Here is a 55,992-nt window from a genome sequence, read left to right as displayed (position 1 = left end):
CGCATCGCATTGCCTCCAAGCCGGGTGGCTGTGTTAAACCACGGTGTCGAACCACCGGCGCATCATACCAGCGCCGAACCGGAAATTGAGAGACCGATGACCGTCGTCACCCGCTTCGCTCCGTCGCCGACCGGCTTTCTGCACATCGGCGGTGGCCGCACCGCCCTGTTCAACTGGCTGTACGCCCGCAACACCGGCGGTCAGTTCCTGCTGCGGATCGAAGACACCGACCGGCAACGGTCCACCGACGCGGCGGTGGACGCCATCATCGACGGGCTGAAGTGGCTGGGCCTGGATTGGGACGGCGATGCCGTCAGCCAGTTCGGGCGCAAGGACCGTCATGCCGAGGTCGCGCACCAGATGCTGGCCGCCGGCAAGGCCTATCGTTGCTATTGCAGCCCGGAAGAGCTGGAGGAGATGCGCGCCGCCCAGAAGGCCGCCGGCCAGCCGATGCGCTACGACGGCCGCTGGCGTGACCGTCCCGAGTCCGACGCCCCTCCGGGCGTGGCACCGGTGATCCGCCTGAAGGCGCCGCAGGAAGGCCAGACCGTCCTGAACGACCTCGTCCAGGGCGAGGTGACGGTGCAGAACGCCCAGCTCGACGACCTGATCCTGCTGCGCGCCGACGGCACGCCGACCTATCTGCTGGCGGTGGTGGTGGACGACCACGACATGGGCGTCACCCACGTCATCCGCGGCGACGATCATCTGACCAACACCTTCCGCCAGATCCAGATCTTCAATTCCATGGGTTGGGACCTGCCGCGCTTCGGCCATATCCCGCTCATCCACGGGCCGGACGGCGCCAAGCTGTCCAAGCGCCATGGCGCGCTGGGCGTCGATGCCTACCGCGACATGGGCTATCTGCCGGAGGCGGTCCGCAACTATCTGCTGCGGCTCGGCTGGTCGCACGGCGATGACGAGATCATCTCGACCGAACAGGCGATCGAGTGGTTCAACCTGGAGAGCATCGGCCGGTCGGCGTCGCGCTTCGACTTCGCCAAACTGGAGAATCTGAACGCCCATTATATGCGTCTGGCCGATGATTCCCGCCTGCTCGGCCTGATCGCCCCGAGGCTGGAGGCCGATCTCGGCCGCAACCTGTCCGAGGCGGAACGCGACCTTCTGACGCGGGCGATGAATGGGCTGAAGCAGCGCGCCCGCACTGTCGTCGATCTGGCCCAGAGCGCACGCTTCTACGTTGCGCCGCGGCCGCTCAGCTATGACGAAAAAGCAACCGCTCTGCTGGATGAAAAGGGCCGCACTCTGTTGAAGGAACTGGCGGCAGCCTTCGCCGCCGAGCCGGAATTCACCGCCGCCGCGCTCGAATCCCAGGTCCGCGCCTTCGCCGAGGCACGGGGCGAAAAGCTGGGCAAAGTGGCGCAGCCGCTGCGCGCCGCGCTGACCGGTTCGACGGTATCGCCGCCGATCTTCGAGGTGGCTGAACTGCTGGGTCGGGAAGCGACGCTTTCTCGCATCCGCGATGCAGCGGGTGCAGCATAATGGTCATTTCCGTGCGTTGCCATCGGGCAGCCATGGAACTATGCTGCGCCGACGAAAAAAGGGCGCTAAGCCCGACCCTCAACGATAAGGACGTGCCGAGATGACCCAGACTGAGGACGGCAAGGACACCGTTACCCTCATCGACAATAAGACGGGCAAGCAGGTCACGATGCCGATCATGCACGGCAGCGTCGGGCCGAGCGTGATCGACATCCGCAAGCTCTACGCCGAGACCGGCTATTTCACCTACGATCCGGGCTTCACCTCCACGGGCAGCTGCGAATCGGGCATCACCTACATCGACGGCGACGAGGGTGTGCTGCTGCACCGCGGCTACGCCATCGATGAGCTGGCCGAGCATTCGACCTTCCCGGAAGTCTGCTTCCTCCTGCTCAACAACCACCTGCCGACCGCGGCCGAGCGCACGGAGTTCGAGAACATCCTGCGCCGCCACTCGATGGTGCACGAGCAGCTGACCAAGTTCTACAGCGGCTTCCGCCGTGATGCCCACCCGATGGCGATCATGTGCGGCGTCGTCGGCGCCCTGTCGGCCTTCTACCACGACTCGCTGGACATCAACGATCCGACCGCGCGCAAGATCGCCGCGCACCGCCTGATCGCCAAGATGCCGACGATCGCGGCGATGGCCTACAAGTACTCGACCGGCCAGCCCTTCATGTATCCGCGCAACGACCTGTCCTACGCGGAAAACTTCCTCTACATGACCTTCGGCACGCCCTGCGAGCCGTTCAAGGTCAACCCGATCCTGTCCAAGGCGATGGACAAGATCTTCATCCTGCACGCCGACCACGAGCAGAACGCCTCGACCTCCACCGTCCGTCTGGCGGGTTCGTCGGGCGCCAACCCGTTCGCCTGCATCGCCGCCGGCATCGCCTCGCTGTGGGGTCCGGCCCATGGCGGTGCGAACGAAGCCGTGCTGAAGATGCTGGAGGAGATCGGCTCGGTGGAGCGCATCCCCGAGTTCGTCCGCCGCGCCAAGGACAAGAACGACAACTTCCGCCTGATGGGCTTCGGCCACCGGGTCTACAAGAACTACGACCCGCGCGCCCAGGTCATGCGCCAGACCTGCCACGAGGTTCTCGGCGAGCTCGGCATCAAGGACGAGCCGCTGCTGGACATCGCGATGGAGCTGGAGAAGATCGCCCTGTCGGACGAGTACTTCATCGAGAAGAAGCTCTATCCGAACGTCGATTTCTACTCGGGCATCATCCTGAAGGCGATGGGCTTCCCAACCAGCATGTTCACCGTGCTGTTCGCGCTGGCCCGCACCGTCGGCTGGATCAGCCAGTGGAAGGAGATGATCGAGGACCCGGTGCAGAAGATCGGCCGTCCGCGTCAGCTCTACACCGGCGACGTGAAGCGGCCCTTCGTGCCGCTGGCCGAGCGTGGCTAACCGGCCCACAGCCCATATCGGAATGGGCGGCTCCAACGGAGCCGCCCAGGACCCGACTGCGTACATCGTTCCGGCCCGGCGGGTGCGTCTGCGCCCGCCGGCCAACGACAATCGGGCGCCGCTTGGCTGGCGCGTCCGCCGGTTGATCGTCTATCTGCTGATCCTGGCGCTGATCGCCGGGATCGTCTTCGTCTGAGGCAGTCCCTCAGCCGTCGCTTTCCAACGCGAAGCCTTCGTCGATCCAGCCGGTCACGCCGCCGATCATCAGTTTGACCGGCCGCCCGATCCGTGCCAGACGCAATGCCGCACGATCCGCCCCGTTGCAATGGGGGCCGGCGCAATACACCACGAACAGCGTCCCATCAGGCCACTCGGCCATCCGCCGCTCCGTGATCTTGCCATGTGGCAGGTTCAAGGCACCCGGCACATGGCCACGCGCGTAAGCTGCCGGCCCGCGGACATCGAGCAGGACGAAATCCGGCGCCCCGGACTTCGATGAGTTGTGAACATCCCAGCAATCGGTTTCCAGCGACAGGCGCCTGGCAAAGTGCGCCTCCGCCTGTTCGGAAGGAGCGGCGGGTATTTCGCTGACGAGACTGGCCATGCTATCCTCTTCGCAATTGCCCGATGAATGATGAGGATCCAATCTTCCCTGTGACGGCATCGGCTGGAAAGTGGCGCGGTTGCCAGCTATCGTGCAGTTCATGCCAAAAGCCATTTCCCCGCTGGCGGTCGCACTCGCCTATGACGGTCTGTGCACCTTCGAGTTCGGTGTCGCCGTCGAGGTGTTCGGCCTTCCCCGTCCGGAGTTGGGACCGGATTGGTATCGCTTCGCCGTTGCGGCACTCGACGACGGCCCGTTGCGTGCCATGGGAGGCATCCGCATCGAGGCGGATGGCGGTCTCGACCTGCTCGACCAAGCCGACATCATCGTCATTCCCGGATGGCGCGGCGCACTGGAGCCGGTTCCCGTTGCATTGACTGCCGCCCTTCGACAGGCCGACGCCAGGGGCGCCCGCATCCTGTCGATCTGCTCCGGGGCTTTCGTTCTCGCCGCATCCGGTCTGCTCAACGGCCGCCGGGCGACCACTCACTGGCGATATGCCGCAGCGCTTGCGGACCTCTATCCCGACATCCGGGTGGTGCCCGATGTGCTGTATGTGGACGAAGGCAACATTCTGACCTCGGCCGGCAGCGCGGCCGGCATCGACCTCTGCTTGCATCTTGTTCGTCGCGATTTCGGCCCGGAGGCTGCGAACAGCGTCGCCCGCCGCTTGGTGGTGCAGCCCCACCGCGAAGGCGGCCAAGCGCAGTTCATCGAAACGCCCGTGCCGATTGCCCGCGAGGGTGCGCGCCTGGCCCCCCTGCTCGACCATCTGCGGGAAACGCTGGCAGAGGACCATAGCTTGTCCAGCATGGCGTCGCGGGCGGGCATGAGCCTGCGGACCTTTCTGCGCCGCTTTCAGGCGATGACCGGCACCACCCCCGGCGACTGGCTGCTGACCGAACGTCTCGCCCGCGCCCGCGAGGTGCTGGAATGCAGCAGCCTGCCAGTGGAGGAGGTCGCGACCTTGACCGGCTTCGGTTCCGCCTCCACCCTGCGCCATCATTTCCGGCAAAGGCTGGGCCTCAGCCCGGCAAGTTACCGGACGCGATTCCGCCGGATTCCTGTCGATGAGCCGACCGCATCGAAAAAGGGCGCGGCCGTCACCGACCACGCCCTTTCCCGAAAGCGGTAATGTCGCGAACGGTCACTTCCGCTCGATCAGCTCGACCTTATAGCCGTCCGGATCCTCGATGAAGGCGATCACCGTGGTTCCGTGCTTCATCGGGCCGGGCGGACGCGGGATTTTCACGCCTTCGGCCGCCAGCTTCTCGCAGGTGCCGTAGATGTCCGGTACGCCCAGCGCGATGTGGCCATAGGCGGTGCCGATCTCGTACGGCTCCTTCTGATCCCAGTTGTGGGTCAGTTCTAAGACGGCGGTGTCGGACTCTTCGCCATAGCCGACGAAGGCGAGGGTGAAACGGCCGCCCTCAAAGTCGTTTCGGCGCAGCAATTTCATACCCAGCAGCCGGGTGTAGAAGTCCAGCGACTTCTCCAGATCCAACACGCGCAGCATCGTATGCAACAGACGGAATTCGCTCATGGTCTCTGTTCTCCCGTTCGGGGTTTGCCCTCTAGGGGCCTGATCGAGCGGTGCTCTGCGACAACGTCCAGAATGGCGCGCGCGGCCCGTTCGCTCGGCGGGATATCTCCCTGCCCCAGCCAGCGGGCAACCTCGGCGACGCCGTCGACCTGCACTTGGCGCGCCTTCGGATCGTCCAGCAGGCGCCCCACTTCGGCCGCCAGCTTATCGGGGCGGCAGTCCTGTTGCAGCAGTTCCGGAACCAGCATGCGGTCGAGCATCAGGTTGACGAGGTTCACATACTTGACCCGGATCAGCCGCCGATAGAGCGCGACCGTCACCGGGTTGAGGCGATAGGCGATGACCGTCGGCAGCCGGGCAAGCGCCAACTCCAACGCCACCGTCCCGGAAGCGGCAAGCGCCACCTCCGCCGCGGCGAAGGCGTCGTATTTCTCCGTGTCCCCCTCGACAAGAAGGGTTCGGACCGGCCAGTCAGCAATGGCGGCAGCAACACGGTCGCGCACCGTCGCCACAGTCGGCACCACCGCCACCAGATCGGGATGGGACGGGCGCAGCAGTTCCAACGTCGCTCGGAAATCCGGCAGCAAGCGCGACACCTCGCCCTTGCGGCTGCCTGGAAGCACGGCCACGACACGGTCGGTCGCGGCAATCCCATGGCGTTGCCGGAATCCCGGACCGTCTCCCCTGCCCGCCCGACCCTCGACAACCGAATGGCCGACGAAGGTGCAGGCAAGCCCCTCCTTCTCGAAATAGGGCGGCTCGAACGGAAGCACCGCAAGAAGGTGATCGTAGATGGCCGCATACTTCGCCGCGCGCTTGGGCTTCCATGCCCAGACCGTCGGAGCCACGTAATGGACCAACGGAATTGCCGGATCGGCCGCACGGACCTTCTTCGCAACGCGCACCGTGAATCCGGGCGAGTCGATACCGACCACCGCGTCGGGACGCATGCGCAGGATTTCAGCCACCGTCTGGTCGATGCGACGGATCAGGTTCGGCAAATGGGGCAGCAGTTCGAAAATGCCGAACAGTGTCAGCTCCGCCATCGGAAAGAGGCTGACCAGCCCTTCCGCCGTCATCCGCTCGCCGCCGATGCCGACGAAGCGCACCTTGCCGCCGGTCAGCCGCTTCGCCGCCGCCATCAACCGGGCGCCAAGCGCATCGCCGGACGGCTCGCCCGCAATCAGGAACAGCGTCGGTGCATCGCCAACAACATCGTCATCCATGTCACCGGCAGTCATTGCGGAATCTCGATGCCGACGACGAACAGGCCAAGACGGTCTGCCGCCTCGGCCACCGCGGCACGGTCGACCAGCAGGCTGCCGCCGGCTTCGACCGCGATGCCACGCAGCCCCGAGGCCGCAGCACGTTCCACGGTGGTGACACCCATGGTGGGCAGGTCGATGCGGCGGTCCTGCCGGGGCTTCTTCACCTTGACCAACACCCCGCCAAGGCCCGGCCGGATCACTCCGGCGCAGCGGCCAAGCATCGCATCGGTCCCCTCAATCGCCTCGACCGCGAGGACGATGCCTTGCTGAACCACCGCTCCCTGCCCCACGTCGAGCGCGCCAAGGGCACGGGCAACCTCGATCCCGCGGGCAATGTCGCGTTCCGCGTCGGCATCGGGCATCAGCCGGCCGACCGGTCCCGCAACGGTCAGCAGATCCTTCAGCAGTTCGTGCAAACCGACCACACGGAACCCGTCCTCTTCGACCTCGCGCACGACGGCGCGCAGCAGGCCGTCGTCGCCCAAAGCGCGTGTCCCGACGCGGGCGAGAAAGCGCGCGGTGCGCCAATCCGGCATCAGTTCGGTAAAGGACGGTCGCCTGACGGGACCGGCGAGCACGACCTCGCCGACACCTTCCTCGTGAAGGCGGCGCAGGATCGTGCCGGCAGCGCCGAAACGGCTCCAGAGATGCGGAAGCCCCGCGACCGTCTGCGGATCGGTATGACCGTCGAAGGCGATGATGAAGACTTCACGGCCCTGCCCACGCACCGCTTCGGCGATGCGGGCGGGCAGCGTGCCGCCGCCGGCGAGGATCGCCAGCTTGGGTCCAGCCGCCGGCGATCCTGTGCTTTGCGCGGTATCGGCCATCGGCCGGCTGCCTCAGCTCTCGCGCGGCTGGCAAAGAGACCGGGCTTCCTTGGCCCGGATGAAAGACAGAACATCCGAAATCAGCGCCCGCTCGCCAAAATCGCGCCCGACCCCGTCGACCCGCTCGGCGAAGGTGCCTTCCGGACCGAACAGCATGCGATAGGCTGCACGCAGGGCGTGGATGTCGTCCTTCTTGAAGCCGCGACGCTCCAGCCCCACAAGGTTCAGGCCGGCAAGCCGCGCCCGGTCGCCCATCACGAGACCGAAGGGAATCACGTCGTTCTCAACGCCCGACATGCCGCCGATCATGGCGTGGGAGCCGATGCGCACGAACTGGCGCACCGCCGACAACCCGCCGATGATGACATAGTCGCCCAGCGTCACATGGCCGCCCAGGGTGGCGTTGTTGGCCATGATGACATGATCGCCGACGACGCAGTCATGGGCCACATGCGAGCCCATCATGAACAGCCCGTCGTCCCCGACGCGGGTGATCATGCCGCCGCCCTCGGTGCCCGGGTTCATCGTCACATGCTCGCGAATCTGGTTGCGGGCACCGATGACAAGCTCCGACGGCTCGCCATGGAACTTCAGATCCTGCGGGCGATGGCCGATGGACGCAAAGGGGTAGATGACGGTGTCCGCACCGATGCTGGTGCGCCCAGCGACCGCCACATGCGAAACCAGCCGAACGCCATCGCCCAGCGTGACGTCGGGACCAACGACGCAGAAGGGGCCGACGCTGACCCCTTCCCCCAGCTTGGCCGCGGGATCGACGATGGCGGACGGATGGATGGTAACGGTCATTTTTCGTCCAGAATCATGGCGGAATAGACGGCTTCGGCGACGAGGACGCCGTTGACCTTGGCCTCGCCCTTGAACTTCCACACGTTGGCGCGCTGGCGCTGCTTGGTGACGTGGATGTGGATGGTGTCGCCGGGGGTGACGGGACGGCGGAAACGCGCCTCGTCGACGGTCATGAAATAGACCAGCTTGCCTTCGGCATCCGGACCCAGCGTGGCAACCACCAGAACGGCGGAGGTCTGGGCCATCGCCTCGATGATCAGCACGCCCGGCATCACGGGACGCGACGGGAAATGCCCCTGGAAGAAGGGTTCGTTGATCGTGACGTTTTTCACGCCGGTGGCGCCTTCGCCCAGCGTGACATCGATCACCCGGTCGATCATCAGGATCGGGTAGCGATGCGGAATCATCTTCATGATCCGCAGGATGTCGATGTCGTCGATCTTGTTGCTTTGTGCGCTGTTGTCCGCCGTCACGTCCATTGCCCGGCCGCCCGCCTTTCCACCAACCGATAGAGTTCAGTTTTCCCCGTTTCAGGGAATGGGCACCGCCGCCCCGATGGGGGCCACCGGCACCTTCTTGTTTGCTCCGCCTTCTTGCCCCATTTCCGCGGCGACCGCAACGCCGAACCCGGAAGAGCACCGAGACCGGAAACAGAACGGGGCCGCCGCCTTCCACCCGGGATGGCAGCGGCCCCGGTCAGAGTTGCATCACTGCTTCGGAACGTTCAGTGCAACCTGCGGCAGCTTCTTGTTCACCCGCTCCATCACCATGTCGGTAACGTCGAGTTGAGTGTCGACCAGAACGAACTGCTGGCGGGCCAGGACGAGATTGGCACCCCGCTCACGGGAAATGTCGGCGACCACTTCGACCATCGTCTTGTGAACGACGGCCATCGCCTCGTTCAGGCTGGTTTCCAGGGCGCGCTTGCGGGTCTGCACCGTCTTCTGGACGTCGGCGACCTGCTTTTCAAAGTCGCGGCGCTTGGTAGCGAGCGCTTCCGGCGAAAGAACGGTCTGCTGCTTGCGCAGTTCGTCCTCGTTCTTGCGGAGCTTGTCCTCCAGCGCGGAGATTTCCTTCTGGTAGGAGTCGCGCAGCGATTCGAAGGACTTGGTGATGCCCTTCGACGCGTTCAATTCCTGCATGATCTTCTGCACGTCGATCACGGCAATGACCGGAGCCTTCAGCTCCGCACCCGGCGCCGGCACATCGGTCTTGGGAGCTTCCGCCTTGGGAGCCTCGGCCTTGGGCGCCGACTGGGCCTGAACAGCACCTGCGGTAAGAACGAGACCGGCAGCCGTGACGACCGACAGAAGGGCGACGCGAAGCCGCGTCTTGGACAGCGTGGATTGCATCTTAGAACCTGGTTCCGAAGCTGAAGCGGACGAGCTCTTTCTTGTCGTAGCCTTCCTTGCGGATCGGCAGCGCAACGTCGAGCCGGATGGGGCCGAACGGCGACTTCCACGACACACCGGTGCCGATGGAAACGCGGATGCTCTCGTCATCCTTCACGTTCGGAATCTTTGATGTCGACCTTGCCGAGGGTGCCGACGTCGGTGAAGGCATGCCCGAGCAGGCCGAATTCCTCCGGCAGGCCGAACGGGAAGCTCATCTCCACCGACGCACGGGCATAGCGCGTACCACCCAGCGCGTCGCCGGTCGAAACGTCGCGGGGGCCGATGCCGGCGGTGTTGAAGCCGCGCAGGGTATCGCCGCCGATGAAGAAGCGGTCGCCGAGATCCACCTTCTTGCCGAGACCGTGGATGTAGCCGATCTCACCGGTCGTGCTGAGCACCCACTGGTCATCGCCGAGCGGCAGATAGTATCCACCGGCCAGCTTGTTCCGCAGGAAGCGCACCGAGCCGCCGAGGCCGGCAATGTCGTTGGTCAGGCGGATGAAATAACCTTCCGTCGGCGTCAGCTTGCTGTTGCGGACGTCGTAGGTCAGCTCCTGGCCGATCAGCGAGGTCAGCCGTTCGCCGCGCTGCTCCTGGATGTACTTCGACGCGGTCGTCGGCACTTCCTCGATCAGCGTGTCCTGCAGCTGGTAGTAGACGCGCTGGCGCAGGCGCTCGGTCAGCGGATAGCCGAGGCGCAGGGCGAATCCGGTGTTCTTCTCGTTGAACGAGCTTTCATCCTGGTAGTTGTAGCGTGTCCGGAACACGTCGACGCCGGCCGACAGGTCGCGGTCCATGAAGTACGGCTCCGTGAAGGAGATATCGTACAGCTGGCGCCGGCCCGACAGGGTCGCACCCAGACGCAGATCCTGACCGCGGCCAAGCAGGTTGCGCTCGCGGATCGAGAAGTCACCCAGCGGACCGTCGGAGGTCGAGAAGCCGGCACCGATGGAGATTTCACCGGTGGATTGCTCTGCGACATCGACATTGACCACGGTGCGGTCGGGCGCGCTGCTCTCGGCGGTCGTGATGTTCACGCGCTCGAAGAAACCAAGATCCTTGATGCGCTGTTCCGAGCGCTTCAACTTCGAGGAGTTGAAGGGGTCGCCTTCGGACAGCAGCATCTCGCGACGGATCACCTTGTCGAGCGTGCGGACGTTGCCCGAGATGTCGATGCGGTCGACGAAGGTGCGCGGCCCTTCGTTGATCTCGTAGGTGATGTCGATCGTGTGGGTTTCGCGGTTGCGCGTGATCCGCGGCCGGACATCGACGAAAGCGTATTGCAGATCGCCGACAGCGTTCGTCAGCTTGGTGATGGTGTCTTCAACCTTCTGGGCGTTGTACCAATCGCCCTCGGTGGTGAGCACGCTGTTCTGCAGAACGGCCGGATCGAGCTGCTTCAGCGAGGTGTTGATGTCGACCTTGCCGAATTTGTAACGCTCACCTTCCTCGATGGTGAAGGTGATGAAAAAGTCCGACTTGTCCGGCGTCAACTCGGCGACCGCAGACACCACGCGGAAGTCGGCATAGCCTTCCTTCAGATAGAATCGGCGCAGCAGGTCGCGGTCGTAGCTCAACCGGTCGGGATCGTAATTGTCATCCGACGTCAGGAAGCGCCACCAGGCCGATTCCTTCGTCTGGACGTTCTCTCGCAGGGTGCCGTCCGAGAAATGTTCGTTGCCGATGAAGGTGATGCCGCGCACACCGGTGCGCACGCCCTCGTTGATCTCGAACACCAGATCAACGCGGTTCTGGTCGAGCTGGATGATCTTCGGCTCGACCGTCGCGCCGAAGCGGCCCTGGCGGCGATAGATGTCCTGGATGCGCTGGACGTCGGACTGGACACGGGTGCGCGTGTAGACGACGCGGGGACGCAGCTGGATTTCCTTATCCAGCGTCTCCTTGTCGATGCGCCGGTTCCCCTCGAACGCGATGCGATTGATGATCGGGTTTTCGGCGACCGTCACGACCAGTGCATCGCCCTCGCGCTTCAGCACGACGTCGGCGAACAGGCCGGTGTTGAACAGCGACTTCAACGACTGATCGATCCGGTCGGGATCGAACGGGTCGCCCGGCTGGATCGTCAGATAGGAGCGGACCGTGGAGGGCTCGATTCGCTGGGTGCCTTCGACCCGGATGTCGCGCACCGTACCGCCACTGAACACCTGGGCGACCATGGACCCCGTGGCACCCGTCGCCCGTCCGGGCGAGGATGCGGTTTGGGCGTGGGCGACAGACACCGTCGTCATGGCGCAGCCGGCCAGCAGGCCCGCCACCAGAACTTTGCTCGACACCGGCAAATCACGCTCCCTGGCAAGGGGCTGGCTTTAGGAAACCAGTCCCCGGAAGAAATCGACCACGCGCAACTGAACCAAGTCGTTCCACGTGGCGAAGACCATGAGCGTTAATACCAAGGCCAATCCAATTCGGAAACCGTATTCTTGCGCTCGCGCTCCCAACGGCCGGCCGAGCAGCTTTTCGATCCCGTAAAAAAGCAGGTGTCCGCCATCGAGCATCGGGACCGGGAACAGGTTGATCAGCCCCAGATTGACCGACAGGAAGGTCATGAACCAAACCAGCGGATACCAGCCGGACTGGGCCACCTCGCCCGACATCTGGGCGATGCGGAGCGGCCCGCCCAGCTCCTCCGTCCCGCGCGATCCCTGGACCATCTGGCCCAGCGCGGTGAAGGTGCCGGTGATCATGCCTGCGACTTCTCGTCCCGCCTGCCAGACGGCGGTCAGGGGATCGTGGCGCATCATACCGACGCTGCCGCGGCTGATCCCGAGCAGCCCGATCTGATGGGCGTTGCCGAGTTGGTCGGTGACGGTCTGCGAATCCGGCGTCGCGGTCAGGGTCATCACCCGGCCATCGCGCTTCAACTCGACCGCCAGCGGCTGGCCGGGACGGATCGAAACGATCTGGCGGATTTCCTCGAATCGCTGGACGCCGGTGCCGTCGACCGACAGGATCAGGTCGCCCGGCTGGATGCCGGCCCGCTCCGCGGCACTGCCTGGCTGGATGCCGCCGACGTCAGGCGGGGTGAAGGACTGGCCGGCCGTCATGAACAGCAGGGCCAGCACGACGATGGAAAAGACGAAATTGGCAATCGGACCGGCAGCGACGATGGCCGCGCGCTGCCCCACCCGCTTGTGGTGGAAGGAGACCGCACGCTCCTCCGCTGACATTGCGGTCAGATGCGCGCCCGGCGTGCTGGCCGGATCGGCGTCGCCGAACATCTTGACGTAGCCGCCGAGCGGCAGAGCGCTGAACTTCCAGCGCGTGCCGGCACGGTCGGTAAAGCCGAAGATCTCCGGCCCGAAGCCGATGGAGAAGGTCTCGATCCGCACGCCATTGCGCCGCGCGACCAGATAGTGACCAAGCTCGTGCACGAACACGAGCACGGTGAGGACCAGAAGGAAGGCCAACACCGAGGTCCAGAAACCGCCGATAACGTCCATTTCAACCCTTGCGCCTTCCAGCGCCTCGAACACGGATCATCGGCTGCCAACCGCCGTCGCACCGATGGCCGCAACACGGCCGGCGGCATCCCGCCTCGCATCCGCGTCGGCCTCCCGCACGGCGGCGAGATCGCGCAGCGGGCGGTGGGGCAACGCCGTCAACGTCTCCTCGACGATCCGTTCGATGTCGAGAAAGCCGATCCGGCGGTCGAGAAACGCCTGGACGGCCACCTCGTTGGCGGCACTGAGTATAGTAGGAGCGCCCCCACCGCTTTGCAAGGCAGCCCGGGCCAGCCGAAGTGCCGGGAATCGCACGGGATCCGGCGCCTCGAAGGTCAGCGTCGCGGCCTTGACCAGATCCAGCCGCTCCGCCGGGGTGGCAATGCGGGCGGGCCAGCCGAGGGCATAGGCGATGGGCGTGCGCATGTCGGGCGTGCCGAGCTGCGCCAGCACCGAGCCGTCGACATACTCCACCAGGGAGTGGATGACCGACTGCGGGTGGACCAGCACATCGATGCGCTCTTCGGGAATGCCGAACAGGAAATGGGCCTCGATCAGCTCCAGCCCCTTGTTCATCATCGTGGCGCTGTCGACCGAGATCTTGGCGCCCATGTCCCAGGTGGGATGGGCCACCGCCTGCTCGCGCGTCGCCGCCGCCATGAAGGCGCGGTCCTTGGCGCGGAAGGGACCGCCGGATGCGGTCAGGATCAGGCGGGAAACGCTGTCGGTGCGCTCGAAATCGAAGACCTGGTAGATCGCCGAGTGCTCGCTGTCGACCGGCAGAAGCGTAGCGCCGTGCGCCTTGACCTCCTCCATCATCAGGGCGCCGGCGCAGACCAGCACCTCCTTGTTGGCGAAGGCGACGATGGCGCCGCGCCGGATGGCGGCGAGCGTCGGCTCCAGACCGGCGGCGCCGACGATGGCGGCCATCACCCAGTCGGCCGGCCGTTCCGCCGCGGCGGCGACCGCTTCGGAGCCGGCGGCGACCTCGATGCCGGTACCGGATAGAAGCTGCTTCAACTCGGCATAGGCAGCAGGATCGGCGACCACGGCCATGCGGGCATTCAACTGCCGCGCCTGCTGCGCCAGAAGGGTGACGTTGCGGTTGGCGGTCAGCGCCTCAACCGGGAAGCGCTCCGGGTCGCGGGAGACGAGGTCGACGGTTTGCGTGCCGACCGAGCCGGTCGACCCGAGAATCGTCACGCTGCGCGGCGCATCCGCTTTCACCACCATGACAGAACCGATCCAACGGCCGCGTGGAACAAGGCCAGCACCGGGGCAGCGGCCAGAAGCCCGTCGATGCGGTCGAGGATGCCGCCATGCCCGGGAATGAGCTGGCCGCTGTCCTTCACATTGTAGCGCCGCTTGACCGCCGATTCGAACAGGTCGCCGGCCTGCCCGACCACGGCGGTGGCCGCGCCGACCGCCAGAGCGATGTCGGGACGTGCCGCCCCGAAGGCGAGCGCCACCAGCCAGCCGAACAGGGCGGACGCAGCCATGCCGCCGATCAGGCCGGCCCAGGTCTTCTTGGGGCTGATGCGCGGCGCCAGCTTCGGGCCGCCGATGCTGCGCCCGGCGGCGTAGGCGCCGATATCGGTAGCCCAGATGGCAATGAGGACGAAGAGGAACAGGGAGAGCCCGCTGTCGGGCAGATCGCGCAGCCACATCAGGCCGGCCATCCCGACTGCGACATACAGCACACCGAAGCCGAGCAGGCCGCGGTCGGAGCCGCCGCCGACGATGGCGGTCAAAACCGCGAAGGCAGCCGCCGCTCCCAACCCGGCAGCCGGACCGGCGACGATCTGCACCATCAGCGCAACCAGGATTCCGATGCTCGCCATCAGGCGTGCGGGAAGCCGGCGGGAACTGGGAACGATGCTGGTCCATTCGGAAACGGCAATCACCGATCCGAAGGCGATCAGGGCATGGAATACCCAGCCGCCGGCCCAGACGGCGCCAAGAACAACCGGCGCCATGACCAGCGCCGACAGGACACGGACCTTGAGGTCGCCTGTCTTGGATGGCTTGACCGGAGCCGCGGCGGCGGGCGCCGCGCTGTCAGCGGGACCCGGCGGTGGTGGCGCCGAAGCGGCGTTCCCGTCGGTGGAACTCTTCAATCGCCGCCTCCAGATCGCGCTTGGTGAAATCGGGCCAGAGCGTATCGACGAAGACCAACTCGGCATAGGCCGCCTGCCAGAGCAGGAAATTGCTGATCCGTTTCTCGCCGCTGGTGCGGATGATCAGGTCGGGGTCGGGAATGTCGGACGTGTAGAGCCGGGCCGACAGCGCGTCCTCGTCGATGGACTCCGGCGAGAGGCGGCCGGCAGCGACCTCTTCCGCAAGCCGGCGCGCCGCATGGACGATCTCCAGGCGCGAACCATAGCTGAGAGCCACGACGAGGGTCATGGTCCGGTTGTCGCGGGTCAATGCCTCGGCATTGTCGATCAGCCGGTTGATGTCCTCGGACAGGCGGGTCCGGTCGCCGATCACCCGCAGGCGGACACCGCCGCGGTGCAGTTCGGCAACCTCGCTGCGCAGATAGAAGCGCAGCAGGCCCATCAGGTCGCTGATCTCCTCTTCCGGCCTGCGCCAGTTCTCCGAGGAGAAGCTGAAGATGGTCAGAGTGCCGATGCCAAGTTCGCGCGCCGCTTCCACGGTGCGGCGGACGGCGTCCACGCCCTTCTTGTGCCCGGCGGTGCGCGGCAAGCCGCGCGCCTTGGCCCAGCGCCCATTGCCATCCATGATGATGGCGACGTGCCCAGGAGCCGTGTTGGACCGGTTGTCGTCCGCGTCGCGCATTCCGGATCAGACCTGCATGATTTCCTTTTCTTTTTGCGCAAGCGAATCGTCGACCAGCTTGATGTGCTGGTCGGTCAGAACCTGCACCTTGTCCGATTGGACCTTGTGCTCGTCCTGGGTGATCTCGCTCGCCTTCTCCGCCTTCTTCAGGCCGTCCATGCCGTCGCGACGGATGTTGCGGATGGCGACCCGGCACTGCTCGGCATACTTGTGGGCGACCTTCGCCAGTTCGGCGCGGCGCTCCTGCGTCAGATCCGGCAGCGGCACGCGGATAACCTGGCCTTCGGCCTGCGGGTTCAGGCCCAGTCCACTGTCGCGGATGGCCTTCTCGACCGCCTTGGTCATGCCGCGGTCCCAGACCTGGACCGAGATCAGGCGAGGCTCCGGAACGGAGACCGTCGCGACCTCGCGCAGGTGCATGCGGCTGCCATAGGCCTCCACCATCACCGGTTCCAGCAGGTTGGAAGAGGCGCGGCCGGTACGGAGGCCGCCCAGTTCCTTGCGAAACGAGTTCAAGCGCGCCTTCCATGCGGCGCTTCAGATCCGATAGGTCGGGCGCAGCCACGGGCCTACTCCCTTTCTTCCGTTATGATGGTGTGCTTGCCACGGCCCTGCATCACTTCGGCGAAGGCGCCGGGCGTGTGGATCGAGAAGACCAGAATGGGAATGTGGTTCTCGCGCGACAGCGCGATCGCCGAAGCGTCCATCACCTGGAGTTCCTTGGTCAGGACATCCATGTAGGTGAGGCGTTCGTAATGCTCGGCCGTCGGATCCTTCTTCGGATCGGCGGTATAGACGCCATCGACCTGCGTCCCCTTCAGCAGACCGTCACAACCCATTTCCGAGGCGCGCAGCGCCGCAGCGGTGTCGGTGGTGAAGAAGGGATTGCCGGTGCCGGCGGCGAAGATCACCACCCGGCCTTTTTCCATGTGGCGGACGGCGCGGCGCCGGATGTAGGGCTCGCAGACCGTCGACATGGGGATGGCCGACTGCACCCGCGTGCTGACGCCCATCCGCTCGAGCGCGCTCTGCATCGAGAGCGCGTTCATCACGGTGGCGAGCATGCCGATATAGTCGGCCGAGGCACGCTCCATGCCGCTCGCCGCACCCTTCACACCCCGGAAGATGTTCCCCCCGCCGATGACCAGACAGACCTGGACGCCGAGCCCGATCACCGCCTTCACCTCGTTGGCGATGCGGTTGACCATCTCCGGGTCCAGGCCATAGTCGCGCTGACCCATCAGCGCTTCGCCCGACACCTTGAGGAGAACGCGCTTGTAGCGGGCGCTCCCGGCCGGCGTGGTGGTCCCGGTGGTATCGACCATGGGGGGAACGCTCCCTTGCTGTTTCAGAATACGGCTTGCGGATCTAAGCGTTCGACCTTGCCGGTCTCAGCCCTGACCGCCGGCGGCGGCGGCAACTTCGGCGGCGAAGTCCGACTGGGCCTTCTCGATGCCTTCGCCCAGCGCGAAGCGGGTGAAGCCGGTGACCTTGACCGGGGCGCCGATGTCCTTGGCGGCGTTCTCAACCACCTTGCGGAGCTTGGTCTCGCCGTCGATCACATAGGTCTGCTCCAGCAGGCAGACTTCCTCGTAGTACTTGCGGACGCGGCCTTCCACCATCTTCTCGATGATGGCTTCCGGCTTGCCCGAAGCACGGGCCTGCTCGGCCAGCACGCTGCGCTCACGCTCCAGCGACGAGCTGTCGACGTCGGCGATGTCCAGCGCGTCCGGACGGGCGGCGGCGATGTGCATGGCGATCTGCTTGCCAAGGTCGGCCAGCTTGCCGGCATCGCCGGTCGACTCCAGGGCGACCAGAACGCCGATCTTGCCCAGGCCCGGCGCGATGGCCGAGTGGACGTAGCTGACGACGACACCGGCCGAAACCGACAGCGTGACGGCGCGGCGCAGGTTCATGTTCTCGCCGACCGTGGCGATCAGGCTGGTCAGCTCGTCCTGGGCGGTGTGCGAGGTGCCCGGATAGGCGGCGGCCTTCAGGGTCTCGACATCGCCACCGGTGGCCAGGGCCAGCTCGGCGGACTTGGCGGCGAAAGCCTGGAACTTGTCGTTGCGGGCGACGAAGTCGGTCTCGGCGTTCACCTCGACGACGGCACCCTTGGTGCCGGCGGTGGCGACGGCGACCAGACCTTCGGCGGCGACGCGGCCCGACTTCTTGGCGGCGGCGGCGAGGCCCTTCTTGCGCAGCCAGTCGACGGCGCCCTCGAGGTCGCCCTGCGTCTCGTTCAGCGCCTTCTTGCAGTCCATCATGCCCGCGCCGGTCTTCTCGCGCAGTTCCTTGACGAGCGAGGCGGTAATCTCGGCCATGTTGCGCCCTCTTCCTTCCAAGCGATCCGGCAGGCGGATCGGATTGAGTCACAAAGTCAAAACGGGTGGCAACCCATCAAAAAGGCAGCCCATAAAAAAGGCAGCCGGGCCATAGGTCATAAGGCCCGGCTGCCCTTCAACCGTCAGGGTCAGGCCTGGGCGGCAGTCTCGGCGGTCTCTTCTTCCGGCAGCTGCTCGGCCGGGGCGTCCTCGGCGGCGCCGACGTCGATGCCGGCGGCGCTCATCTCGGCCTGCAGGCCGTCAAGCACGGCGCCGACCGTCAGGTCGCAGTACATCTCGATGGCGCGCAGCGCGTCGTCGTTGCCCGGGATCGGGAAGGCCACGCCGTCCGGATCGGAGTTGCTGTCGAGGACCGCGATGACCGGGATGCCCAGCTTGTTGGCTTCCTTGACCGCAATCGACTCCTTGTTGGTGTCGATGATGAAGATGACGTCCGGCAGGCCGCCCATCTCCTTGATGCCGCCCAGCGCACGCTCCAGCTTGTCGCGCTCGCGGGTCAGCTCCAGGATCTCGCGCTTGGTCAGGCCCGAGGTGTCGCCGCCCAGACGCTCTTCCATCTCGCGCAGGCGCTTGATCGACTGGGAGATCGTCTTCCAGTTGGTCAGCATGCCGCCGAGCCAGCGGTGGTTGACGTAGTACTGGCCGCACTTGGCGGCGGCCTCGGCGATGCGCTCCTGGGCCTGGCGCTTGGTGCCGACGAACAGGACGCGGCCGCCGCCGGCGACGACGTCACGCACGGCCTGCAGGGCGCGGTGCAGCATCGGGACGGTCTGCTCGAGATCGATGATGTGCACGCCATTGCGCACGCCGAAGATGTACTGGTTCATCTTCGGGTTCCAGCGGCGGGTGTGGTGGCCGAAGTGGACACCGGCTTCCAGCAGCTGGCGCATGGTGAAGGTGGGCATGGTCATGTGGAAAAAATCCCTTTTTCCGGTTGCTCCGCCGCGGGCATTGTCGACAGCGCATGGAAACCATGGCTGAAGACACCGGATCGGGCCATCGGGGTAAAACCGAGGGTCCGCCAGCCCGCGTGAGGTTTTGACGACGGCGCTTACATAGCTCTCTTGCATCACTTTGGCAACAGCCACGCAGGTACGGAGAGTCTTTTTGTCGTTGTGATCCTCTCTCCGCATTCTCATCGTTATAGGGGCGCCAGATGCTCAGCCTCGGCCGCTCCCGTCAGACCGGCGGCGCAGCGTATCGCGGTCTATTTCAGTGGATGAACCAGATGACTTTGGACTCGAAAGCCTTGTCCGCGGTGGAGGGCGCCGCAGAGCAATATATGGCGGCGCAGGGCATCCTGATGTCCGCGGTTGCCAAGCTGGGCAGCACCGTCGACGGCACGTTGAACCTGCTGCCCGAGGGCATTCGCAGTTCCCTGCACGATACGCTTCGATCGGCGCTCGACCAGGCGTTCAAGGTCGCGATCCTGAACATGGATGGCGAGACGGGCAAGGAGGCGTCGAAAGGCCTCTACAAGTTGCTGGGTGCCGCGACCGGTGCGGCGGGTGGCTTTTTCGGGGCGCCGGGGATTCTGGCGGAATTGCCCGTGACCACCACAGCGATCCTTCGGTCCATCGCCGACGTGGCCCGCTCCATGGGTGCGGATTTGAAGGACCCGGCGGTACAGCTCGCCTGTCTCCAGGTCTTCGCGCTTGGCGGTCCCCTGGACGATGACGACGAGGCGGACGCCCTCTTCGTTGCCTCGCGAGTCGGAGCGAACATTGCCGCGCCGAAGCTGGCTGAAATGATCACGAAGATCGCCAGCCGCTTCGCGATAACGCTGTCGCCGAAGATCGTGGCGCAATCGGTACCGATCGCCGGGGCCGTGGCCGGCGCCGGGCTGAACCTGACCTACATGTCCTTCTACCAATCGATGGCGGCCGTCATGTTCACTCTGAAGCCCATCGAGGCCGAATTCGGTCAGGAAGCAACGCGGCAGAGCTTTATCGATGCCATCGATAGCATCAAAGCCAGGAAAATCGCCGGAAAGTCGAGGATGTTTCCGTAACTGAAAAAGGCCGCGCCTCAATGGCGCGGCCTCTCCAATTCTCGGGAATACTCGTCCTTTACGCCTGAGGCGCCGTCGGAGCGGCCACCTTCGGCTTCGGCAGGTCGAGCTTGAGGTGAAGCTCGCGCAGACGCGCAGTGTCGACCGGAGCCGGGGCCTGCATCAGCAGATCTTCGGCCCGCTGGTTCAGCGGGAAGGCGATGACCTCGCGGATGTTCGGCTCGTCGGCCAGCAGCATGACGATGCGGTCGATGCCCGGGGCCGAACCGCCGTGCGGCGGGGCGCCCAGCTTGAAGGCGCTCAGCATGCCGCCGAATCGGGCTTCCAGTTCCTCCGGCGGGTAGCCGGCGATGTCGAAGGCCTTGTACATCACTTCGGGCAGATGGTTGCGGATCGCGCCCGAGGACAGTTCCACGCCGTTGCAGACGATGTCGTACTGGTAGGCGTTGATCTCCAGCGGGTTCTTCTCCTGCAACGCCTTCAGGCCGCCCTGGGGCATGGAGAACGGGTTGTGGCTGAAGATGACCTTGTTGGTCTCCTCGTCCAGCTCGTACATCGGGAAGTCGACGATCCAGCAGAAGCGGAAGGCGTTCTTCTCGATCAGGTCCAGCTCCTCGCCGATGCGAGTGCGGGCGAAGCCGGCCAGCTTGGCCGCCGGGCCGGGCTGGTCGCAGACGAAGAAGATCGCGTCGCCGTCCTCGAGGCCGGCCAGCTCGCGCAGGGCGGCCTGGGCGGCTTCCGGCACGAACTTGGCGATCGGACCCTTGCCGCCGCCGGCCTCCATGACGATGTAGCCGAGGCCGGGAGCACCGAGCCCGCGGGCCCAGTCGTTCAGCTTGTCGAAGAAGCTGCGCGGACGGTCGGAGACCTTCGGCGCGCGGATGGCGCGGACGACGCCGCCTTTCTCCAGCGTCTGCTTGAAGGCGCGGAATTCCACGTCGTCGCGCTTGAACACCTCGGTCACGTCGGTGATGACCAGCGGGTTGCGCAGGTCCGGCTTGTCGTTGCCGTACTTCAGCATCAACTCGGCGTAGGAGATGCGGCGGAACGGCAGGCCGTCGATGACCGGCTTCGAGTCGCGGCGGAAGCTGCCGAACTCGTCGAAGATGCCGTGCAGAACCGGCTCGATGGCGGCGAAGACGTCTTCCTGGGTGACGAAGGACATCTCGAAATCGAGCTGGTAGAACTCGCCCGGGCTGCGGTCGGCGCGGGCGTCCTCGTCGCGGAAGCAGGGGGCGATCTGGAAGTAGCGGTCGAAGCCGGCGACCATCAGCAGCTGCTTGAACTGCTGCGGCGCCTGCGGCAGGGCGTAGAACTTGCCGGGATGGTTGCGGCTGGGCACCAGATAGTCACGCGCGCCTTCCGGAGAGGAGGCGGTGAGGATCGGCGTCTGGAATTCGGTGAAGCCCTGGTCGATCATGCGGCGGCGCGCCGAGGCGATCACGCGCGAGCGCAGCATGATGTTCTCGTGGATGCGCTCGCGGCGCAGGTCGAGGAAGCGGTAGCGCAGGCGGACGTCCTCGCCGGCATCGGTGTCCTGGTTGACCTGCAGCGGGATCTGCTCCGCCTCGCCTTCCACGGTCAGCTCGGCGATCTGCATCTCGATACGGCCGGTGGGCAGCTTGTCGTTGATGGTCTCGGCCGTGCGCTTCACCACCTTGCCGGTGACGGTGATGACCGATTCCAGCTTCAGCCGGTTCGCGACCTCGAAGGCCGGGTTGGAAGTATCGACCACGCACTGCGTCAGGCCGTAATGGTCGCGCAGGTCGATGAACAGCAGCTGTCCATGGTCGCGCTTCCGGTTCATCCAGCCCGACAGGCGGACGGTTTCACCGGCATTCTCTTCACGAAGCTGGCCGCAGGTGTGCGTGCGGTAGGGGTGCATGGGTCGAAACACCTTGAAAAGGGCGGATTCCGGCGGAAAAAGCGGTCCGACACACCACACCGGACGCGGGCGAAAGTCAAGCCGCGATAGGACGGAGCGTGCAGCGGACAGGGCCGGAACGCGACATTTGGAACGCTGTGAAACACTCTGCGCGCCCCTGTTCACCTGTTCCATCCGCCAGAGCTCGGGTCGTCGACCGCCAGTTTAACACTCTGGCGGCTGCGGGGTAAGCGGACCGGGAAAATCCGGCCGGAGCCATCCGCCCCCTGCCCGCCCGGCCGGCCGTCCCGGAAAACGCATCGCCTTCGCGCTTCGCCGGACTTTCAAGCACCCGTTCGGTCGTGTATGAAGCAACCATGACGCTCATCACGACAACCGACGCCCTCCAGGCCTTCTGTCAGTCGCTGGCAGGGACCGAATACATCACGGTCGATACCGAGTTCCTGCGGGAAAAGACCTATTGGCCGCAACTGTGTCTCGTCCAGGTCGGCGGGCCCGACGGCGCGGTCGCCATCGACCCGCTGGCCGAGGGCATCGACCTGGCGCCGCTGTTCGCGCTGATGAGCGACCCGACGGTCCTGAAGGTGTTCCACGCCGCCCGGCAGGATGTGGAGATCTTCTGGCATCTGTCCGGCCAGATCCCGCATCCGCTGTTCGATACCCAGGTCGCGGCGATGGTCTGCGGCTTCGGCGAGAGCGTGGGCTACGAAACGCTGGTGACCAAGCTGGCCGGCGCACGCATCGACAAGTCCAGCCGCTTCACCGACTGGTCGCACCGCCCGCTGACCGAGCGGCAGCTGACCTACGCCCTGTCCGACGTCATCCATCTGCGCCCGGCCTACGAGAAGCTGAAGCGCCGCCTCGCCCGCTCCGGCCGGTCGCACTGGCTGGAGGAGGAGATGGCGATCCTCACCGATCCGGCCACCTACCAAGTCGATCCGGAGAGCTCCTACCTGCGGCTGAAGGTGCGCACCAACAAGCCGCGCTTCATGGCGATCCTGAAGGAGCTGGCGGCCTGGCGCGAACGCGAGGCCCAGCGCCGCGACCAGCCGCGGTCCCGCATCCTGCGCGACGAGGCCCTGCTGGAAATCGCCGCCCATGCGCCGACCACCGTCGATGACCTCGCCCGCACGCGCGGGCTGGGACGGGGCTTCGCCGAGGGGCGGCAGGGCGCCGACGTGCTGGCCGCGGTCAAGGGCGGGCTGGATCTGCCGGACAGCGCCCTGCCCCGCGTCGAACCGCGCGAGGAGCCGCCGCCCGGCCTGCAACCGATCGTCGAGCTTCTGCGCGTCCTGCTGAAGATGAAGTGCGACGAGAACAATGTCGCGGCGAAGCTGGTGGCGTCGTCCGCCGATCTGGAGGCCCTGGCGGCCGACGATGGCGCAGACATTGCGGCGATGCAGGGATGGCGGCGCGAACTCTTCGGCAATGATGCACTTGCCTTGAAGCATGGAAAGATCGGACTTGCGGTCATAGATCGTCGCGTCCGCATCGTTCCTGCTGGCGAACCACGCCCGTCGGCGGTTCCGCCGGAACCGGAAACTTGACCTTTTCGGATGGCGTCGCTTCGATGACTGTGACGCCTTTTGCTGCGGTCCGGGTACCTCCTGCGCCCGGACTTCAGCCTTAAGGGCTTTTTAAAGAAAGTTACCGTTAAGATCGGTTCGGCTTCGCAGCATCGAGCGGACCGGGGTATGCCGACCGGGGCATGCCCGGCCTGGCGGCCTGCCGACAACGCCACCCGGGCAGACAGGCCCGGATGGAAAGCAAAAGGCCGCCGAACAACGAGCGGCCGTAGATACGGGTGGTTGGCAGGCGTGACGCTTGTTGTGGGAGTGAGCAAGGTATGAGCAAGTTTGGCGGCAGACCACCCATTGGACGGGACCGTGTCCGGCTTTCCACCACGGAGAAGCAGGCCGCCGTCGCAGCCGCCAAGGATCAGAAGCCGGACTTCGACAACGACAAACTGCTGAATCTGCTGCGGTCGGCGAAGAACGAGCTGCAGGGCATGCGTCTGATCCACATGCACCTGTCGCTTTTGAAGGACCGCGACCCCAGCAGCCAGATGATGGTGCGCTCCATCATCCAGGAGCTGGCGAGCAAGGCGTCCTATCTGCAGTCCTTCAACATTTCCAACGGCGACGTCATCATCCTCTACAAGGGGCTGAAGCTCACCGGCGTGACCGACGTCTGCCAGACGGTCGAACAGGTCTTCCTGTCGAAGACGACGCTGACCGGCCCCAACCCCTACAAGGAATATTCGCTCTATTCGATCATGGAACTGGCGTTGAATTTCATCAACGTCATCCGTTTCATCGAAGAATTGCAGGCGAACGAAACCGGCAGCCACGTCACCGAGACCAAGCCGCCGATCACGCTGGAAGAACTCGGCAAGCTCGAACGCTCGATGCAGATGTTCGACCTGTCGCCCTTCCTGTTCAACCAGGGCATTGCCAACATCGGCAGCGGCGAAGCCGAGATGGAGTATTTTGAGCTCTACATCTCGATCAAGCTTCTTCAGGAACGGCTCTGCCCGGATTACGACATCACCGCCAACAAGTGGCTGTTCAACTACTTCACCGCCAATCTCGACCAGTCAGTGCTGCGGGCCCTGAACCATGGGCTCAGCTTCATGCGGGGGCGGCGGATCGGCATCAACATCAACCTGTCCACCGTCATTTCGACCGGATTCGTGAAGTTCGACGAGCGGCTGCCGATCGACTTCCGCGGGCAGGTGGTGCTTGAGGTGTCGAAGGGCGACCTGATCGAAAACCTGTCGCTGTTCAACGAGGTGGTGGAGTTCGCCCAGGACCGCCGCTACCAGATCGCGGTCGACGGGCTAAACCCGTTCTGGGTGACGAATTTCGACCTGGAATATCTGAACGCCGACTACGCCAAGATCTTCTGGTCGAACGACATGCTGGAGATGGACCCGTCGTTCGAGAAGTATTTCCGCGACCGCATCGCCGAACAGGACCGCTGCAAATTCATCCTGGCCCGCTGCGACAGCGTCACCAGCCTGGTCTATGCCCACAAGATGGGGATCAACCTGGTCCAGGGCCGTGCGGTCGACAACATCATGCGCAAGGGCGTCAGCGTCCGCGAAGCCATCGCCCACGCCAAGGTGGACTGAGCGCGCGTTCAGGTCTTGCGCGGAGCCTGCCGCAGCGGACCATCGGTCCAGGCTGGGGGAAGAAGGGCAAGCAGCCAGACCGCGGCCATCATCGGCCAGGGGAAGGCGATTCGCGCCCGGTTGCGCTCCAGCCCGCGGCGGATGACCCTGGCCGCGGCATCGGTCTCCATCAGAAACGGCATCGGGAAGCGGTTCACCGCCGTCATCCGGCTTTTGACGAAGCCCGGACAGATGACCGAGACACCGATCCCCTCCCCGGCCAGATCACCGCGCAGCGCCTCGCCATAGACCCGGACCATCGCCTTGCTGGCGCAATAGGCGGGCGCGCCGGGAAGGCCGCGGAAGCCGGCCAGCGAGGCCATGATGGCGATCTGTCCGCTCCGCCGCTCCCGCATCGCCGGAAGCAGCGGGTGGATGCTGTTCAGAACGCCGTCGATGTTCACCGCCAGGATGCGCCGCGCCTGCTCCTCCGTCTCCCCGCCATCGCCGGTGCCAGCCGACATGCCGGCATTGGCGATCAGCAGGTCGACCGGCGAGGTCGCATCGACCCGAGCCAACCAGTCCGCCATCGCCTTGCGGTCGGACACATCGATCACCGTCGTCTCGACCAGGGCACCGGCGGCGCGGCAGCGTTGCGCCACGCCCTCCAGCCTTGCGGAGTCGCGGCCGCTCAGGGCAAGTCGAACTCCGGGGGCGGCGTAGAGGACAGCCAGGGCTTCGCCGATGCCACTGGAGGCTCCGGTGATGACGATGGACCGCGGCTGCTTCATGGGATTTCCGCCCTGACCGTCGGCTGCCCTATGGCGCCGACGCTTGTTGTGGGGTGATGTCGCGTTTATAAGCACGACATCATTCGACACCGCTTTTCAAGTGAGGCCGCCGTTGCCAGCCCATCGCCCCGTCATTGCCAGCATGACCGGTTTCGCACGCGTCGACGGGCACGGCGACGGCTATTCCTGGACCTTCGAGGCCAAGAGCGTCAATGGCCGCAGCCTGGATCTGCGGTGCCGCCTGCCGTCCGGCTTCGACAGCGTCGAGGCGGCGGCCCGGGCCGATGTGCCGAAGCGGCTGGCCCGCGGCAACGTCAACCTGACGCTGACCGTCAACCGCGCCCAGGCGGTGTCGCAGCTGCGCATCAACCGCGAGCTTCTGGCCCAGGTTCTGGAGATCGCGCGGGAGATCGAGGGGGCCGGGGCCGCCGCGCCGCGGCTGGATTCGCTGCTGGCTGTCCGCGGCATCATCGAGCCGGTCGAAGAGGATGAAACCGAGGCGCGCGAGCGCGTCGAGTCGGCGTTGAAGGGCGACCTGTCCAGGCTGATCGACCAGTTGTCGGTCAACCGCCTCGCCGAGGGTGCCCGCATCGCCGATGTGCTGAAGGGCCATCTCGACGAGATCGCCCGGCTGGTCGACGCGGCGTCGGCCTGCGCCTCGACCCAGCCGGACGCGCTGCGCGAGAAGCTGCGCACCCAGGTCGCGGCGATCCTCGGCTCCTTCCCCGCCCTGTCAGAGGAGCGGCTGGCCCAGGAGGCGGCGATCCTGATCGGCAAGGCCGACGTGCGCGAGGAGCTGGACCGCCTGCGCGCCCATATCCAGGCCGCGCGCGACATGATGGCGGAAGGCGGCGCCATCGGCCGCCGGTTCGACTTCCTGTGCCAGGAGTTCAACCGCGAGGCCAACACGCTCTGCTCCAAATCGGCGGACGTCGAACTGACCCGCATCGGCCTGTCGCTGAAAGCCTCCATCGAGCAGCTTCGCGAGCAGGTGCAGAACATCGAATGACCATCGTTCCCGAATGACTGGCAACTGCGAGTGACCGCCATGGCTGCGTCCAACACATCCCCGATCCACCGCCGCGGCCTGATGCTGGTGCTGTCCTCACCGTCGGGGGCCGGCAAGACCACCATCGCCCGCGGGCTGCTGGACCGCGATGCCGGCATCACCATGTCGGTGTCGGTGACCACCCGCGCGATGCGTCCGGGCGAGGTCGAAGGGCTGGATTACTACTTCATCGATCAGCCGCGCTTCGACCGCATGGCGGAGACCGGCGACCTGCTGGAACATGCCCGCGTCTTCGGCAACTGCTATGGCACGCCCCGCGTGGCAGTGGAGGACGCGCTGGGCGCCGGCCGCGACGTGCTGTTCGCCATCGACTGGCAGGGCGCGCAGCAGCTGGCGCAGAACGCCCGCGACGATCTGGTCAGCGTCTTCGTCCTGCCGCCGTCGGTCAGCGAACTGGAACGCCGCCTGCGCGGCCGCGGCCAGGATTCCGAGGAGGTCATCGCCAACCGGATGGCGAAGGCGTCCAACGAGATCAGCCACTGGCCGGAATACGACTATGTCATCGTCAACAGCGACGTGACCGAGAGCATCGCCGCGGTTGAGTCCATCCTGCATGCCGAACGGCTGCGCCGCCGCCGTCAGGTCGGCCTGCCGGAGTTCGTGCGCAGCATTCAGGACACGCTGTAACTGTTTGTTTGATATCTATTTGTTTGGAAACGGCTTCGCCCGCACCTTGATTTCATGGTCGGGCGGGCCGTCGCTTCCGTCCGGCTTCCTGCCGCGGTAATAGCCCTTCTGCCAGCGTTCCTGCGCGGCGGTGCTGCCCGGCGTCTGCAGGTCGCTGTTGAACTGGCTGCGCGAGGTCGCCCAGGCACGGTACTGAGCCGCGGTCTCCGGATCGCTGTCCAGGTCGCGAACCTCCGGCGTCAGGCTTTCCACCAGACCGCGCTGGATCGGCATGAGATGGGCGAAGGGCTCGCCCTTTTCCCAGGTCACCGGAACGCCGGCAGCGGTGAACTTCCAGTTCATGGTGAAGGGATAGGGCGACCAGTCGGTCTCGATGATTCCCGACAGACCCAGGATCCCGTGTTTCGGATGGTTCAGCGGGCCGGTGACCATCAGGTTGATGCCCGGCGGCGTGCGGAACAGCGCCGCGACATGGAAGGTCAGGACGCCGCTGCCGAAATGGCTGGCCGGCAGCAGGGGATGCTGCTCGTCGGCCGTGACGGTGATGGCATCCAGCCCCGTTCCGCCGTTCCACACGGCGGTGGCCCGCACAGGGCAGCAAACCTCCCATCCATGCATGCTGGCGATGTTCAGCGGCAGGCAGCGGTAGCCATACTGTTCCGGCAGGGCGTCGATCCAGTCGCGGGTCGGGCGGGCCGGGCGGATGTCGGGCATCGCGCCCGAGAGGGGATAAGCGATCAGCGTCATGGCGTCGCATCCTGACAGACTTCTTTATCCGGTGTAACCCTGATGCTCCAATGATCACAACCCGTTTCGCGACCATCCGGACTACCCCTGGCTCGACGTCGGGCATTGCGTCGACGGACAGTACTCCAGTATGACCGACCCGTTGTATTAGAGTTCTTTTGATTAGCGGACCGCACCGTCACGCGCCATCGGGCGGCGGATGCGGCATCGCGCTCATGGGGTGGAACAGGGCGATGATCGGCAAACTTCACAGCATCAAGGCAAAGCTCCTGATCCTCCAGGGGCTGTTCCTCGTCGCCATTCTGGTGGGCGGCATCTGGTCGGCGACCTCGAAGCGCGAAACCATGGTGGAGGGCTACCGCAACTCCATCCAGGCGGTGGTTCAGACCTCGCTGTCGATCATGAAGTCCTATGACGCCCGTGCCGCCAAGGGCGAGTTCAGCCGGGAGGAGGCACAGACCCTTGCCAAGGGTGCGCTGCGGGCCCTGCGCTTCTTCGGCAACGAATACATGTTCGGGTACGAATTCGACGGCACCAACGTGTTCCACGGCGTCCGCGCCGACCTGGAAGGCACCCGCAAGCTCGCCGACTTCAAGGACAGCAACGGCGTGCTGGTGATCCGCGGCCTGATCGATGCGGCCCGCAGCGGCGACGGCACCCTGATCTACAATTTCCCCAAGGCCGGCGGGACCGAGCCGATGCCGAAGCTGGCCTACGCCGCGATCTACGAGCCGTGGGGCTGGATGATCGGCACCGGCGTCTACATCGACGATGTCGACGCCGCCTTCCGTGCCACGCTGATCAAGACGCTGCTGGTGACGCTGGCGGCGGCCCTGCTGCTCGGGCTGTTCGGTTTCCGTCTGGTGTCGCGCATCGGCAAGGGGCTGGACGGCATCGCCCACGCCACCGACCGCATCGCTAAGGGCGATCTGGCCGCCGAGGTTGCCGGCGCCGACCGGGCCGACGAGGTTGGGGCCCTGGCCCGCTCGGTCGAGACCCTGCGGCTCAGCGCCATCGAAGCCGAGGATTTGCGCCGCCGCCATGCCGCGCTGGAACGGGAAGCCGAGGAAGGCCGCCGCGCCACCATGCGGCGGCTGGCCGACGAGTTCGAGAGCACGGTCGGTGCGCTGGTCCATTCCGTCGCCGAGTTGGCCGGGCAGCTGACCCACACCTCGGGCGCGATGAGCAGCGGGGCGGAGCAGACCACCCGGCTGATGGACGGCGCCGCCCGCGCCGCCGGGACCACCTCCGGCAACGTCCAGGCGGTGGCGGGCGCCACCGAGGAGCTGGCCGCCTCCATCCGCGAGATCGCGCAGCAGATCGCCGAGTCGACGACCGGCTCCGCCCGCGCCGTCGAGGACGTACGCCGCACCTATGCCCTGATCGAACAGCTGGACGGTGTCGCCCGCCGCACGGTGGAGGTGGTGGACCTGATCCGCTCCATCGCCGAGCAGACCAACCTGCTGGCGCTGAATGCGACCATCGAGGCGGCCCGCGCCGGAGAGGCCGGCAAGGGCTTCGCGGTGGTTGCCAGCGAGGTGAAGAATCTCGCCAACCAGACCGCCAAGGCGACCGACGACGTGCAGGCGCAGATCGCCGCGATGACCGACGCCACGTCGTCCGTTGTCGAGGCGATGCGCGGCGTCGGCGGCGCCATCGAGACGGTGAACAACGTCGCCTCCAGCATCTCCGCCGCCATCGAGGAGCAGGGAGCGGCGACCCGCGACATCAGCCAGAACGTCAACGAGGCGGCGCAGGGCGTCAGCTCGGTGTCCGACAGCCTGAACCTGGTGTGCAGCCACGCGACCGCCACCGGCCAGGCCTCCGCCGAAGTGGCCGCCGCGGCCCGCGCGGTGGGCGAGCGTGCCGACCGCATGCTGGGCGAGGTGTCGGCCTTCGTTGCCCGCATCCGGCAGGGCTGACTTTCCACCCTGGCGGGGAGGGTTATTCTACCGGATGCATTCGGTAAAATTCCGCGCTATGGATGGGGCAGCCAATCGCCGGATATGACGCCATGACCATCCCCTCCCCCGCCGCAGCCGCTCCCACCGTCGCCCGCCGGGGCTGGCTCGACGAGGCTCTGCGCCGGATCGAGGCGGACGTGAACCGCTCCGCCGACACCCACCTGCTCCGGATGCCGATCCCGGCGGCGCAGGGGATCACGCTGTATCTGAAGGACGAGTCGACCCATCCCACTGGCAGCCTGAAGCACCGGCTGGCGCGGTCGCTGTTCCTCTACGCGATCTGCAATGGCTGGGTGCGCGCCGGCACGACGGTGATCGAGGCCTCGTCCGGCTCCACCGCGGTGTCGGAAGCCTACTTCGCCCAGCTGCTGGAGTTGCCTTTCGTCGCCGTGGTGCCGCGCAACACCTCGCCGGCCAAGATCGCGCAGATCGAGTTCTATGGCGGCCGCTGCCATATGGTGGAGCGCGCGTCGGAGGTCTGCGCCGAGGCGCAGCGGCTGGCCCGCGACTGCGACGGCCACTTCATGGACCAGTTCACCTATGCAGAGCGCGCCACCGACTGGCGCGGCAACAACAACATCGCCCAGTCGATCTTCGAACAGCTGGCACAGGAGCCGCATCCGGTGCCGGACTGGATCGTCTGCGGCGCCGGCACCGGCGGCACCTCGGCCACCTTCGGGCGCTATGTGCGCTATCGCCGGCTGCCGACGCGGGTTTGCGTCGCCGATCCCGAGCATTCCGCCTTCTTCGCCGGCTTCCGCGACAACGATCCGAAGGCCGGCGTCGGCCGTGGCTCCGGCATCGAGGGCATCGGGCGCCCGACGGTGGAGCCGTCCTTCCAGCCGACGGTGATCGACCGGATGATCCGCGTGCCCGACGCCGCCAGCATCGCCGCCGTCTGGGTGCTGCGCGACCGGCTGGGCCGCGCCTGCGGCGGTTCCACCGGCACCAATCTGGTGGGCGCCATCGAGCTGATCGCCGGAATGATGCGCGAGGGCCGGCAGGGCAGCGTCGCCACGCTGATCTGCGACCCGGGCGACCGCTATATGGGGACCTACTTCAACCGCGACTGGCTGGAGGCCGCCGGGCTGGACATCGATCCCTGGTGCGAGCGGATCGACGCCTTCTTCCGCACCGGCGCCTGGAGCGGCGACGGTCTGGACTCGGCCGAGCGTTGAGGGGGAAGCCGACAGCCATGACCCGCATGAGAATCCGCATCGATTTCGAGAGCGGCGGCTCGATCGGGCCGGGCAAGATCGCGCTGCTGGAGCAGATTCGCGACACCGGCTCCATCTCCGCCGCCGGACGGGCGCTGGGCATGTCCTACCGGCGGGCGTGGCTGCTGGTGGACGACCTGAACCGCATCTTCAGCGAACCGGTGGTGAGCGCCGCGGTCGGCGGCAAGCATGGCGGCGGCACGGTGCTGACCGCCTTCGGCGAACAGGTGATCGACCATTACCGTGCGGTCGAACGCGAAGCGCATGTGGCGACCGCCCACCGGCTGGCGGCGCTGGCGGCAGGGACCAATCCCGATTATGGGACGGACAGCCGGGTCGTTGACGGCAGCTTCGCGAACGATCCCGCCGTCGGGCCTGGATGTGGTCCGGACAAATGACCGGGCTTCACGACAACGAAAAAGGCCGGGCAACTGCCCGGCCTTGTCATATCCGCACACAGGAACAGGCTGTGCGAAAGCGTCTATGCGAACGCCTTGTACGCAATCAGCGTGAAGGTGTCCCGCACGCCGGGCAGTGTCTGCACATGCTCTGTCACGAAGCGGCCGATATCGTCGTCCTGCTTCAGGTAGCATTTCATCAGCAGATCGTACTGGCCGGAGATGGAATGCACCTCCGACACCTGTTCGATCAGCTGCACAGCCTGATCGGCGACCTCATAGGCGCGTCCGAGATCGCATTTGACCATGACGAAGATGGTCTGCACGGGCTCAGCCCTCCTGCGACGGATCGGTCGAGGTCTCGCTGGACGGACGCGGACGGGCCGAACGCAACATGAAGGCCGGCATATGGTCGCCGAAACCGATCACCGGCACGTCGTCTTCGTCGTCGTCACGGCGACGGCGGCGATCACGGTCACGGTCGCGATCCCGGCGCGGGTCGTTGCTGCGGCGGGATTCGGCGGCAGCCAGCGATTCGCGGGGCTGACGCTCCTCACGGACCGGACGCTCTTCACGCATCGGGCGCTCCTCACGGACGGGACGCTCCTCGCGGGCGGCGCGCTCTTCGCGGGGCGCAGCTTCCTCGCGCGGGGCGCGCTCTTCACGGCCACCACGGGGCGGACGGGCTTCCGAACGGGAGTCGGTCTTGGCTCCACGACCGCCACGGCCACGGCCACGGCCACGGGAGCTGCTGTCTTCCTCGCCGAACTCGGCCGTTTCCAGGCCGTCGATGGCGATCATGGGGATCTCCCGCTTGATGAGGCGCGTGATCGCGCCGACCAGTTTCGTGTCGTCGGGCGTCGCCAGCATGAAGGCGCGGCCCTGCTTGCCGGCGCGGCCGGTGCGGCCGATCCGGTGGACATAGTCGTCGGGGGTCAGCGGCACGTCGAAATTGAAGACATGGCTCAGACCCTGGACGTCGATGCCGCGGGCGGCGACGTCGGAACAGACCAGCAGCGTGATCTCGCCCTGCTTGAAGCGTTCCAGCGTCTCGGTCCGCTTGGACTGCACCATGTCGCCATGCAGCGCGCCGACATTGAAGCCGTGGCGCTCCAGCGACTTCTGCAGCACGGCGATGTCGCGCTTGCGGTTGCAGAAGATGAAGGCGTTCTTGACGTCCTCGGTCTGCAGCAGATGGCGCAGCGCCTTGCGCTTGTCCATCTCATGCACGAGGGTCAGTGCCTGGGTCACCGTTTCCGCCGGAGAAGCGGGCGGAGCAACGGAGATCTCAAGCGGCTGGGTCAGGAAGGCATCGGCCAGACGGCGGATTTCCGGCGGCATGGTCGCCGAGAAGAACAGGGTCTGGCGGTTCTTCGGCAGCTTGCTGACGATGCGCTCGATGTCCGGGATGAACCCCATGTCGAGCATGCGGTCGGCCTCGTCGATGACGAAGACCTTGATGTCGTTCAGCATGATGTTGCCGCGCTCGAACAGGTCGATGAGACGACCCGGAGTCGCGATCAGAACATCCACGCCGCGGTCGAGCTTCTTCACCTGTTCGGTGAAGGTCTCGCCGCCGATCAGCAGCGCCATGCTGAGCTTGTGGTACTTGCCGTAGGTCTCGAAGCTTTCCGACACCTGGGCGGCCAACTCGCGCGTCGGCTCCAGGATCAGCGACCGCGGCATCCGCGCGCGGGCACGGCCCGACGCCAAGATGTCGATCATGGGCAAGGTGAAGCTCGCCGTCTTGCCAGTGCCCGTCTGCGCGCAGCCCAGCACGTCGCGGCGTTGCAGGACACAGGGAATTGCCTGTTCCTGAATGGGCGTCGGTTGGGTGTAACCCTTGTCCTCGATGGCGCGCAGGACGTCAGGGCCAAGCCCAAGTTCCGAAAAAAGCATCCAACCTGTTTCTGTTCTGGAGTGCGCAAATCGAGCGTTCGACGCCCGATGCCTGGATGAGGCCGAAGAATAGGAAGTCAAAGCTACATGTCAATAGATCCGATGTTCGGAGGCCGAAAATTGACGCGAAAATACGCCGCGTTGGCGAAATCGCTCCCCTGCGCTAGGTTGTCGTCCGGCAATGCCGCGAGTTGCGGCGCTTGCCGGCACCCTGAACCGGGGTGGCCCGCTTCAAATGGAACGGTCGAGAGCATTTGATGATTCTTCGTGCCCAGGACTCGGTGCTGGTGGTGGTGGATGTGCAGGAACGGCTGTTGCCGGCCATCCACGACGCCGTCCGCGTCGTCCGCAATACCGGAATGCTGCTGAAGGGCGCTGCCGCCCTGTCGGTGCCGGTGCTGGTGACCGAGCAATATTCCCGCGGCCTGGGGCCGACGGTGGAAGCGGTGCGCGCCGACCTGCCGCCCGGAACCCCGGTGATCGAGAAGATCACCTTCGGCTCCACCGGCGAGCCGGCCTTCAACGCCGCGCTGGCGGAATTGAAGCGCCCGCAGATCGTGCTGTGCGGGACGGAAGCCCATGTGTGCGTGATGCAGACGGCGCTCGGACTGCGCCAGCAGGGCCATGCGGTCTATCTGGTGGCCGACGCCGTATCGTCGCGCACGCCCGACAACCGCGCCATGGCGCTGGAACGGATGCGCACCGCCGGCGTGACCATCGTCACCACCGAAATGGTGCTGTTCGAGTGGATGGAGCGCGCCGGCACCCCCGTCTTCAAGCTCGTCAGCGCGCTGGTGAAGTGAGCGCAGGAGAAATCCCATGTCCCCGACCTCCACTTCTGCGAACTCCGGCCGTCGCCCCGCGCTGATGCTGTTGCCCGGCATGCCGCTGGACGCCGCATTGTGGGAGCATCAAGTCCGGCATCTCGGCGAGCTGGCGGATCCGCAGGTGGTCGAGCTGGCCGACTGCGACGGCATCGCGGCGATGGCCGGCAAGGTGCTGGCCCAGGCGCCGGACCGCTTCGCCGTCGCCGGCCTGTCGATGGGCGGCTATGTGGCGCTGGAGATCCTGCGCCGGGCGCCGGAGCGGGTGGAGCGGCTCGCCCTGCTCGACACCAACGCCCGCCCCGACACGGCGGAGGCGACGGCCACGCGGCGGGAGGCGGTGGCGCTCGCCCGCCAGGGCCGCTACGGGCAGGTCATCCGCGCCGCCCTGCCCCGCCTGATCCATCCCGAACGGCTTGCCGACGAGGGCTTCGTCCGCTCCGTCCTGGCGCAGATGGAACGGGTGGGCGTCGACGGCTATGCGCGGGAACAGGAGGCGATCATCAACCGGGCGGACAGCCGGCCGGGCTTGGCCGCCATCCGCTGCCCGACGCTGGTCGTCTGCGGCCGCCAGGACATCCTGACGCCGCCGGCCCTGCACGAGGAGATGGCGGCGGCCATTCCCGGCGCGCGGCTGGTGGTGATCGAAGACTGCGGCCACCTGTCGGCGATGGAGCAGCCGCAAGCGGTCACCGCCCTGATGCGCGACTGGCTGCTGCGGGACTGAACTTTTTCAGCAGTCCGGCCTGCCGCAGAGCAGATCCGAGCGCTGGCTCGGGAACAGAGAGAAGGTCATGTCGCTGATCAGGCTGCGGAAATCCGGATCGTCCGGGCCCTGCGGCCGGTCGAGCCAGCCGGTGGCGGAGGTCAGCGCGCCACCCGACCGGCAGAACGCCCCCTGGACGATAATCGGTCCGCCCGGCGGTGCGGTCGGGATCGGCCCTTCGGTGCAGAGGGCCGAGTTCAGCATGTTTTCCGATACGTTGAAGGCCAGCACCACCTTGTACTCGCGCCGCGCCGTGTCGTTGGGCGTGGTGGTGAGGTTGGTCCTCACGCCGAACACCCGGTCCTGCATGTGGGGCAGAACCTTCTCGGCAAAGCGGTCGGGCGTCAGGCCGAAGGGGTTGCCGTGCAGGACCACCCGAAGATCGCGGTCGCTCGCCGCATAAGCCACCTCGCTGCGCGTATAGGCCGGCGTCGGCTCGCTCGCCACCACCCGCTCGTTGGTACAGGCGGCGAGGGCGGAGACGCCCAGCAGAAGGGCGGCGAGCGGCGGGAGCGTGCGCATGATCGGGGTGTCCGTTGATGTGGCTGGCATCGGTATCGTTTGGCCGGATATGGGGTGCAGTTGCCACAAGGGCGAGTGCTCCCCTGCTCCGCCGACAGGCGCCGTCACACGTCTCTCAACCACTTTTCGGCGGCGCGGGCGATCAGGCCCGGATAGTCGGGACGTTCCGGACCTACAAGGGAAAGATCGAACTCCGCAACGATGCGCGCCACCGTCACGTCCGTCAATTCCAGCCCCAGCACGCGGGCGCGGCGGGCGATGGCGAGTTCCTGCCCCCAAACATAGACCTGGCGCGCGTCGGTGTTGCGCGCCATCACCCGGGATTGCTCCATCCGCTCGTCGCCGTTGATTGGCAGCCAGATGTCGGTCATCAGCATGTCGGCCGGGGTGCCGGAGCGATATTCCATCGCGTCGGCATTGACCACGTCGATCTTCGCCACGATGTCGGCCGAAAGCTGGTCGAACAGACCGATGAGCCGGTTCATCTCGATGACGTCGGGGTCCAGTTCGACAACGGTGACCCTCGTCACCTCCGGCTTCAGCGCCGCGTTCACCGCCGCCCAGCCCATGCCCATCCCCATCACCACCGTGTGGCCGGTGGCGGCGCGCACACCGATCTCCTGGCTTTCGATTTCCATCGGCGTCATCGACATCCAGGTTCGATAGTCCTGACCGACCTCGCGCCGGCTGAGAATCGCGGTATTCCTGGTCAGCCGGGCCGGATTCCAGTAGCCGGGACTCAGCAGGAGAGGAACCACCTGAAGCCGCCAGCGTCCAACCTCGCAGGATTGGTAATGCGGTATGAACAAGTCGGTGACGAAGGGAGTCAGCGGAGCCAGCGCATCCGCCAGAATTTCGGGAGGGATGGCGTCAACCGGGATATGTGTTCCGTCAGTTTCCGAGGGATACATGCGCCTCCTGGAGGAATTGGCTAAGTGACGAGAGAAAGTCTCGGGAATAGCCATTTCCAGAAGGATATATCGGTGGCACCTCGCTTCAACCGGGAACTTTTCACCGAATTTACCACCGGAAACCCGTGCCGCGATACGGGTTGGAACGCTTGAAAGACGGCTTTTGGGCGGAGGGAGTTAACCCTCCCCCCGTCACACGTCGATGTCGTCAGCCTTCACGAACTTGGCGTTATCCTGGATGAACTTGAAGCGCAGCTCCGGACGCTTGCCCATCAGATCCTCGACCAGCGACCGCGTGCGCTCGCATTCCGGCTTTTCCTCCGGGTCGGCGGCGTTGGGCACGACCACGCGCAGCAGCGAACGCTTGGACGGGTCCATCGTCGTGTCGCGCAGCTGGGCCGGCATCATCTCGCCCAGGCCCTTGAATCGGCTGATGTCGGGCTTCTTGCCCTTGAACATCTTCGACAGCAGCTCGTCCTTGTGGGCGTCGTCGCGGGCATAGACCTGCTTGTTGCCGTGGCTGAGACGGTAGAGCGGCGGCAGGGCAAGGTAGAGGTGGCCCTCCTGGATCAGCCCCGGCATCTCGCGGTAGAAGAAGGTCATCAGCAGCGAGGCGATGTGGGCGCCGTCGACGTCGGCGTCGGTCATGATGATGACCCGCTCGTAGCGCAGCTTGTCGGTCGAAAAATCCTTGCCGATGCCGCAGCCGAGCGCCTGGGTCAGGTCGTTCAGCTCCTGGTTGGCCTTCATCTTGTCGACCGACGCGCTGGCGACGTTCAGGATCTTGCCGCGGAGCGGCAGGATCGCCTGGGTCTCGCGCTGGCGGGCCTGCTTGGCGGAACCGCCGGCCGAATCGCCCTCCACCAGGAACAGCTCGGTGCCCTCGGGCGAGTTGCGCGAGCAGTCGGCCAGCTTGCCGGGCAGGCGCAGGCGGCGGGTCGCCGACTTGCGCGTCATCTCCTTGGACTGCTTGCGCCGCGCCCGCTCCTCGGCCTTTTCGATCAGCCGTTCCAGCAGGCCGTTGGCGCTCTGGGGATCGCCGGACAGCCAATGGTCGAAATGGTCCTTCACCGCGGTCTCGACGAGGCGCTGCGCCTCCGCCGTCACCAGCTTTTCCTTGGTTTGGCCCTGGAAATGCGGTTCACGGATGAAGACGGACAGCAGGACGCAGGCGTCGCCCATCACGTCGTCGGCGGTGACCTGTCCGGCCCGCTTGTTATTGGTCAGCTCGCCATAGGCCTTCAGGCCGCGGGTCAGCGCGGTGCGCAGGCCGGCCTCGTGCGTGCCGCCCTGCGGGGTCGGCACGGTGTTGCAGTAGGTGTGCGAGAAGCCTTCGTCATCGTCGGGCCACGCCACCGCCCATTCCACCCGGCCCTGGCCGTTGGGGAAGTCGAGCGCTCCGGAGAAGGGCAAGCGCGTCAGCGTCTTGCGGTCCTTCAGCGCGGCGGTCAGGTAATCCTGAAGGCCGCCGGGGAAATGCAGCGTTTCCGAGGCCGGGGTGGTGGCGTCGACCGACAGCAGGGCCGGATCGCAGCTCCACCGGATCTCCACGCCGCGGTAGAGATAGGCCTTGGAGCGCGCCAGCCGGTACAGCCGGTGCGGTTCGAAATGAGCGGTCTCGCCGAAGATTTCCGGGTCGGCGTGGAAGCGGATGGTGGTGCCGCGCCGGTTGACGTTGCCGCGATGGGCCAGCGGCCCCTGCGGCAGGCCGCGGCTGTATTCCTGCACGTAGAGCTGCTTTTCGCGGGCGATCTCGACGGTCAGCCGGTCCGACAGAGCGTTGACCACCGACAGGCCGACGCCGTGCAGGCCGCCCGAGGTCTGGTAGACCTTGTTGGAGAATTTGCCGCCGGAGTGCAGCGTGGTCATGATGACCTCCAGCGCCGACTTGCCCGGATATTTCGGGTGGTCGTCGATGGGGATGCCGCGCCCGTTGTCGCGCACCATCACCGTATAGTCGGCGGTCAGCTCCAGGTCGATTCGGCTGGCATGTCCGGCCACCGCCTCGTCCATGGCGTTGTCCAGGACCTCGGCCACCAGATGGTGCAGCGCGCGGTCGTCGGTGCCGCCGATATACATGCCCGGCCGGCGCCGGACAGGCTCCAGCCCCTCCAGAACCTCGATGTCCTGGGCGGAATAGCTGTCGGCCTTGGGGGCCGTGTTCTCGAAAAGATCGCTCATGACGGGATGATAGGAATTTCGTCAGGGGTGCGCAAGCGCATCCTGGGCCGCTTATACTGCGTCGCCACATGGTTTTGTGGGCGAAATTTTTTTGACGCCGGAGGAAGCATGAGCGCAGCGGACGGATATGACTTCGACAACGGCCCTGCCCTGCGGGCCATCGCGATGCCGGCGGACACCAATCCGAACGGCGACATCTTCGGCGGATGGCTGCTGGCGCAGATGGATCTGGCCGGCGGGACGGTGGCGGTGCGGCGCAGCCATGGCCGCGTCGCCACCGTCGGGATCGAGGCGATGACCTTCCACAAGCCGGTCTTCGTCGGTGACGAGGTCAGCTGCTTCGCCCGGATCGAAAAGGTCGGCCGCACCTCGATCCGCATCCGCGTCGAAACCTGGGTGCGGCGCGAACGGTCCGGCTCCGACCCGATTAAGGTGACGGAGGGCATGTTCACCTATGTCGCCATCGGCGAGGACCGCAAGCCGCGCGAAGTGCCGCCGGAGTAAGCAGCCTCAGGCTGCCGGCGCCTTGACGAAATGCTGGTGTCCGTGGTCGCACTGGCCGCGGGCATGCTTGTCGTCGCAGCTTTCGGCGGAGGTCAGGCCGATCCAGCCGTGGAGAGTGGTGGGGTCGAAACCGGCCTCGCGGCGGTCGCCGACCTGGATCAGCGGACGGCGGATCAGGTCGCGGTCGGCCAGCATCGCCGCCAGCGCGGCGGGCTCGTCGAGGGCGCCGGGCGTCACGGCACCGGATTTCACCGCGGCGGCACGGCGGTTGAACCAGGCATCGACCTCCTTGCCGCCAAAGAAGGCACGCAGTTCCGCGGCAGTCAGGTCGGCAGTGGCGAGGTCGCGGTCCACCAGCGTGTGGCCGGCGGCGGCCAACTGCTGTTTCTGCTTGGCGTTCGCCGGGCAACCGGCCAGTCCGTAGAAAATCACTTCGGCCATGGGACACTCCGCTGCTGGATGGGCGGTCCTGATCCGGGAGCAATCAGGACCGATTTCGTCCAGTCTAACGGCGGCGCAGCATGAAAAAGGGCGCGACAGAATGCCGCGCCCACATTTTTCCTATGGGTATTCCGGAGCGAGCCCGGCAACTCAGTTCTGGAGGCGCTTCAGTGCATCCTCGACATACTGGTTGGTGTAGGTTTTGGACAGGTCGATGCTGGCGGACGCAACCGCCGGGTCGAAGGCCTTCAGCACCTTCAGGGCCGCGTCGGCACCCTCCTGGGTGAAGCGGCCGTCCGGCGAGTAGGTCGGCTTGGAATGCTCGAAGGCCTGGGCGTAGAGCGACTTGTTGCCCAGGAAATACTCCTCCGGCAGCACCTTCAGCACGTCGTCCGTGCTGGCCTTGTTCAGCCACAGCATGGTGCGGACGAAGACGTCGGCCAGCGCCTGGGTGGTCTTCGGGTTCTCCTTGATGAAGTCCGGCTTCATGTAGAGCACGGCGGCGGGATAGGGGCCGCCATAGACGTCCATCGTGCCCTTCTCGGTCCGGGTGTCGGCCAGGATGGTGATGTCGCCGTCGGCCTGGGCCTGGCTGATCACCGGGTCGAGATTGACGATGGCGTCGATCTCGCCGCGCTTGATCGCCGCGATGGCGCTGGGGCCGCCGCCGACGCCGATGACCGAGGCATCCTCAGGCTTCAAGCCGAGCGAAGTCAGCACATGGTTCAGCATGAAGTTGGTCGAGGAGCCGGGAGCGGTGACGCCGACCTTCTTGCCCTTCAGGTCCTGCACCGACTTGACGGTGCCGGACTTGTTGACCGACGCCAGCACGATGCCGGGATAGCGGCCGAGCTGCGTCACCGCGACGATGGGCTGGCCCTTGGCCTGCATCTGGATGGTGTGGTCGTAGGCGCCGGTCACGACATCGGCGGAGCCGCCGACGAGGGCCTGGAGGCTCTTGGCCCCGCCGCCGAAGTCGCTGACCTCAACGTTAAGCCCGGCGTCCTTGAAATAGCCCAGCCGCTCGGCCAGCGTCAGCGGGAGGTAATAAAGCAGCGGCTTGCCGCCGACGGCGATCTTGATGTCGGTCTTTTCGAGTTTCTGCTGGGCTGCGGCCAGCCCGGCCGTCCCAAGAGTGAGAGCGACCGCGGCGGCCGCGATCAGCGATTTGAGTTTCATGGGTTTCCTCCCTTTTGAATTTCAATGCTGCCCGGCGCCGGTGTCCTGCGGGCGCCAGTGCAAAAGCCGTTTCTCGATCATGGTGACGGCGGCATCGATCAGGACGACGAAGATCGTCAGCACCAGCATGCCGGAGAAGACGCCGACCGTGTCGAACACGCCTTCCGCCTGATGGATGCGGTAGCCGAGTCCGGCGGCGGAGCCCAGATACTCGCCCACCACCGCGCCGACCATGGCGAAGCCGACGGCGGTGTGCAGTGAGGAGAAGACCCAGGACAGGGCCGAGGGCAGATAGACATGGCGGAACAGGTCGCGGGAGCTGGCGCCCAGCATGCGGGCGTTGGACAGCACCACCGGGCTGACCTCCTTCACGCCCTGGTAGACGTTGAAGAAGACGATGAAGAAGACCAGCGTCACCCCCAGCGCCACCTTCGACCAGATGCCGAGCCCGAGCCACAGCGCGAAGATCGGCGCCAGCACCACGCGGGGCAGCGCGTTGACCGCCTTGATGTAGGGGTCGAAGACGACGGAGACCAACGGCGCGCGGGCGAACCAGAAGCCGAAGGCGATGCCGGCCACCGTGCCGATGATGAAGGCCAGCGCGGTCTCCAGCAGCGTGATGCCGAGATGGTACCAGATGACGCCCGACGCGAAGTCGGCCCAGGTGCGGGCCAGCACCGCCCCCGGCGTGCCGAAGAAGAAGGGGCTGAGGATCTTGGTGTCTGTCAGGACATGCCAGATCAGGAAGAAAGCGATCAGGACAGCCAGCTGCAGCAGCAGGATGACCGGACGGCTGGGCAGGCGTTTGGCGTGGGATCTCATGATGTCGTCACCGCAGCTTGGTCTGGGCGTAGCCCTTCAGCACCTCGTCGCGCAGTTGCGCCCAGATCTCCTGGTGCAAGGCGAGGAACTGCGGGGTCATGCGGATTTCCGCCACGTCGCGCGGCCGGTCGAGGCCGATGCGGTATTCGCCGATCAGCCGCGATCCCGGCCCGGCAGACAGCACCAGCACCCGGTCGGACATGGCGATGGCCTCCTCCAGGTCGTGGGTGATGAAGACCACCGACTTGCGGTCGGCCGCCCACAGGTCGAGCAGCTCGTTCTCCATCATCTGGCGGGTCTGGACGTCGAGCGCCGAGAAAGGCTCGTCCATCAGGATGATCTTCGGATCGACGATCAGCGTCTGGGCCAGCGCCACGCGCTTGCGCATGCCGCCGGAAAGCTGGTGCGGAAAGCGGTTGCCGAACCCTTCCAGCCCGACGCGCGACAGCCAGGGCAGCGCGCGCTCCCGCGCCTCCGCCTTCGACACGCCGCGGAACTCCAGCCCGGCGGCGACATTGTCGAGCGCCGACTTCCAGGGCATCAGCGCCTCGGCCTGGAACATGTAGCCGGCCTTGGGATTGATGCCGGTCACCGGCTGCCCGAAGGAGAGCGCGCGGCCCTCGCTGGGCTTCAGCAGGCCGGCGGCGACGTTGAGCATCGTCGATTTGCCGCTGCCGGTCGGGCCGACGATCGACACGAACTCCCCGTCGGCCACGGTGAAGCTGGCGCCCTGGACGGCGGTGTAGGAACGTCCCCGGCCGTCGGGTGAGGGAAAGGTGCAGGTCACGCCTTCCAGCTGGAGGGCGGGCGCCGCGGCGGCGGCCTCGGCCATGTCGGTGTGGTCCTTATCGTTCGGGCGGTATGCTTTGGTTGGAGGACCATACTGTCCGAAGAGAAGCCTATCGGCAACCGATTGAGATCTCCGTAGAATCCGAAAGGAGCCATTCCGGAAATGCACCGCTTACGGTGTCAAAGAAGAGACGCGGGGCCTTATCGGTTGCCGCCATGCCCTGCCCTCCAGCATCAATGGCATAGATCGAAAGCCAGTCCTTTTCCCTTTGCGGAGCCGACATGCCCACGCTGCCGAAACGCCCGTTGATCGCACTTGCTGTCCTGGCCGCCCTGCTTGCCGTGTGGCTCGGCTTCGCCGCCTGGTACGATCACCACCAGCGGGCGGATGAACGGCCGGCCACCTACAGCGCGCTGATCGAACAGGCCGGGCGCGGCGAACTCGGCTCGATCACCTTCGCCAACGGCACCGGCCATGCGGTCGGTACGGACGGCAGCCGCTACCGTGTCGTCATGCCGGTGACCGACGATCTGCTGAAGGAGATGCGGGCCCACAAGGTCGCCATCGCCTTCGACGAGGGTCCCGGCGGGCTGATGGCGCAGACGGTGGGCGTGCTGGACCGTACCGCTCCCTTCGTGGTGGTGGCGCTGCTGATCGGCGGGCTGCTGATGAGCGGCGGGCAGTTCTTCGGCATGGGCCGCGCCACCCGCGTGCGGCCGGAGGACACCAAGACCGTCTTCGCCGACGTGGCCGGCGTGGACGAGGCCAAGGAGGAGCTGCGCGAGACGGTACAGTTCCTGAAGGACCCGCGCCGCTTCGCCATGGCCGGTGCGCGCGTGCCGAAGGGCATCCTGCTGGTCGGCCCGCCCGGTACCGGCAAGACCATGCTGGCCAAGGCGGCGGCGGGCGAGGCCGGCGTCCCCTTCTTCGCCGCGTCGGGATCGGATTTCGTCGAGATGTTCGTCGGGCTGGGTGCTGCGCGCGTGCGCAGCCTGTTCAAGACCGCCCGTGCCAACGCCCCCTGCATCCTGTTCATCGACGAGATCGACGCGCTGGCCGGCAAGCGCGGCGAATCGACCAGCCATTCCGAGCGCGAGCAGACGCTGAACCAGCTGCTGGTCGAGATGGACGGCATCGTCGAGGGTGGCGAGGTGGTGGTGATCGCCGCCACCAACCGGTCGGAGATGCTGGACCCCGCCGTGCTGCGCCCCGGCCGCTTCGACCGCCACATCCATGTCAGCCTGCCCGACGTTGCCGGGCGCGAGGCCATCCTCGGCGTTCATGCCGGGCGCCTGACGCTGGCCCCCGACGTCTGCGCCCGCACGGTGGCGCGCGGCACGCCGGGCTTCTCCGGCGCGGAGTTGGCCAACCTGACCAACGAGGCGGCGCTGTCGGCGGCGCGCCAGGGCCGCGTCATCGTCACCATGGCCGATTACGAGGCCGCCAAGGACCGCGTGCTGATGGGCACCGAGCGCCGCAGCCTCGCCCTGACGGCGCACGAGCGGCGGCTGATCGCGGTGCATGAGGCCGGCCACGCGCTGGTGTCGCTGCGCTGCCCGCAGGCCGACCCGATCCACAAGGCCACCATCATCCCGCGCGGCGGCGCGCTGGGCATGGTGGTGCGTCTGCCGGAGGGCGACCGCGTCTCGGTCTCGCGCGCCAAGCTGATGGCCGACATCGCCGTCGCAATGGCCGGCCGCGCGGCGGAAGAGATCGCCTTCGGCGCCGATCAGGTCACCACCGGGGCCGAGGCCGACTTCCGTGCCGCCACCGACCTGGCGCGGCGGATGGTCACCGCCTGGGGAATGAGCGAGGAGATCGGCTTCGTCGCCCATGCGGCGGCGGAGCCCGGAGCCCGGTCCGAACGGACGGCATGGCGCATCGATGAGGAGGTCCGGCGCATCACCGACGAAGGCATGGACCATGCCCGCCGCCTGCTGCGCACCGACCGCTCCGCCCTGGACGGCATCGCCCAGGCCCTGCTGGAGCGCGAGACCCTGACCGGCGGCGAGATTGCCGCGCTGGCCGACGCCCAGACGGAAAGGGCCACCGAGGCGGCTTAAGACCCCGAGAGAAAGTTACCGAGCCGGAACGAATATCTGCCCGGACTTGATAAGGAAATGTCCCGCATTGCGGGGTGAGTGCATACCGGGGTAGACTAGCCCTGTTCTGTTCGAGGTAGCACGAGAGGGGCGCAATGTCGGGGCCGATATCCCGCCGGACGGTTCTTGGAACCGCCTTGCCCTTTCTCTGCAGCTTTCCGCTCCTCGGGTTTCGGCCGGCCCCGGCACACGCGACGGCCACGGTCGTCCAGGTCGGCGCCTATGAGTTCCCGCCCTATGTCGACGAAACCGGCGGCGGCATCACCCGCGACTTTCTGGAACTGCTGAACGGCGCGCAGGGTGAATTCCGGTTCGAGACGGTCAGGACCGCCCCGCAGCGCCGTTACGAGGATCTGGAACAGGGGCGGTTCGACATGATCGCCTTCGAGTGCCGCAATTGGGGCTGGCAGGACCGTCCGGTCGACGCCACCCGCCCCTTTCTGCGCGACGCGGAGGTGTTCATCGCCAGGGCGGCGCCGGGGATCGACCAGAATTATTTCGACGATCTGAACGGGAAGACGATTCTCGGACGGCTCGGCTATCACTATGCCTTCGCCGGCTTCGATGCCGACCCCAAGCGGCTGGAGCAGCGCTATCGCACCCGCGTCACGGTGACGCATGAGGGCAATGTCCGCAGCGTCGTCGCCGGGCGGGCCGACCTGGCCATCGTCACCCGATCCTTCCTGACCCGTTTCCTGCAGCGCGAACCGGATCTGGCCCGGCAGATCCTGGTCTCCGACCGCACCGATCAGATTTACGAGCACACCATCCTGATCCGGCACGGTGCGGCGCTCACCACCGGCTGGCTCAATGCGCTGCTCGACCGTCTGGAGGCGGACGGGCGCCTGGAAACCCTCTGGCGGCGCAGCGGAATCCTGTCTTGAAACGGCGATCCTCCCTGCTTGCGCGGGTGGCCGGGGCCATCCTGCTGACGACGGCAAGCATCGGCACCATCGCGATGCTGCTGTCGGCGCAGATCGTCGAAGGACAGCGCCATCAGGATCTGCTGCGGCGGGCCGAGCTGGTCGCCGCCACCCAGGCCGACGCGCTCAGCGGCTTCGTCTGGGAAATGGACAACCGCAGCGCCCAGCGCATGATCGAGGCGCTGACCGCCCGCGATCCGGCGATCCTCTCCATTTCCGTCTTCGAGACGGACCGGGAGCAACCGCTGGCACGGACCGTGGTCGGAAAAACCACAGGAAAGGCCGAGGATACCGACGGCATCGTCACCGTCGAACGCCCCATCCTTCTGCACGGGCGTGAAGGGCGGGTGCAGACGGTCGGGCATCTCAGCATCGCCTATTCGACGGCCGAGGTGCGGCAAGCCACGCTGGATGCGCTGATCCCGGTCGCCGGGCTGCTTCTGCTGTCGCTGCTGGGGGCGATGGCGGCGCTGGGGCTGACGCTGAACCGGATGGTTCTGCGTCCGCTGCGCCGCCTGACGCAGTTGGCCGGCGCCATGGCGCGCGGAGAATACGGCGCCCGCATGGATGCCGGGCGGAGCGACGAGATCGGTGTGCTTGCCGATGGCTTCAACCGGATGGCGGCGACGGTGCAGGACCACACCAGCACCCTGGAAAGCCGGGTCCGCGACCGGACGGAGGCGCTGGCCGCCACCAACCGCGCCATCATGGACAGCATCAACTACGCCCAGCTGATCCAGTCGGCCATCCTGCCGTCAGCCGGCACGCTGTCGGCCGGCTTGACCGAACATTTCGTTCTGTGGCGCCCGCGCGACGTGGTCAGCGGCGACTTCTATGTCTGCCGCGAGGTCGAGGACGGATTCGTGGTCGCGGTGGCCGACTGCACCGGCCATGGCGTCCCCGGCGCCTTCATGACCATGACCGCCAGCGCGATCCTCAACAATGTGCTGGACCAGCTTGGCGCAGCGGACCCGGCCGCGGTGCTTGCCGCCGTCGACCGCAAGGTCCGCGCCGCCCTGCACCAAGAGGAGGAAGCGCGCGGCGGAGCCGACTGCTTCGACAACGGCCTCGACCTGGGGCTGTGCCACATCCGGCCGGCCGCGGGCAAACTGGTCTTTGCCGGCGCCCGTATCCCGCTGCTGGTCGTTGCCGAGGGCGGCGTGGACGGCAGCGTGGACGGCGGGGTGGACTGCGGCGTGACGGAACTGCGGGGCAACCGCCGCAGCCTGGGCTATCGTCCGAGCGCATTTCACGCGACCGGCAGAGAGCCGGTCGGCGGTGGCGCCGAGTTGCCCTTCACCAACCACAGCGTTGCCCTGCGGCCCGGCCAGACCTTCCTGATGAGCACCGACGGGCTGGTCGACCAGAATGGCGGGGAGCGGGGACGCAGCTTTGGCCGAATCAGGCTGCACGAGCTGTTGAGCCAAGGCGCCCACACGCCACTCGACCGTCTGAAGACCGATGTGGAAAGCTCGCTCGACCGGTTCCAGTGCGGCCGCGAACAGCGTGACGACATCACCCTGTTCGGTTTCCGCGTGCGGCTGACGGACGCAGTCGCCGTCTCCAGCACAGGGTCCGGCCGCCGGGCGGCGTAAAAGTCCTGGACCGATTGTGCGTATCTGTTACAGACATGTCATATATTGTGACGGGTTGTGACGCACACGCAGCGGGAGCAGCGGGAGCAGCGGCTACCTCTCAAGTTTGTTTTAAAATTTAGGCATTCCGGGGTATGTTGCACCCGCTGGAGTGGTGATAGGGAGAACACGGCATGGCCGGTCCGACGATCGTCGTGGTCGAAGATGAGAATTCTTTGCGGTCCGACATGGTGGAGTATCTGTCGAGCTGCGGATTCGATGCCATCGGCGCACGGGACGGGACGGAACTGGACCGGCTGTTGCAGACCCGCACCGCCGCCATCGTCATCCTGGATGTCAATCTGCCCGACGAGGATGGGTTCAAGATCGCCGCCCGGCTGCGCGACCATCATGGCGCCGGCATCATCATGGTCACCGCCCGCAGTTCGACGGTCGACCGCATCGTCGGGCTGGAGATCGGCGCCGACGCCTATCTGGTGAAGCCGGTCGAGCTTCGCGAACTGGAAGCGCAGGTGAAGTCGCTGCTGCGGCGGCTGAGCGAGCGCGCCGCGGAGTTGGCCGCCCAGTCCGCCAACGGTGTGGCGTCCGGCGAGGCCGCCGGCGACGGGGCGGACGAGGCGCGCTGGTCGCTGGACCCGACGGAATGGAGCCTGACCAACCCCGCCGGCATCCGCATCAGCCTGACCAGCATGGAGATGAAGCTGACCAGCCTGCTCGCCGCCCAGGCACGCAAGCCGGCGACCCGCGACCAGATCTCGCAGGCCTTGTACAATCGCCGCTGGAACCCGGAAGACCGCTCCATCGACACCGTTGTCGGCCGCCTGCGCCACAAGGTGGAGGGCGCCATCGGCGGTCCTGCGCCGCTGAAGTCGGTGCATGGCGTCGGTTACGTGTTCTCCGCCCCGATCCGGGTGGTCGGGACGGGCCAGGGCTGAGTCCCGGCTCTACATCGTCAGAGCCTCGACCGGCAGTTCGCGGTCGGGTGTCCGGCGTGGGAACTGCAGGGTGAAACTGGTGCCCAGGTCGGGCGCGCTTAACACCGTGATCGAGCCCATCAGAACACCGACCACCAGATTGTGGACGATGTGGAGCCCAAGCCCGCTGCCGCCGCGACCGCGCCTGGTGGTGAAGAAGGGCTCGAACACCCGGGCACTGTGCTCCTCGCTCATGCCGCGGCCATTGTCGGCGAAGCACATGCGGACGGTGTCGGCGTCCGGACAATCCACCGTGATCGCCATCCCCCCTGCCTGCCCGTCGACGAAGGCATGGGTCAGCGCATTCATCACCAGATTCGACAAAATCTGCGACAGCACGCCGGGATAGCTGTCCAGTTCCAGGTCGGCGGGGCAATAGACCGCCACCGCATGGCCCGATGGCCGGAACTTGGGCTGAAGGCTGACCAGCGTGTCCTGGATATAGGCGGCGAGATTGACGGTTCGCCGGACCGCGCTGGCGCGGTCCACCGCCACCTGCTTGAAGCCGGCGATCAACTGAGACGCCCTTTCGCAATTGCCGAGGATCAGATCGGTGGTGTCGACCGCCGTCGCGAGGTAGCGGGCGAACTCCGCCTTGCCCAAGGTCCCGTCGTCTGCGCGCCGGCGCATCGCCTGGGTGGCGTCGGCCAGATGCGAGGCGCAGGACACGGCGATGCCGACCGGCGTGTTGATCTCATGGGCGACGCCGGCGACCAGCGCGCCGAGCGACGCCAGCTTCTCCGACTGGACCATCGCCTCCTGCGCCTCGCGCAGGTGATCGAGTGCCGCCTCCGCCTCGCTGCGCTGGCGATCCAACTCGTGGATGGCGTCGCTCAATTGGGCCTGCAACCGGTCGCTGACCCGCACAAGCCGCTGCTGCTCCCGCGTGCTGAGCTCAAAGGCGGCGATCAGGTCGCGGAATTCGGGTAGGCAGTCCGGCGCCAGCGTGCCCAGCCTCGTTTCCAGAGCGCGGGCCTTGGCGAGGGCCTCCTCCTCCGCGGCGAAGAGATTGAAGCTCATGGCGGGCCGCCGGCGGGCATCTCCCGCATCTGGAAGACGACGTGCCGCAAATCCTCCGCGAAATCCTCGCCCAGTTCGCGCATGGACTCGTCACTCTCCTCGACGCACCATGTCAGCGTCACCGGCCGCCCGCCCTTGGCCACCGTCTCGAGCATCTGGAAAATGTTCATCAGCGCCTTGGCACTGGAGCTGTTGAAGTAGAGAAGCTCCATGTCGAAGCGGATGGGACCGCCATCTGGATCGCCGAGAAAGCCGCGCAGCGCCTCGAATACCGGGCCGAAGAACGCTGCGACATCGTCGGGATAGGACTCGCCGGTCATCCGCAGATGGCCGCTGGCGAAATCGAACGACACGCCCGGCGTCCGTCCGGTGGCGGGAATGGTCAGGCAGCCCATCGCGTGGTGCTCGGCCCGGACGTTCATACGCTGACCTTGAGGCAGAAGAAGCTGCGGTCGGCGTCCATCGCGTTGAAATCGTAATCGATGGGATCGCTGGCCCGCCGGGCGATCTCGATCAATCCCAGCGTGGCGCCGCGGCTGCCGTCGTCCGGCTCCTCGCGAAGCTGTTCGCGGTAGTAGGTCTTGATGCCGTCGCGATCCAGGCTCTTCAGATGGTCGAGCCGTTCCTTCAGACGGGGCACTTCGCTGTTGCGCACGGTGTTGCCGCAGACGATGAAGACCTTGCCGCGTTCCATGCCGATGGTGACCATTCCGGCGCTGAGTTCCACCGCGCGGCCGGCGGTGCCGGACACCTTCTCCGCCGAGTAGCGGATGATGTTCTGCATCTGCTCGACGAAGACGGAGAAGACACGGCGGATGGTGGGTCCGTCGGCTGCTTCCAAGGCCATCTTCTCGCGCAGAGCCTCACCCAGGGAATAAAGTATCCCCTCCGACAAATAACCGCTGAAAGAGAACACGATCCCCTTGTCGTCGAGATCGCGCTTAATCGACGCATATTGCTGGGCAAGCATGGCTGTAGCCTGAGGTTCCACGGATACCGGGGTTCCGCCCGACTATGTCACCTCCTATGACAAAGGGCCACAGACTTTCGGAGAGGCGACATGGAAGCAGGCGCGCCAACGCGTTGCATCACACCGGCACCACGATCCGGAAGGTCGAGCCCTTCCCCGGCACACTGTCGACGGCGACCGCGCCGCCATGCAGCAGGGCGATCTGCTGGACGGTGTGCAGCCCGATGCCGGTGCCCGGCACTCCGGAGGCGCCGGTCCCGCGGAAGAAGCGGTCGAACAGGCGCGGAAGCTCCACCTCTGGAATGCCGCGGCCATGGTCCGTCACCTCGATCACCGCCATGGCGCCGTCGGTGTCGCCGCTGAGGAGGATCGGCCCACCCGGTCCGGAATATTTGAGGGCGTTGTTGACCAGATTGCTGATCACCAGACCGATCAGGTTGGCGTCGATCTCCGCCCGCGGCGGCAAGCGGTCCAAGGTCAGCCGGAACTCGCGGTCGGGGTAGGCGACGCGGAAAGGCTGGACGACGGTGCGGATCAGGTCCGGCAGATCGATTTCGGCCCGCTCCACGACGAGGGCGTTGCTCTGCAGCCGCTCGTCGGTCAGATGGGAGTCGATCAGGCCGGTCAGGCGCTGCACGCTGCCGCGGATCACCGCCAGCCGTTCCAGCATCTCCGGCTCCACCTGCCCGGCCCGCATCGCCAGCAGTTGGGCGGCGCTGTCGATGATGGCGAGCGGCGTGCGGAATTCGTGGCTGACCATGCCCAGGAACTGGCGCTGCTGGTCGCGCGCCAGCAGTTCGCGCTCCAGCGCCCGTTCCACCCGCTCCTTCGCCAGGATCAGCGCCTTCTGGTTGGCGGCCAGTTCCAGCGTGCGATCCTCCACCCGCTGTTCCAGCGAGCGGTTCAGCGCCATCAGTTCCTCATACAGGCAGACATTGTCGAACCCGATGGCGACGCGGTTGCAGAACAGCTCCAGCAGGCGGTGCTCGTCGGCGACATAGGGCTCCGTCCGTTCCAGCCGGAAGACAGTCACGCCATGCTCGCGCGTGCGGAAAACCAGGACGCAATGGTCGTCACTGTAGAGGTTGGACTGGGTGGCGAGCGCAGTTGCCACCTCCGCGGCGGCGGTGGCAGTCAGGACGTCGCCCACCGGCATGCCGATGCTGTCGGCGAACGGACCCAGCCCGGCGACGATTTCGTCGGTCAGGCCGCCGTCGGCACGCGCAACCGGCCGGCAGGCCAGCACCGCCGGCGCGGCGCCGTGATCGACGACGCGGGCGATCTGCTCCGCCAGCCGTTGGACGAAGCTGCGCATCGGCCGCATCTCGAACAGCGGGGCCGATGCGCTGAGGATCCGTTCCAGCCCCTGCCTGTTGCGCTCGATCGTCACGATGTCGCGCCAGGCGCGCAACGCGCTGACCAGGGTGGTGAAAAGACGCTGGGCGGTCAGCTCGCTCTTGGCTTTGTAATCGTTGATGTCATAGCCGACGATGACGTCGCGTTCCGGCGCCTGTCCCGGCTGGCCTGTGCGCAGGATGATGCGCATGCGGTGGTTGCCCAGTTCCTCCCGGATGTGGCGGACCAGTTTCAGGCCGGCATCCTCCGTCTCCATCACCACGTCGAGCAGGGCAATGGGCAGGTCCGGCCGCCGGGCGAGGACCGCCTTCGCCTCCTCCGCCGACAGCGCGCTCACCACCTCGAACGGGCGTCCGTCGAAATCAAAGTCGCGCAGCAGAACCGCGGTCATGGCATGGACCTGGGGATCGTCGTCCACCACCAGAACGGGCCAGGGCAGCCCGGAGGGCCGCTGGGGCGTCGCCACCGTTACGGCGCTGTCTTCCGGGCCGAACAGCAGCTCGTCGTCCAGCCCACCGACCATCCCCATCATCCGCCGCCCCCACACCACTGCGCATGACCGCCCTCACCGCAGCACAATGGAACCACCGTCCGGTGCCTGTTCCAAGTCAGATCGGACGAATCGACAACATTCGTTTCAATTTGTCGCATATGAGCGAACAGCGCTGTGTCAGTTCGTCAATGTTTTGCAAGAGTTCATTGCCCAGACACACAACGGAAGCTGTGCAAAGGACGGAGCGGGTGCGACACTGATCACGGGATGGTTGCCCACCAGGAGAGAGGATGGAGGATTCCTTTGTCCATGCTGCGGGGATGCTCCGCCGGCAGAAGCCCCAGGGCGTGAATGCCGGACGGCCACCCGATCTGGCGGAAGGCTGGACGAGGCCCACCATTCGGGGAAATAGTATCCACTCTTAACCCGACATGGTTGTTGGATGACGGAATGCAACGGTTGAGCTATTCTCGCGCCCAGCCCATCTCCTCTAAGGCCATCTCCTGTAAGGCCATCCCCTTTAGTGGAAGGACCACCTCGCCCCGATGACCCCTGCCGGCCTCGAACAGGACTCACATGCCGCGGGAAGCCGGGTTGCGGAACGGGGGGGGCGCAAGGCGGCGTCCCTGGCTGTGGGCGCATTGCTGGCGGTGTCGCTCCTCCTCACCGGCGCCCTTCTGGTGTTTTCGGCCTACCAGTATCGCAACCAAGTGATCTCCGAGGCGGAGAACCGCAGCATCGCCATCGCCCGCGTTCTTGAGGAACATGCGGCCAGGACGCTGGGCATCCATGCCTCCACCCTGTCGCACATGGAATGGATGGTGGACGATCTGGGCTGGGACCGGATCGACGGCACTCCCCTGCTGTTCGAGCGGCTGAAGGCGATGGCCGCGCAATCGCCGGAGGTCCAGTCCTATTGGATCACCGACGAGACCGGGCGGGTGCGCGCCAGCAGCTACGAATGGCCGATGCGCCCGCTGAACGCGGGAGACCGCGAATATTTCCGCGCCCATCTGAATCCCGGCACGATGCTTCACATCGGCCCGCGGCTGAACGGCAAGATCGTGCCGGAGGTCGTCTTCACCCTGAGCCGGCGGATGGAGCTGCCCGGCCACCGGTTCCAGGGTGTGGCGCAGATCTCGCTGCTTCCCAGCTATTTCACCGACTTCTACCGTTCGGTCCTGCATGGGTCCCGCGATGTGATCCTGCTGATGCGCGAGGATGGCGAGGTGCTGGTCCGCAATCCGATGATCGCGCCGGAGGACAGCGCCGCCATCGGACGCTTCCCGGAGCTGATCTCCACCCCCGACAGGAACGGCATCTTCCGCGCGGTCACCCCCTCCGACGGGGTGGAGCGGTTGTTGGCCCGCCGCAAGGTGCCCGACCTGCCCGTCTACGTGGTCTATGGCACCGATGTCGCCTCCATCGAGGCCGCCTGGCTCGACCGGGTGCTGCCCTATGTCCTGACGGCTTTCCCGGCGCTCGGCCTGCTGGGCCTGCTGGGCGGCATCGCGTTGCACCGGTCGCGGCAGGCCGCCAATGCGCAGGTGGCGCTGCGCCGCGCCAACGAGGCGCTGGAGGGGCGCATAGCCGAGCGCACCCGCCATCTCGATCAGGCACTTGCCGACAAGGAAGTGCTGCTGCGCGACATTCATCACCGGGTGAAGAACAACCTGCAGGTCATTCTCAGCCTGCTGGAGTTGCAGGCGCAACGGTCGCCCGAACTGGAAGCGCCATTCAGCGAAGCCCTGACGCGCATCAACACGATGGGTCTGATCCACGAGCAGATCTACCGCTCCACCGGCGTGTCGGCGGTCCGGCTCGACAATTTCGTCGAGGCGCTGGCCGGGCACCTCAACAGCTTCCACAGCCGCCCCGGCCGGACCATCGTCATCAGGCACCGGGTCGAGCCCGTCAGCCTCGACCTGAACCGCGTGGTGCCCTTCGCCCTGATCCTGAACGAGGTGGTGTCGAACGCCTACAAGCATGCCTTCACGGGCCGCTGCTCCGGCACCATCGACATCGCGGTGACGGCGGAAGACGGATCGCTGCACCTGACCATCGAGGATGACGGCACCGGCGCGCCGGAACCGGAGGATGCCGCCCCGCCCGGACGGCGGTCGATGGGCATGGATTTGATCCGGGCCTTCAGCCGGCAAATCCGCGGCGAATACCATTTCGCCAGGGGAGTGGGCACGCGGTTCGATCTGGTCTTCCCGCGGGAGGCGGACCCCGCCTAACGCTTGCAGCGTTTGGCCTGATTGGACTTGTCGGAATTGGACTTGTCCGAACTGGATTTGTCCGGATTGGATTTGGGGGAAAGCGGCCTGTCATGGCCGGCGGCGACACCATTGATGGGGTCGTCCGATTTCGGCAGCTTCTCGGCTATGCCGTAGGCCAGCTCGCGCCGCCGCAGTTCCGCCAGGATCTCGTCGGGGGCGACATCGAGGTCGGCCAGCAGGACCACCAGATTGTACAGCAGGTCCGCCGCCTCCATCACCAGCGCGCCGCGGTCGCCGCGCATCGCCTCGATCGCCACCTCGATCGCTTCCTCTCCCACCTTGCGCGCCATGCGGGCGCGGCCTTGGGCCAGCAGCTTTCCGGTGCGGGAAGTCTCGGGAATGGCAGACGGTTCGCGCCGCATCGTCTGGACGGCGTCGTAGAGACTGCGGAGCGGATCGGGGCCGATGTACTGAACCATCCCCCTGAAGTCGTTTTTTCCGGCAGCACTGTCAAGATGTTGGTTGGTCGGCCGAACATCCTAGGGATGCGGGCGAACAGTCCGGAAGGCGTCGCCGTGGGTTGATAGTTCGTAATGCTGATTGGTTTGTATAATGACGATTTGCCAAAGGAAACCTCTGTATAGCTGTAATTTTTGCAGCATCCAGCAATGCAAAGGCCGCGTATTTGGCATTGGGTATACCAGTATATAGTCTCCTCAACAGCCCGATGGAGACAACGATGACCACCACCACTTTCCAGCCCGGCACCGAACACCACGCTTCGACCGATGCCCTGCATGCCGTCGCCGAATTCCCGGTGGCCTGGTTTGAAGCCACCCCGGCCTATCTGGTCCTGCGTCCGGTCGGCGCCTTTCTGCAGGAATGGGTTGCCGCCACCCCGGCCGGCTACCTGCTCGGCCTGCTGAAGCGCTGACACCCCGCCACCCCTTCCGACATTTTCAGCCGACGGAGACGATCATGAGCATCCTCAGCCTTCATCATGGCGATCATGGCGATCATGGCATCCATGGCGACGCCCAGCCCCAGCATTCGGTCCGCGATTTCGCCGCCGACTGGTTCGAGGCCACGCCCGCGGCGATCCTGCTGCGTCCGGTTGCCGCGTTCCTGACCGAATGGGCCCTGGCCACCCCGGTGGCGATCCTGGTCCGGTCTCTGCACCGCTGATCGCGGTACAAAAAAGCAAAAAAAGTCTTGAGGGTTTGAAAGGCGACCGCGGCACGGCCCGACCATACGGGCTGCCGCGGCCTTTTCTTTTTCAGGGTCCGTTCTCAGGGTCCGTTTCCCTGCCCGCGCTCTCAGGCGCCGCCGCGGACATCCTCGACCAGCATTTCCAGCCGTGACAGGTCGCGCACCACCAGCGCGTCGGGACGGCGTTCCAGCAGCCCGTCGCGGGTCAGGTCGCTCAGAACGCGGGCGACGGTTTCACGCGTGGTGCTGACGCGGGCGGCGATGTCGGAATGGACGGGAATCGGCGCAATGATCGCCGAGGCACCCTGGCGTGAGCCACGCTTGGCAAGGCGCAGCAGTTCGGCATGGACGCGGTTGTTGGCGCCGAGCGTCGACAGTTCCATGATGCGGTCGGTGGCCCCGCGTAGCTTGTCGCACAGCCGCAGCATCGTCGCCATCGCCAGTTCCGGATGGACGGTCACCAAAGCCTGGAAAGGCTTGGCCGGCAGGAAGGCGACCAAGGC

General features: G+C 66.1%; 54 protein-coding genes and 2 pseudogenes (1 of these 56 running past the window's edge). 22 read left to right on the top strand and 34 right to left on the bottom strand.

Features of this window, described 5'->3' with window-relative positions; all coding sequences use genetic code 11:
• Positions 1–96: 96 nt before the first annotated feature.
• The 3 genes from gltX (at position 97) to ACWPN8_RS08100 (ending at position 3,113) form a co-directional block, all read left to right on the top strand.
• Positions 97–1,503, top strand: coding sequence for a glutamate--tRNA ligase (gene gltX, locus ACWPN8_RS08110; protein ID WP_492240457.1), 1,407 nt, complete (start codon positions 97–99; stop codon positions 1,501–1,503).
• Between the two features lie 100 nt (positions 1,504–1,603).
• On the top strand, positions 1,604–2,917 hold the full coding sequence (gene gltA, locus ACWPN8_RS08105; protein ID WP_174469813.1) for a citrate synthase: 1,314 nt from the start codon (positions 1,604–1,606) through the stop codon (positions 2,915–2,917).
• A gap of 22 nt (positions 2,918–2,939) precedes the next feature.
• The gene (locus ACWPN8_RS08100) at positions 2,940–3,113 is read left to right on the top strand and encodes a hypothetical protein (RefSeq protein ID WP_158285394.1); all 174 of its coding nucleotides are present in this window, start codon (positions 2,940–2,942) and stop codon (positions 3,111–3,113) included.
• Positions 3,114–3,122: 9 nt separating this feature from the next.
• On the opposite strand, the gene ACWPN8_RS08095 is transcribed toward ACWPN8_RS08100, so the two are convergent.
• Positions 3,123–3,521: a rhodanese-like domain-containing protein gene (locus tag ACWPN8_RS08095; protein WP_492240456.1), complete on the bottom strand. Its 399-nt coding sequence runs from the start codon at positions 3,519–3,521 to the stop codon at positions 3,123–3,125.
• Between the two features lie 100 nt (positions 3,522–3,621).
• Between ACWPN8_RS08095 and ftrA the strand changes: the two genes are divergently transcribed.
• Positions 3,622–4,656 carry a transcriptional regulator FtrA gene (ftrA, locus tag ACWPN8_RS08090; RefSeq protein ID WP_492240455.1) on the top strand — a complete coding sequence of 345 codons (1,035 nt, stop codon included), beginning with the start codon at positions 3,622–3,624 and terminating at the stop codon, positions 4,654–4,656.
• A 12-nt stretch (positions 4,657–4,668) separates the two neighbouring features.
• Here ftrA and gloA read toward each other — a convergent pair whose 3' ends face one another.
• The 15 genes and pseudogenes from gloA to rpsB form a co-directional block, all read right to left on the bottom strand.
• The gene (gloA, locus tag ACWPN8_RS08085; RefSeq protein WP_098739969.1) at positions 4,669–5,064 is read right to left on the bottom strand and encodes a lactoylglutathione lyase; all 396 of its coding nucleotides are present in this window, start codon (positions 5,062–5,064) and stop codon (positions 4,669–4,671) included.
• Entirely contained in the window at positions 5,061–6,290 is a 1,230-nt protein-coding gene (gene lpxB, locus ACWPN8_RS08080; RefSeq protein ID WP_492240454.1) for a lipid-A-disaccharide synthase, read from the bottom strand. The genes gloA and lpxB overlap by 4 nt, the downstream gene beginning before the upstream one ends.
• Before the next feature lie 11 nt (positions 6,291–6,301).
• On the bottom strand, positions 6,302–7,159 hold the full coding sequence (locus ACWPN8_RS08075; RefSeq protein WP_109447350.1) for an LpxI family protein: 858 nt from the start codon (positions 7,157–7,159) through the stop codon (positions 6,302–6,304).
• A 12-nt stretch (positions 7,160–7,171) separates the two neighbouring features.
• A complete protein-coding gene (gene lpxA / locus ACWPN8_RS08070) occupies positions 7,172–7,966 on the bottom strand; it encodes an acyl-ACP--UDP-N-acetylglucosamine O-acyltransferase (RefSeq protein WP_492240453.1) in 795 nt (264 codons plus the stop codon).
• Positions 7,963–8,445 carry a 3-hydroxyacyl-ACP dehydratase FabZ gene (gene fabZ / locus ACWPN8_RS08065; RefSeq protein WP_109447354.1) on the bottom strand — a complete coding sequence of 161 codons (483 nt, stop codon included), beginning with the start codon at positions 8,443–8,445 and terminating at the stop codon, positions 7,963–7,965. The genes lpxA and fabZ overlap by 4 nt, the downstream gene beginning before the upstream one ends.
• A 228-nt stretch (positions 8,446–8,673) precedes the next feature.
• Positions 8,674–9,318, bottom strand: coding sequence for an OmpH/Skp family outer membrane protein (locus ACWPN8_RS08060; protein ID WP_492240452.1), 645 nt, complete (start codon positions 9,316–9,318; stop codon positions 8,674–8,676).
• A gap of 1 nt (position 9,319) precedes the next feature.
• Positions 9,320–11,660, bottom strand: a pseudogene (bamA, locus tag ACWPN8_RS08055) (outer membrane protein assembly factor BamA).
• A gap of 27 nt (positions 11,661–11,687) precedes the next feature.
• Complete coding sequence (rseP, locus tag ACWPN8_RS08050; RefSeq protein ID WP_492240451.1) at positions 11,688–12,821, bottom strand: RIP metalloprotease RseP; 1,134 nt, start codon at positions 12,819–12,821, stop codon at positions 11,688–11,690.
• 36 nt (positions 12,822–12,857) lie between these two features.
• A complete protein-coding gene (locus ACWPN8_RS08045) occupies positions 12,858–14,054 on the bottom strand; it encodes a 1-deoxy-D-xylulose-5-phosphate reductoisomerase (RefSeq protein WP_492240450.1) in 1,197 nt (398 codons plus the stop codon).
• Positions 14,045–14,938, bottom strand: coding sequence for a phosphatidate cytidylyltransferase (locus ACWPN8_RS08040; RefSeq protein WP_492240449.1), 894 nt, complete (start codon positions 14,936–14,938; stop codon positions 14,045–14,047). Before ACWPN8_RS08040 ends, ACWPN8_RS08045 begins: the two co-directional genes overlap by 10 nt.
• Complete coding sequence (locus ACWPN8_RS08035) at positions 14,880–15,620, bottom strand: isoprenyl transferase (RefSeq protein WP_109447365.1); 741 nt, start codon at positions 15,618–15,620, stop codon at positions 14,880–14,882. The genes ACWPN8_RS08040 and ACWPN8_RS08035 overlap by 59 nt, the downstream gene beginning before the upstream one ends.
• 6 nt (positions 15,621–15,626) lie before the next feature.
• Positions 15,627–16,149 (bottom strand): annotated as a pseudogene (gene frr / locus ACWPN8_RS08030) (ribosome recycling factor).
• Positions 16,150–16,189: 40 nt separating this feature from the next.
• Positions 16,190–16,945 (bottom strand): UMP kinase, encoded by a 756-nt coding sequence (pyrH, locus tag ACWPN8_RS08025; protein ID WP_109447368.1) that lies wholly within the window; start codon positions 16,943–16,945, stop codon positions 16,190–16,192.
• A 66-nt stretch (positions 16,946–17,011) separates the two neighbouring features.
• The gene (gene tsf, locus ACWPN8_RS08020) at positions 17,012–17,944 is read right to left on the bottom strand and encodes a translation elongation factor Ts (RefSeq protein WP_492240448.1); all 933 of its coding nucleotides are present in this window, start codon (positions 17,942–17,944) and stop codon (positions 17,012–17,014) included.
• A 149-nt stretch (positions 17,945–18,093) separates the two neighbouring features.
• Positions 18,094–18,876, bottom strand: coding sequence for a 30S ribosomal protein S2 (gene rpsB / locus ACWPN8_RS08015; protein WP_098739982.1), 783 nt, complete (start codon positions 18,874–18,876; stop codon positions 18,094–18,096).
• 245 nt (positions 18,877–19,121) lie between these two features.
• On the opposite strand from rpsB, the gene ACWPN8_RS08010 reads away from it, so the two are divergent.
• On the top strand, positions 19,122–19,976 hold the full coding sequence (locus ACWPN8_RS08010; protein WP_109447372.1) for an EcsC family protein: 855 nt from the start codon (positions 19,122–19,124) through the stop codon (positions 19,974–19,976).
• A gap of 58 nt (positions 19,977–20,034) precedes the next feature.
• Here the strand turns inward: ACWPN8_RS08010 and aspS are convergent, their stop codons facing one another.
• Positions 20,035–21,861, bottom strand: a complete 1,827-nt coding sequence (aspS, locus tag ACWPN8_RS08005; RefSeq protein WP_492240447.1) for an aspartate--tRNA ligase — start codon at positions 21,859–21,861, stop codon at positions 20,035–20,037.
• A 356-nt stretch (positions 21,862–22,217) separates the two neighbouring features.
• On the opposite strand from aspS, the gene rnd reads away from it, so the two are divergent.
• Together rnd and ACWPN8_RS07995 are read left to right on the top strand one after the other, a co-directional pair.
• Positions 22,218–23,408, top strand: a complete 1,191-nt coding sequence (rnd, locus tag ACWPN8_RS08000) for a ribonuclease D (RefSeq protein ID WP_492240446.1) — start codon at positions 22,218–22,220, stop codon at positions 23,406–23,408.
• A 299-nt stretch (positions 23,409–23,707) separates the two neighbouring features.
• Positions 23,708–24,994, top strand: coding sequence for an EAL domain-containing protein (locus ACWPN8_RS07995; protein ID WP_109447378.1), 1,287 nt, complete (start codon positions 23,708–23,710; stop codon positions 24,992–24,994).
• Between the two features lie 8 nt (positions 24,995–25,002).
• Here ACWPN8_RS07995 and ACWPN8_RS07990 read toward each other — a convergent pair whose 3' ends face one another.
• Positions 25,003–25,764 carry an SDR family NAD(P)-dependent oxidoreductase gene (locus tag ACWPN8_RS07990; RefSeq protein ID WP_492240445.1) on the bottom strand — a complete coding sequence of 254 codons (762 nt, stop codon included), beginning with the start codon at positions 25,762–25,764 and terminating at the stop codon, positions 25,003–25,005.
• 142 nt (positions 25,765–25,906) lie between these two features.
• Here ACWPN8_RS07990 and ACWPN8_RS07985 point away from each other — a divergent pair, with 142 nt between their 5' ends.
• Together ACWPN8_RS07985 and gmk are read left to right on the top strand one after the other, a co-directional pair.
• The gene (locus ACWPN8_RS07985) at positions 25,907–26,773 is read left to right on the top strand and encodes a YicC/YloC family endoribonuclease (RefSeq protein ID WP_492240444.1); all 867 of its coding nucleotides are present in this window, start codon (positions 25,907–25,909) and stop codon (positions 26,771–26,773) included.
• Between the two features lie 39 nt (positions 26,774–26,812).
• The gene (gene gmk, locus ACWPN8_RS07980; protein ID WP_109447384.1) at positions 26,813–27,460 is read left to right on the top strand and encodes a guanylate kinase; all 648 of its coding nucleotides are present in this window, start codon (positions 26,813–26,815) and stop codon (positions 27,458–27,460) included.
• 15 nt (positions 27,461–27,475) lie between these two features.
• Here gmk and ACWPN8_RS07975 read toward each other — a convergent pair whose 3' ends face one another.
• The gene (locus ACWPN8_RS07975) at positions 27,476–28,207 is read right to left on the bottom strand and encodes a DUF6065 family protein (RefSeq protein ID WP_109447385.1); all 732 of its coding nucleotides are present in this window, start codon (positions 28,205–28,207) and stop codon (positions 27,476–27,478) included.
• A 233-nt stretch (positions 28,208–28,440) separates the two neighbouring features.
• Between ACWPN8_RS07975 and ACWPN8_RS07970 the strand changes: the two genes are divergently transcribed.
• From ACWPN8_RS07970 to ACWPN8_RS07960, 3 genes are all read left to right on the top strand, one after another.
• A complete protein-coding gene (locus tag ACWPN8_RS07970) occupies positions 28,441–30,129 on the top strand; it encodes a methyl-accepting chemotaxis protein (protein ID WP_492240443.1) in 1,689 nt (562 codons plus the stop codon).
• Between the two features lie 92 nt (positions 30,130–30,221).
• The gene (locus ACWPN8_RS07965; RefSeq protein ID WP_109447387.1) at positions 30,222–31,349 is read left to right on the top strand and encodes a PLP-dependent cysteine synthase family protein; all 1,128 of its coding nucleotides are present in this window, start codon (positions 30,222–30,224) and stop codon (positions 31,347–31,349) included.
• 17 nt (positions 31,350–31,366) lie between these two features.
• A complete protein-coding gene (locus ACWPN8_RS07960; protein ID WP_492240442.1) occupies positions 31,367–31,786 on the top strand; it encodes a winged helix-turn-helix domain-containing protein in 420 nt (139 codons plus the stop codon).
• 83 nt (positions 31,787–31,869) lie between these two features.
• On the opposite strand, the gene ACWPN8_RS07955 is transcribed toward ACWPN8_RS07960, so the two are convergent.
• Both ACWPN8_RS07955 and ACWPN8_RS07950 read right to left on the bottom strand, forming a co-directional pair.
• Positions 31,870–32,112, bottom strand: coding sequence for an Lrp/AsnC ligand binding domain-containing protein (locus ACWPN8_RS07955; protein ID WP_085089209.1), 243 nt, complete (start codon positions 32,110–32,112; stop codon positions 31,870–31,872).
• Between the two features lie 4 nt (positions 32,113–32,116).
• Complete coding sequence (locus tag ACWPN8_RS07950) at positions 32,117–33,685, bottom strand: DEAD/DEAH box helicase (RefSeq protein ID WP_492240441.1); 1,569 nt, start codon at positions 33,683–33,685, stop codon at positions 32,117–32,119.
• Between the two features lie 257 nt (positions 33,686–33,942).
• Between ACWPN8_RS07950 and ACWPN8_RS07945 the strand changes: the two genes are divergently transcribed.
• A complete protein-coding gene (locus tag ACWPN8_RS07945; RefSeq protein WP_109447391.1) occupies positions 33,943–34,488 on the top strand; it encodes a hydrolase in 546 nt (181 codons plus the stop codon).
• Between the two features lie 16 nt (positions 34,489–34,504).
• Positions 34,505–35,236, top strand: coding sequence for an alpha/beta fold hydrolase (locus tag ACWPN8_RS07940; protein ID WP_492240440.1), 732 nt, complete (start codon positions 34,505–34,507; stop codon positions 35,234–35,236).
• A gap of 6 nt (positions 35,237–35,242) precedes the next feature.
• Here the strand turns inward: ACWPN8_RS07940 and ACWPN8_RS07935 are convergent, their stop codons facing one another.
• The 3 genes from ACWPN8_RS07935 to parE form a co-directional block, all read right to left on the bottom strand.
• Positions 35,243–35,797 carry a hypothetical protein gene (locus ACWPN8_RS07935; protein WP_109447395.1) on the bottom strand — a complete coding sequence of 185 codons (555 nt, stop codon included), beginning with the start codon at positions 35,795–35,797 and terminating at the stop codon, positions 35,243–35,245.
• 104 nt (positions 35,798–35,901) lie between these two features.
• The gene (locus ACWPN8_RS07930) at positions 35,902–36,762 is read right to left on the bottom strand and encodes a hypothetical protein (protein WP_247873037.1); all 861 of its coding nucleotides are present in this window, start codon (positions 36,760–36,762) and stop codon (positions 35,902–35,904) included.
• Between the two features lie 138 nt (positions 36,763–36,900).
• Positions 36,901–38,889 carry a DNA topoisomerase IV subunit B gene (gene parE / locus ACWPN8_RS07925; protein WP_109447397.1) on the bottom strand — a complete coding sequence of 663 codons (1,989 nt, stop codon included), beginning with the start codon at positions 38,887–38,889 and terminating at the stop codon, positions 36,901–36,903.
• Between the two features lie 108 nt (positions 38,890–38,997).
• On the opposite strand from parE, the gene ACWPN8_RS07920 reads away from it, so the two are divergent.
• Positions 38,998–39,393: an acyl-CoA thioesterase gene (locus ACWPN8_RS07920; protein WP_109447399.1), complete on the top strand. Its 396-nt coding sequence runs from the start codon at positions 38,998–39,000 to the stop codon at positions 39,391–39,393.
• Between the two features lie 6 nt (positions 39,394–39,399).
• Here the strand turns inward: ACWPN8_RS07920 and ACWPN8_RS07915 are convergent, their stop codons facing one another.
• From ACWPN8_RS07915 to ACWPN8_RS07900, 4 genes are all read right to left on the bottom strand, one after another.
• Positions 39,400–39,867 carry an ArsC/Spx/MgsR family protein gene (locus ACWPN8_RS07915; RefSeq protein WP_492241380.1) on the bottom strand — a complete coding sequence of 156 codons (468 nt, stop codon included), beginning with the start codon at positions 39,865–39,867 and terminating at the stop codon, positions 39,400–39,402.
• A 117-nt stretch (positions 39,868–39,984) separates the two neighbouring features.
• On the bottom strand, positions 39,985–41,013 hold the full coding sequence (locus tag ACWPN8_RS07910) for an ABC transporter substrate-binding protein (RefSeq protein ID WP_492240438.1): 1,029 nt from the start codon (positions 41,011–41,013) through the stop codon (positions 39,985–39,987).
• Between the two features lie 21 nt (positions 41,014–41,034).
• Positions 41,035–41,835, bottom strand: coding sequence for an ABC transporter permease (locus ACWPN8_RS07905; protein ID WP_492240437.1), 801 nt, complete (start codon positions 41,833–41,835; stop codon positions 41,035–41,037).
• Positions 41,836–41,842: 7 nt separating this feature from the next.
• Positions 41,843–42,667, bottom strand: coding sequence for an ABC transporter ATP-binding protein (locus ACWPN8_RS07900; RefSeq protein ID WP_109447407.1), 825 nt, complete (start codon positions 42,665–42,667; stop codon positions 41,843–41,845).
• 239 nt (positions 42,668–42,906) lie between these two features.
• Between ACWPN8_RS07900 and ftsH the strand changes: the two genes are divergently transcribed.
• The 4 genes from ftsH to ACWPN8_RS07880 all read left to right on the top strand — a co-directional run bounded on the left by ftsH (position 42,907) and on the right by ACWPN8_RS07880 (position 48,180).
• Positions 42,907–44,688: an ATP-dependent zinc metalloprotease FtsH gene (ftsH, locus tag ACWPN8_RS07895; RefSeq protein ID WP_492240436.1), complete on the top strand. Its 1,782-nt coding sequence runs from the start codon at positions 42,907–42,909 to the stop codon at positions 44,686–44,688.
• Positions 44,689–44,864: 176 nt separating this feature from the next.
• The gene (locus ACWPN8_RS07890) at positions 44,865–45,611 is read left to right on the top strand and encodes a substrate-binding periplasmic protein (protein WP_492240435.1); all 747 of its coding nucleotides are present in this window, start codon (positions 44,865–44,867) and stop codon (positions 45,609–45,611) included.
• Positions 45,608–47,245, top strand: a complete 1,638-nt coding sequence (locus tag ACWPN8_RS07885; protein ID WP_492240434.1) for a SpoIIE family protein phosphatase — start codon at positions 45,608–45,610, stop codon at positions 47,243–47,245. Before ACWPN8_RS07890 ends, ACWPN8_RS07885 begins: the two co-directional genes overlap by 4 nt.
• A gap of 173 nt (positions 47,246–47,418) precedes the next feature.
• Positions 47,419–48,180, top strand: coding sequence for a response regulator transcription factor (locus ACWPN8_RS07880; RefSeq protein WP_492240433.1), 762 nt, complete (start codon positions 47,419–47,421; stop codon positions 48,178–48,180).
• A gap of 9 nt (positions 48,181–48,189) precedes the next feature.
• Here the strand turns inward: ACWPN8_RS07880 and ACWPN8_RS07875 are convergent, their stop codons facing one another.
• The 4 genes from ACWPN8_RS07875 to ACWPN8_RS07860 all read right to left on the bottom strand — a co-directional run bounded on the left by ACWPN8_RS07875 (position 48,190) and on the right by ACWPN8_RS07860 (position 52,097).
• Positions 48,190–49,239, bottom strand: a complete 1,050-nt coding sequence (locus ACWPN8_RS07875) for a sensor histidine kinase (protein WP_492240431.1) — start codon at positions 49,237–49,239, stop codon at positions 48,190–48,192.
• Positions 49,236–49,661 carry a DUF1987 domain-containing protein gene (locus ACWPN8_RS07870; RefSeq protein ID WP_492240429.1) on the bottom strand — a complete coding sequence of 142 codons (426 nt, stop codon included), beginning with the start codon at positions 49,659–49,661 and terminating at the stop codon, positions 49,236–49,238. The genes ACWPN8_RS07875 and ACWPN8_RS07870 overlap by 4 nt, the downstream gene beginning before the upstream one ends.
• Positions 49,658–50,209, bottom strand: coding sequence for a SiaB family protein kinase (locus ACWPN8_RS07865; protein WP_109447419.1), 552 nt, complete (start codon positions 50,207–50,209; stop codon positions 49,658–49,660). The genes ACWPN8_RS07870 and ACWPN8_RS07865 overlap by 4 nt, the downstream gene beginning before the upstream one ends.
• 118 nt (positions 50,210–50,327) lie before the next feature.
• Positions 50,328–52,097: a hybrid sensor histidine kinase/response regulator gene (locus tag ACWPN8_RS07860; protein ID WP_492240427.1), complete on the bottom strand. Its 1,770-nt coding sequence runs from the start codon at positions 52,095–52,097 to the stop codon at positions 50,328–50,330.
• Between the two features lie 611 nt (positions 52,098–52,708).
• Here ACWPN8_RS07860 and ACWPN8_RS07855 point away from each other — a divergent pair.
• Positions 52,709–54,298 carry a sensor histidine kinase gene (locus tag ACWPN8_RS07855; RefSeq protein WP_492240426.1) on the top strand — a complete coding sequence of 530 codons (1,590 nt, stop codon included), beginning with the start codon at positions 52,709–52,711 and terminating at the stop codon, positions 54,296–54,298.
• Here the strand turns inward: ACWPN8_RS07855 and hisE are convergent.
• Entirely contained in the window at positions 54,295–54,759 is a 465-nt protein-coding gene (hisE, locus tag ACWPN8_RS07850; RefSeq protein ID WP_492240425.1) for a phosphoribosyl-ATP diphosphatase, read from the bottom strand. The genes ACWPN8_RS07855 and hisE overlap by 4 nt on opposite strands.
• A 260-nt stretch (positions 54,760–55,019) precedes the next feature.
• Between hisE and ACWPN8_RS07845 the strand changes: the two genes are divergently transcribed.
• Positions 55,020–55,214: a hypothetical protein gene (locus ACWPN8_RS07845; protein WP_247873041.1), complete on the top strand. Its 195-nt coding sequence runs from the start codon at positions 55,020–55,022 to the stop codon at positions 55,212–55,214.
• A gap of 44 nt (positions 55,215–55,258) precedes the next feature.
• Positions 55,259–55,465: a hypothetical protein gene (locus tag ACWPN8_RS07840; protein ID WP_492240424.1), complete on the top strand. Its 207-nt coding sequence runs from the start codon at positions 55,259–55,261 to the stop codon at positions 55,463–55,465.
• Between the two features lie 131 nt (positions 55,466–55,596).
• Here ACWPN8_RS07840 and ACWPN8_RS07835 read toward each other — a convergent pair whose 3' ends face one another.
• Positions 55,597–55,992: the 3' portion of a Crp/Fnr family transcriptional regulator gene (locus ACWPN8_RS07835; RefSeq protein ID WP_492240423.1), read on the bottom strand. It continues 339 nt past the right edge of the window; the window shows 396 of its 735 coding nt (coding positions 340–735); the start codon falls outside the window, past its right edge; its stop codon occupies positions 55,597–55,599.

The organism is Azospirillum sp. UENF 112521, assembly GCF_058780665.1.
The sequence above is the reverse complement of the archived record's forward strand: the minus strand, read 5'-3'. Positions and strand labels throughout refer to the sequence as shown.

Coding starts and splice junctions, on each gene's coding strand:
- ACWPN8_RS07900 (WP_109447407.1), bottom strand. CDS start 42,667: ATGGCCGAGGCCGCCGCCGCGGCGCCCGCCCTCCAGCTGGAAGGCGTG.
- ACWPN8_RS07960 (WP_492240442.1), top strand. CDS start 31,367: ATGACCCGCATGAGAATCCGCATCGATTTCGAGAGCGGCGGCTCGATC.
- lpxB (WP_492240454.1), bottom strand. CDS start 6,290: ATGGATGACGATGTTGTTGGCGATGCACCGACGCTGTTCCTGATTGCG.
- ftrA (WP_492240455.1), top strand. CDS start 3,622: ATGCCAAAAGCCATTTCCCCGCTGGCGGTCGCACTCGCCTATGACGGT.
- ACWPN8_RS08010 (WP_109447372.1), top strand. CDS start 19,122: ATGCTCAGCCTCGGCCGCTCCCGTCAGACCGGCGGCGCAGCGTATCGC.
- lpxA (WP_492240453.1), bottom strand. CDS start 7,966: ATGACCGTTACCATCCATCCGTCCGCCATCGTCGATCCCGCGGCCAAG.
- ACWPN8_RS08060 (WP_492240452.1), bottom strand. CDS start 9,318: ATGCAATCCACGCTGTCCAAGACGCGGCTTCGCGTCGCCCTTCTGTCG.
- ACWPN8_RS07845 (WP_247873041.1), top strand. CDS start 55,020: ATGACCACCACCACTTTCCAGCCCGGCACCGAACACCACGCTTCGACC.
- ACWPN8_RS07875 (WP_492240431.1), bottom strand. CDS start 49,239: ATGAGCTTCAATCTCTTCGCCGCGGAGGAGGAGGCCCTCGCCAAGGCC.
- ACWPN8_RS07930 (WP_247873037.1), bottom strand. CDS start 36,762: ATGGCTATTCCCGAGACTTTCTCTCGTCACTTAGCCAATTCCTCCAGG.
- rpsB (WP_098739982.1), bottom strand. CDS start 18,876: ATGACCATGCCCACCTTCACCATGCGCCAGCTGCTGGAAGCCGGTGTC.
- aspS (WP_492240447.1), bottom strand. CDS start 21,861: ATGCACCCCTACCGCACGCACACCTGCGGCCAGCTTCGTGAAGAGAAT.
- ACWPN8_RS07905 (WP_492240437.1), bottom strand. CDS start 41,835: ATGAGATCCCACGCCAAACGCCTGCCCAGCCGTCCGGTCATCCTGCTG.
- ACWPN8_RS07970 (WP_492240443.1), top strand. CDS start 28,441: ATGATCGGCAAACTTCACAGCATCAAGGCAAAGCTCCTGATCCTCCAG.
- ACWPN8_RS07990 (WP_492240445.1), bottom strand. CDS start 25,764: ATGAAGCAGCCGCGGTCCATCGTCATCACCGGAGCCTCCAGTGGCATC.
- ACWPN8_RS07865 (WP_109447419.1), bottom strand. CDS start 50,209: ATGCTTGCCCAGCAATATGCGTCGATTAAGCGCGATCTCGACGACAAG.
- ACWPN8_RS07995 (WP_109447378.1), top strand. CDS start 23,708: ATGAGCAAGTTTGGCGGCAGACCACCCATTGGACGGGACCGTGTCCGG.
- ACWPN8_RS08035 (WP_109447365.1), bottom strand. CDS start 15,620: ATGCGCGACGCGGACGACAACCGGTCCAACACGGCTCCTGGGCACGTC.
- ACWPN8_RS07965 (WP_109447387.1), top strand. CDS start 30,222: ATGACCATCCCCTCCCCCGCCGCAGCCGCTCCCACCGTCGCCCGCCGG.
- pyrH (WP_109447368.1), bottom strand. CDS start 16,945: ATGGTCGATACCACCGGGACCACCACGCCGGCCGGGAGCGCCCGCTAC.
- ACWPN8_RS07860 (WP_492240427.1), bottom strand. CDS start 52,097: ATGATGGGGATGGTCGGTGGGCTGGACGACGAGCTGCTGTTCGGCCCG.
- ACWPN8_RS08100 (WP_158285394.1), top strand. CDS start 2,940: ATGGGCGGCTCCAACGGAGCCGCCCAGGACCCGACTGCGTACATCGTT.
- parE (WP_109447397.1), bottom strand. CDS start 38,889: ATGAGCGATCTTTTCGAGAACACGGCCCCCAAGGCCGACAGCTATTCC.
- ACWPN8_RS07940 (WP_492240440.1), top strand. CDS start 34,505: ATGTCCCCGACCTCCACTTCTGCGAACTCCGGCCGTCGCCCCGCGCTG.
- gltX (WP_492240457.1), top strand. CDS start 97: ATGACCGTCGTCACCCGCTTCGCTCCGTCGCCGACCGGCTTTCTGCAC.
- gloA (WP_098739969.1), bottom strand. CDS start 5,064: ATGAGCGAATTCCGTCTGTTGCATACGATGCTGCGCGTGTTGGATCTG.
- ftsH (WP_492240436.1), top strand. CDS start 42,907: ATGCCCACGCTGCCGAAACGCCCGTTGATCGCACTTGCTGTCCTGGCC.
- rseP (WP_492240451.1), bottom strand. CDS start 12,821: ATGGACGTTATCGGCGGTTTCTGGACCTCGGTGTTGGCCTTCCTTCTG.
- ACWPN8_RS07920 (WP_109447399.1), top strand. CDS start 38,998: ATGAGCGCAGCGGACGGATATGACTTCGACAACGGCCCTGCCCTGCGG.
- gmk (WP_109447384.1), top strand. CDS start 26,813: ATGGCTGCGTCCAACACATCCCCGATCCACCGCCGCGGCCTGATGCTG.
- ACWPN8_RS07975 (WP_109447385.1), bottom strand. CDS start 28,207: ATGACGCTGATCGCTTATCCCCTCTCGGGCGCGATGCCCGACATCCGC.
- ACWPN8_RS08075 (WP_109447350.1), bottom strand. CDS start 7,159: ATGGCCGATACCGCGCAAAGCACAGGATCGCCGGCGGCTGGACCCAAG.
- ACWPN8_RS07935 (WP_109447395.1), bottom strand. CDS start 35,797: ATGCGCACGCTCCCGCCGCTCGCCGCCCTTCTGCTGGGCGTCTCCGCC.
- tsf (WP_492240448.1), bottom strand. CDS start 17,944: ATGGCCGAGATTACCGCCTCGCTCGTCAAGGAACTGCGCGAGAAGACC.
- ACWPN8_RS07840 (WP_492240424.1), top strand. CDS start 55,259: ATGAGCATCCTCAGCCTTCATCATGGCGATCATGGCGATCATGGCATC.
- ACWPN8_RS07950 (WP_492240441.1), bottom strand. CDS start 33,685: ATGCTTTTTTCGGAACTTGGGCTTGGCCCTGACGTCCTGCGCGCCATC.
- ACWPN8_RS07910 (WP_492240438.1), bottom strand. CDS start 41,013: ATGAAACTCAAATCGCTGATCGCGGCCGCCGCGGTCGCTCTCACTCTT.
- ACWPN8_RS07870 (WP_492240429.1), bottom strand. CDS start 49,661: ATGAACGTCCGGGCCGAGCACCACGCGATGGGCTGCCTGACCATTCCC.
- ACWPN8_RS07985 (WP_492240444.1), top strand. CDS start 25,907: ATGACCGGTTTCGCACGCGTCGACGGGCACGGCGACGGCTATTCCTGG.
- ACWPN8_RS07880 (WP_492240433.1), top strand. CDS start 47,419: ATGGCCGGTCCGACGATCGTCGTGGTCGAAGATGAGAATTCTTTGCGG.
- ACWPN8_RS08045 (WP_492240450.1), bottom strand. CDS start 14,054: ATGGTGGTGAAAGCGGATGCGCCGCGCAGCGTGACGATTCTCGGGTCG.
- ACWPN8_RS07945 (WP_109447391.1), top strand. CDS start 33,943: ATGATTCTTCGTGCCCAGGACTCGGTGCTGGTGGTGGTGGATGTGCAG.
- fabZ (WP_109447354.1), bottom strand. CDS start 8,445: ATGGACGTGACGGCGGACAACAGCGCACAAAGCAACAAGATCGACGAC.
- gltA (WP_174469813.1), top strand. CDS start 1,604: ATGACCCAGACTGAGGACGGCAAGGACACCGTTACCCTCATCGACAAT.
- rnd (WP_492240446.1), top strand. CDS start 22,218: ATGACGCTCATCACGACAACCGACGCCCTCCAGGCCTTCTGTCAGTCG.
- hisE (WP_492240425.1), bottom strand. CDS start 54,759: ATGGTTCAGTACATCGGCCCCGATCCGCTCCGCAGTCTCTACGACGCC.
- ACWPN8_RS08095 (WP_492240456.1), bottom strand. CDS start 3,521: ATGGCCAGTCTCGTCAGCGAAATACCCGCCGCTCCTTCCGAACAGGCG.